45 protein-coding genes and 1 pseudogene (1 of these 46 only partly in view) are annotated in these 57671 nt (G+C 65.5%); 21 read left to right on the top strand and 25 right to left on the bottom strand.

Annotated elements, in window-relative coordinates; all coding sequences use genetic code 11:
• Nucleotides 1-80: 80 nt before the first annotated feature.
• From QFZ41_RS12155 to gltB, 4 genes are all read right to left on the bottom strand, one after another.
• Entirely contained in the window at nt 81-875 is a 795-nt protein-coding gene (locus QFZ41_RS12155) for an SDR family NAD(P)-dependent oxidoreductase (RefSeq protein ID WP_429199011.1), read from the bottom strand.
• A 134-nt stretch (nt 876-1009) separates the two neighbouring features.
• On the bottom strand, nt 1010-1771 hold the full coding sequence (locus QFZ41_RS12150; RefSeq protein ID WP_429199010.1) for an NRDE family protein: 762 nt from the start codon (nt 1769-1771) through the stop codon (nt 1010-1012).
• 281 nt (nt 1772-2052) lie between these two features.
• Nucleotides 2053-3552: an FAD-dependent oxidoreductase gene (locus QFZ41_RS12145; RefSeq protein ID WP_429199009.1), complete on the bottom strand. Its 1500-nt coding sequence runs from the start codon at nt 3550-3552 to the stop codon at nt 2053-2055.
• The gene (gene gltB / locus QFZ41_RS12140; RefSeq protein ID WP_429199008.1) at nt 3549-8000 is read right to left on the bottom strand and encodes a glutamate synthase large subunit; all 4452 of its coding nucleotides are present in this window, start codon (nt 7998-8000) and stop codon (nt 3549-3551) included. The genes QFZ41_RS12145 and gltB overlap by 4 nt, the downstream gene beginning before the upstream one ends.
• 265 nt (nt 8001-8265) lie before the next feature.
• On the opposite strand from gltB, the gene QFZ41_RS12135 reads away from it, so the two are divergent.
• From QFZ41_RS12135 to QFZ41_RS12115, 5 genes are all read left to right on the top strand, one after another.
• Nucleotides 8266-9438: a murein hydrolase activator EnvC family protein gene (locus tag QFZ41_RS12135; RefSeq protein WP_429199007.1), complete on the top strand. Its 1173-nt coding sequence runs from the start codon at nt 8266-8268 to the stop codon at nt 9436-9438.
• Nucleotides 9439-9452: 14 nt separating this feature from the next.
• Entirely contained in the window at nt 9453-10808 is a 1356-nt protein-coding gene (locus QFZ41_RS12130; RefSeq protein ID WP_429199006.1) for a S41 family peptidase, read from the top strand.
• Between the two features lie 112 nt (nt 10809-10920).
• Nucleotides 10921-11178: a hypothetical protein gene (locus QFZ41_RS12125; RefSeq protein ID WP_429199005.1), complete on the top strand. Its 258-nt coding sequence runs from the start codon at nt 10921-10923 to the stop codon at nt 11176-11178.
• A 104-nt stretch (nt 11179-11282) separates the two neighbouring features.
• The gene (locus QFZ41_RS12120) at nt 11283-20243 is read left to right on the top strand and encodes a neuraminidase-like domain-containing protein (protein ID WP_429199004.1); all 8961 of its coding nucleotides are present in this window, start codon (nt 11283-11285) and stop codon (nt 20241-20243) included.
• 115 nt (nt 20244-20358) lie between these two features.
• Entirely contained in the window at nt 20359-20811 is a 453-nt protein-coding gene (locus QFZ41_RS12115; RefSeq protein ID WP_429199003.1) for a hypothetical protein, read from the top strand.
• Nucleotides 20812-20814: 3 nt separating this feature from the next.
• Here the strand turns inward: QFZ41_RS12115 and QFZ41_RS12110 are convergent, their stop codons facing one another.
• From QFZ41_RS12110 to QFZ41_RS12090, 5 genes are all read right to left on the bottom strand, one after another.
• The gene (locus QFZ41_RS12110; protein ID WP_429199002.1) at nt 20815-21444 is read right to left on the bottom strand and encodes a hypothetical protein; all 630 of its coding nucleotides are present in this window, start codon (nt 21442-21444) and stop codon (nt 20815-20817) included.
• Between the two features lie 4 nt (nt 21445-21448).
• On the bottom strand, nt 21449-22207 hold the full coding sequence (tatC, locus tag QFZ41_RS12105; RefSeq protein ID WP_371022462.1) for a twin-arginine translocase subunit TatC: 759 nt from the start codon (nt 22205-22207) through the stop codon (nt 21449-21451).
• A complete protein-coding gene (gene tatB, locus QFZ41_RS12100) occupies nt 22194-22607 on the bottom strand; it encodes a Sec-independent protein translocase protein TatB (protein ID WP_429199001.1) in 414 nt (137 codons plus the stop codon). The genes tatC and tatB overlap by 14 nt, the downstream gene beginning before the upstream one ends.
• 13 nt (nt 22608-22620) lie before the next feature.
• Nucleotides 22621-22866 carry a twin-arginine translocase TatA/TatE family subunit gene (gene tatA / locus QFZ41_RS12095; protein WP_306849219.1) on the bottom strand — a complete coding sequence of 82 codons (246 nt, stop codon included), beginning with the start codon at nt 22864-22866 and terminating at the stop codon, nt 22621-22623.
• 72 nt (nt 22867-22938) lie between these two features.
• Nucleotides 22939-23628 (bottom strand): lipid-binding SYLF domain-containing protein, encoded by a 690-nt coding sequence (locus tag QFZ41_RS12090; RefSeq protein ID WP_371022459.1) that lies wholly within the window; start codon nt 23626-23628, stop codon nt 22939-22941.
• 109 nt (nt 23629-23737) lie between these two features.
• On the opposite strand from QFZ41_RS12090, the gene hemH reads away from it, so the two are divergent.
• Nucleotides 23738-24859, top strand: a complete 1122-nt coding sequence (gene hemH / locus QFZ41_RS12085; RefSeq protein WP_429199000.1) for a ferrochelatase — start codon at nt 23738-23740, stop codon at nt 24857-24859.
• Nucleotides 24852-25688 (top strand): alpha/beta fold hydrolase, encoded by an 837-nt coding sequence (locus QFZ41_RS12080; RefSeq protein ID WP_429198999.1) that lies wholly within the window; start codon nt 24852-24854, stop codon nt 25686-25688. Before hemH ends, QFZ41_RS12080 begins: the two co-directional genes overlap by 8 nt.
• Before the next feature lie 193 nt (nt 25689-25881).
• Here QFZ41_RS12080 and cyoE read toward each other — a convergent pair whose 3' ends face one another.
• Genes cyoE through QFZ41_RS12060 form a run of 4 tightly spaced genes read right to left on the bottom strand, consistent with a single transcriptional unit; the run spans nt 25882 to nt 29239 of the window.
• Nucleotides 25882-26799: a heme o synthase gene (gene cyoE, locus QFZ41_RS12075; RefSeq protein WP_429198998.1), complete on the bottom strand. Its 918-nt coding sequence runs from the start codon at nt 26797-26799 to the stop codon at nt 25882-25884.
• Nucleotides 26796-27944 carry a COX15/CtaA family protein gene (locus tag QFZ41_RS12070; RefSeq protein WP_429198997.1) on the bottom strand — a complete coding sequence of 383 codons (1149 nt, stop codon included), beginning with the start codon at nt 27942-27944 and terminating at the stop codon, nt 26796-26798. The genes cyoE and QFZ41_RS12070 overlap by 4 nt, the downstream gene beginning before the upstream one ends.
• The gene (locus tag QFZ41_RS12065) at nt 27944-28510 is read right to left on the bottom strand and encodes a hypothetical protein (RefSeq protein ID WP_429198996.1); all 567 of its coding nucleotides are present in this window, start codon (nt 28508-28510) and stop codon (nt 27944-27946) included. Before QFZ41_RS12065 ends, QFZ41_RS12070 begins: the two co-directional genes overlap by 1 nt.
• Nucleotides 28511-28528: 18 nt before the next feature.
• A complete protein-coding gene (locus QFZ41_RS12060; RefSeq protein WP_429198995.1) occupies nt 28529-29239 on the bottom strand; it encodes an SURF1 family protein in 711 nt (236 codons plus the stop codon).
• Between the two features lie 41 nt (nt 29240-29280).
• On the opposite strand from QFZ41_RS12060, the gene QFZ41_RS12055 reads away from it, so the two are divergent.
• Complete coding sequence (locus QFZ41_RS12055) at nt 29281-29517, top strand: twin transmembrane helix small protein (RefSeq protein ID WP_072322441.1); 237 nt, start codon at nt 29281-29283, stop codon at nt 29515-29517.
• 60 nt (nt 29518-29577) lie between these two features.
• On the opposite strand, the gene QFZ41_RS12050 is transcribed toward QFZ41_RS12055, so the two are convergent.
• Both QFZ41_RS12050 and QFZ41_RS12045 read right to left on the bottom strand, forming a co-directional pair.
• Nucleotides 29578-32175 (bottom strand): TIM-barrel domain-containing protein, encoded by a 2598-nt coding sequence (locus QFZ41_RS12050; RefSeq protein WP_429198994.1) that lies wholly within the window; start codon nt 32173-32175, stop codon nt 29578-29580.
• Between the two features lie 103 nt (nt 32176-32278).
• Nucleotides 32279-32776: a hypothetical protein gene (locus QFZ41_RS12045; RefSeq protein WP_429198993.1), complete on the bottom strand. Its 498-nt coding sequence runs from the start codon at nt 32774-32776 to the stop codon at nt 32279-32281.
• Between the two features lie 409 nt (nt 32777-33185).
• Between QFZ41_RS12045 and ilvA the strand changes: the two genes are divergently transcribed.
• On the top strand, nt 33186-34721 hold the full coding sequence (ilvA, locus tag QFZ41_RS12040; RefSeq protein ID WP_429198992.1) for a threonine ammonia-lyase, biosynthetic: 1536 nt from the start codon (nt 33186-33188) through the stop codon (nt 34719-34721).
• A gap of 7 nt (nt 34722-34728) precedes the next feature.
• On the opposite strand, the pseudogene QFZ41_RS12035 reads toward ilvA, so the two are convergent.
• From QFZ41_RS12035 to QFZ41_RS12015, 5 genes and pseudogenes are all read right to left on the bottom strand, one after another.
• Nucleotides 34729-35620 (bottom strand): annotated as a pseudogene (locus QFZ41_RS12035) (cytochrome c oxidase subunit 3).
• 35 nt (nt 35621-35655) lie between these two features.
• Complete coding sequence (locus QFZ41_RS12030) at nt 35656-35781, bottom strand: hypothetical protein (protein ID WP_371022447.1); 126 nt, start codon at nt 35779-35781, stop codon at nt 35656-35658.
• 3 nt (nt 35782-35784) lie between these two features.
• On the bottom strand, nt 35785-37398 hold the full coding sequence (gene ctaD / locus QFZ41_RS12025; RefSeq protein ID WP_306849197.1) for a cytochrome c oxidase subunit I: 1614 nt from the start codon (nt 37396-37398) through the stop codon (nt 35785-35787).
• 33 nt (nt 37399-37431) lie between these two features.
• A complete protein-coding gene (coxB, locus tag QFZ41_RS12020) occupies nt 37432-38331 on the bottom strand; it encodes a cytochrome c oxidase subunit II (RefSeq protein ID WP_429198991.1) in 900 nt (299 codons plus the stop codon).
• Between the two features lie 20 nt (nt 38332-38351).
• Complete coding sequence (locus QFZ41_RS12015) at nt 38352-38834, bottom strand: DUF2244 domain-containing protein (protein ID WP_429198990.1); 483 nt, start codon at nt 38832-38834, stop codon at nt 38352-38354.
• Nucleotides 38835-39132: 298 nt separating this feature from the next.
• Between QFZ41_RS12015 and putA the strand changes: the two genes are divergently transcribed.
• The 4 genes from putA to QFZ41_RS11995 all read left to right on the top strand — a co-directional run bounded on the left by putA (nt 39133) and on the right by QFZ41_RS11995 (nt 44253).
• Nucleotides 39133-42297, top strand: coding sequence for a bifunctional proline dehydrogenase/L-glutamate gamma-semialdehyde dehydrogenase PutA (putA, locus tag QFZ41_RS12010; RefSeq protein ID WP_429200225.1), 3165 nt, complete (start codon nt 39133-39135; stop codon nt 42295-42297).
• Nucleotides 42298-42456: 159 nt separating this feature from the next.
• On the top strand, nt 42457-42918 hold the full coding sequence (locus QFZ41_RS12005; RefSeq protein ID WP_429198989.1) for a DUF2599 domain-containing protein: 462 nt from the start codon (nt 42457-42459) through the stop codon (nt 42916-42918).
• A gap of 117 nt (nt 42919-43035) precedes the next feature.
• Nucleotides 43036-43638 carry a hypothetical protein gene (locus tag QFZ41_RS12000; protein WP_429198988.1) on the top strand — a complete coding sequence of 201 codons (603 nt, stop codon included), beginning with the start codon at nt 43036-43038 and terminating at the stop codon, nt 43636-43638.
• A 150-nt stretch (nt 43639-43788) separates the two neighbouring features.
• Nucleotides 43789-44253 (top strand): hypothetical protein, encoded by a 465-nt coding sequence (locus QFZ41_RS11995; RefSeq protein WP_429198987.1) that lies wholly within the window; start codon nt 43789-43791, stop codon nt 44251-44253.
• A gap of 136 nt (nt 44254-44389) precedes the next feature.
• On the opposite strand, the gene dcp is transcribed toward QFZ41_RS11995, so the two are convergent.
• From dcp to bioD, 3 genes are all read right to left on the bottom strand, one after another.
• Nucleotides 44390-46570, bottom strand: coding sequence for a peptidyl-dipeptidase Dcp (gene dcp, locus QFZ41_RS11990; protein WP_429198986.1), 2181 nt, complete (start codon nt 46568-46570; stop codon nt 44390-44392).
• 153 nt (nt 46571-46723) lie between these two features.
• The gene (locus tag QFZ41_RS11985) at nt 46724-47059 is read right to left on the bottom strand and encodes a hypothetical protein (RefSeq protein WP_429198985.1); all 336 of its coding nucleotides are present in this window, start codon (nt 47057-47059) and stop codon (nt 46724-46726) included.
• A gap of 37 nt (nt 47060-47096) precedes the next feature.
• The gene (gene bioD, locus QFZ41_RS11980) at nt 47097-47768 is read right to left on the bottom strand and encodes a dethiobiotin synthase (RefSeq protein WP_429198984.1); all 672 of its coding nucleotides are present in this window, start codon (nt 47766-47768) and stop codon (nt 47097-47099) included.
• A gap of 76 nt (nt 47769-47844) precedes the next feature.
• On the opposite strand from bioD, the gene QFZ41_RS11975 reads away from it, so the two are divergent.
• Nucleotides 47845-48333, top strand: coding sequence for a GAF domain-containing protein (locus QFZ41_RS11975; RefSeq protein WP_429198983.1), 489 nt, complete (start codon nt 47845-47847; stop codon nt 48331-48333).
• Between the two features lie 156 nt (nt 48334-48489).
• Here the strand turns inward: QFZ41_RS11975 and yihA are convergent, their stop codons facing one another.
• Nucleotides 48490-49134 (bottom strand): ribosome biogenesis GTP-binding protein YihA/YsxC, encoded by a 645-nt coding sequence (yihA, locus tag QFZ41_RS11970; RefSeq protein WP_429198982.1) that lies wholly within the window; start codon nt 49132-49134, stop codon nt 48490-48492.
• 217 nt (nt 49135-49351) lie between these two features.
• Here yihA and QFZ41_RS11965 point away from each other — a divergent pair, with 217 nt between their 5' ends.
• The 5 genes from QFZ41_RS11965 to QFZ41_RS11945 all read left to right on the top strand — a co-directional run bounded on the left by QFZ41_RS11965 (nt 49352) and on the right by QFZ41_RS11945 (nt 53091).
• Complete coding sequence (locus QFZ41_RS11965; RefSeq protein ID WP_429200224.1) at nt 49352-50110, top strand: c-type cytochrome; 759 nt, start codon at nt 49352-49354, stop codon at nt 50108-50110.
• 79 nt (nt 50111-50189) lie between these two features.
• Nucleotides 50190-51068, top strand: coding sequence for a thiol:disulfide interchange protein DsbA/DsbL (locus QFZ41_RS11960; RefSeq protein ID WP_429198981.1), 879 nt, complete (start codon nt 50190-50192; stop codon nt 51066-51068).
• Nucleotides 51069-51098: 30 nt separating this feature from the next.
• Entirely contained in the window at nt 51099-51746 is a 648-nt protein-coding gene (locus tag QFZ41_RS11955) for a thiol:disulfide interchange protein DsbA/DsbL (RefSeq protein WP_429198980.1), read from the top strand.
• Between the two features lie 83 nt (nt 51747-51829).
• The gene (locus tag QFZ41_RS11950) at nt 51830-52657 is read left to right on the top strand and encodes an endonuclease/exonuclease/phosphatase family protein (RefSeq protein WP_429198979.1); all 828 of its coding nucleotides are present in this window, start codon (nt 51830-51832) and stop codon (nt 52655-52657) included.
• A complete protein-coding gene (locus tag QFZ41_RS11945; RefSeq protein WP_429198978.1) occupies nt 52654-53091 on the top strand; it encodes a hypothetical protein in 438 nt (145 codons plus the stop codon). Before QFZ41_RS11950 ends, QFZ41_RS11945 begins: the two co-directional genes overlap by 4 nt.
• A 6-nt stretch (nt 53092-53097) precedes the next feature.
• On the opposite strand, the gene QFZ41_RS11940 is transcribed toward QFZ41_RS11945, so the two are convergent.
• A complete protein-coding gene (locus QFZ41_RS11940) occupies nt 53098-54744 on the bottom strand; it encodes a glycosyl hydrolase family 17 protein (protein WP_429198977.1) in 1647 nt (548 codons plus the stop codon).
• 146 nt (nt 54745-54890) lie between these two features.
• On the opposite strand from QFZ41_RS11940, the gene QFZ41_RS11935 reads away from it, so the two are divergent.
• Together QFZ41_RS11935 and QFZ41_RS11930 are read left to right on the top strand one after the other, a co-directional pair.
• Nucleotides 54891-56993: a transglycosylase SLT domain-containing protein gene (locus QFZ41_RS11935; RefSeq protein WP_429198976.1), complete on the top strand. Its 2103-nt coding sequence runs from the start codon at nt 54891-54893 to the stop codon at nt 56991-56993.
• Nucleotides 56990-57671, top strand: partial view of a complex I NDUFA9 subunit family protein gene (locus QFZ41_RS11930; protein WP_429198975.1) — the 5' portion only. Its footprint extends 257 nt past the window's final position; 682 of the gene's 939 nt are visible here — the first part of the coding sequence; the start codon lies at nt 56990-56992; its stop codon lies beyond the right edge, outside the window. Before QFZ41_RS11935 ends, QFZ41_RS11930 begins: the two co-directional genes overlap by 4 nt.

Genomic DNA, 57671 nt, shown 5'->3' with positions numbered 1-57671 from the left:
ACAAAAGACAGCTCCCACAACAAGCGGCTCCACGACAAGCGGCTCCCACACACGAAGCGGCTCCCATCCGGAGCGCTCGGTCAGATGATGGAGCGGGTGACGCCGCCGTCGACGCGGATCGAGGCGCCGGTGGTGCCGGATGCTTGCTCGGAGGCGAGATAGACGGAGACGTTGGCTACTTCCTCGACGCTCAACAGTCGCTTGATGAGCGACGTCGGACGATGGGTCTGGATGAAGTCGCGCTCGATCTCTTCGAGGCTCTTGCCCTGGCTCTGCGCGATCTTGCCGAAGAAGTCGCTCACACCCTCGGACAAGGTCGGTCCCGGAAGAATCGCGTTCACCGTCACGCCGGTGCCGGAGAGCACCTCGGCCAAGCCGCGCGATACGCCGAGCTGGGCGGTCTTCGTCACGCCGTAATGGACCATCTCGGCGGGAACCTGGATGCCCGATTCGCTGGAGATGAACTGCACGCGGCCCCACCCACGCTGGGCCATGCCCTTGGCGTAGTGGCGCGACAAGCGCACACCCGAGGTGACGTTCACTTCGAAGAAGCGCGTCCATTCGGCGTCGTCGATGTCGAAGAAATCCTTCGGCTCGAAGATGCCGAGGTTGTTCACGAGGATATCGGTATCGGGTACGGCCTTGATGAGCGCGGCGGCGCCTTCGGCCGTGCCGAGATCGGCGGCAACGCCGCTCACTTTCGCACCGGGGACGGCCTTCTTTACGGAGGCGATGGCTTCGTCGACGCGCGCTTGCGTGCGGCCGGTGACGACGACAGATGCGCCGGCGGCGGCGAGGCCGGTGGCGATGGCGAGGCCGATACCTGCGGTGGAACCACTGACGATGGCGCTGCGCTTGCTGAGGTCGATATTCATGGTGACTCCGGAAGGTTGATCGAAGGACGCGGCTTCGCGTACCCAGACATCGTCGGGGCATGCGCCGGGCGATTCAATCGCCTTGAAGGCAAAAGACTCTCGCCTCAAAGCCAAGAACGATGAGCCGGGATGACCTAGGTGAAGGAAAGGCGGGTCTCGCCCGCCGGGACGCCGCCGGGACCGAAGCGCCGCTCCGCGATCAGGGTGCGGTCTTCGCGATCGACCAGGATCACCGTGCTGGCGCGGGTGCCGTAGTTCTCGCCGACGATGAAGGCGCTCGACAGGAAGCGCTCCCGCTCGATACCGATGCCGGTGTCGGGAAGCAGGTCGTCCGGCCAGCGCCCCTGGTCGGAGAGCATGCCGAACAAGGCGTCGAGATCGTCTTCCTCGCCTTCCTTCAGCCACTCGTCCAGCCGATGGACCAGGGCGCGCGTTTTGGGCCATGGCGCATTGAAGTCCGCGTTGCTCAGCCCGTGGACCCCCGTCTCGACAGGTTGCGCACGCGCGTTCGGGTGATTGCCGAGGTAGTACGCGTCGTCGCGATCGAAGGTCAGCAGGTTGAACGGACGGTAGTCTCTGGCGCTGGCCATCAACTCGATCGCGTGGGCGCGTGCTGGCAGCGTCGAGCCGAGGTAGTCGGCGACGAGCAGCCCGCGCGAGAGACCGCTGTGGTCGGCGGACATGTCGCGCACGTTGGTGATTACACTGGCTCGGCCCTGCGCTCCCACGCCGGCCCATGTGCCGCCTGCTTCCAGGTCGCGTCCTGCGAGAACTTGCGGCGCTTCATCCCAGGGGGCGAGCGGCGCGGTGGGGCGGGCATGGAATTCGTCGCGATTGCCGACGAGGACAAGCCGCCAGCGCGGATGCGCGCGCCAGGCGAAGGCGATCAGACACATGGGGACTTGGCTCGGGGGAGCATCGGCTTATTGTGCGCTTCCGTGACGCCGTTCGGAAATCGCCGCCCCTGGTGGGAGCCGACCCTGTCGGCGATGGGTGCTTGCCTCAACCTGGCCCGCTGCCGCGGGATCGCCGACAAGTCGGCTCCCACCAGGTCTCGGCGACCTCCCACCAGGTCTCGGCGACCTCCCATCGGGTCTCGGTGACTTCAGCCTTGGCGGATCGAGAGCTAAGGCCAGCACCCCTGTGGGAGCCGGCTATGCCGGCGATGGGTGCTGGCCTAGAACTGGCCCGCTGCCGCGGGATCGCCGACAAAGTCGGCTCCCACCGGGTCTCCCAGCGGGCCTCGGAGTGCCTTGGCTTCTGTCTTCTTCGCCGCCAGCATGCGGACGATCGAGGCGGCCGCTTCCCGTCCGTCGTAGACGGCGCGGACGACGAGGTCGGCGCCGCGGACGTTGTCGCCGCCGGCGAAGACGCGCGGATTGCTCGTTTGCAGGGGCAAACGGCCTTCACCGCCGGCGACGATGCGGCCGCTGCGGTCGCGTTCGATGCCGAAGGCGTCGCACCAGTCGGGCGGGCTCGGCTGGAAACCGAAGGCCTGGATCACCACGTCGGCGCGCAGGTCGGTCTCGCTGCCCTCCACGTTGCGCGGATGCGGACGTCCATCGCCATCGTCGACGAGTTGGGTCTCGACCACGCGCACCGCGCTTACCTTGCCTTCCTCACCCACCAGTGCGATGGGCTGACGCTGGAACAGGAAGCGCACGCCTTCCTCGCGGCTGTAGCCGACTTCGCGGCGCGATCCTGGCATGCTCGGCTCATCGCGGCGATAAACGCAGGTGACCGACGCCGCACCAAGACGGATCGCCGTGCGGTTGCAGTCCATGCCGGTATCGCCGCCACCCAGCACCACGACGTGCTTGCCCGCGAGATCGTATTCCGGCGCGGGCATCTCGTCGTGCAACAGACGTTCCGTGTTGGCGATAAGGAAGGGAAGCGCATCGTGCACGCCGCGCAGGTCGCGGCCGTCGAGTTGACCGTCCACGAAGGTATAAGCACCGGTGCCGACGAACACGGCGTCGTAGTCCGCGAGCAATTCGTCGAACTCGATATCGCGGCCGATCTCGACGCCGAGATGGAAGCGCACGCCCATGCCTTCGAGCACCATGCGCCGCGTCCGCACCACGGACTTATCGAGCTTGAACGGAGGAATGCCGAAGGTGAGCAGGCCGCCGATCTCGTGCTGACGGTCGAACACATCGGCGCCGATGCCAGCCAGGCGCAGGCGATCCGCGCAAGCAAGCCCCGCGGGGCCCGCACCGATCACGGCGACGCGTACGCCGGTCTCACGCACGCGGGAAAGATCGGGGCGCCAGCCTTGGCGGATGGCTTCGTCGGTGGCCCAGCGCTCGACGCTGCCGATCGTCACGGCACCGAAGTCGCCCTGCTCCAGGGTGCACGCACCTTCGCAGAGGCGATCCTGCGGACACACTCGGCCGCAAATCTCCGGCAACGGATTGGTCTCGTGCATGAGCGTGGCCGCTTCGAAAAGACGGCCATCCTGCACCAGCTTCAACCAGTTCGGGATGTAGTTGTGCACCGGGCAGGCGTGTTCGCAGTACGGGTTACCGCAATCGATGCAGCGCTCCGATTGCGAGGCCGCTTCGGTGGGTGCGAAGTCGCCGGAGATCTCGCCGTAACCGAGCACGCGCACCGCGACCGGCACCGTGCGCGGCGTCTGCCGGGGAATGTCGAGGAAGCGGAAGTCCTTCGCGCTCATGCCGCGCTCCGCAGTTCTTCGGCCAGCGCATCGAGGCTCGCGGCCTTGGGTTTCACCAGCCAGAAACGCTGCAACAGCCCACGGAAATCGCCGAGCACGCGATGGCCCCAGGCGCTGCCGGTGAGTTCGGCATGACGAGCGATGAGTTGGCGCAGGTGCTGCATGTAGTGTTCCATGCCTTCGTGCGAGATACGCACGATGTCGACGAGTTCGTGGTTGTAGCAGTCGACGAAGCTGCGTTCGAGATCGAGCACATAGGCGAAGCCGCCGGTCATGCCCGCGCCGAAATTGAGCCCGGTGTGACCGAGCACGGCCACCACGCCGCCGGTCATGTATTCGCAGCAGTGATCGCCCGCTCCTTCCACCACGGCCAGCGCGCCGGAGTTGCGCACGGCGAATCGCTCGCCGGCCTGACCCGCCGCGAACAATTCGCCACCCGTCGCGCCGTACAGGCAAGTGTTGCCGATGATCGAGGCGTCCTGGCTGGCGAACGGCGAATCCGCCGGCGGACGAATGACCAGACGGCCACCGGCCATGCCCTTGCCGACGCCGTCGTTGGCTTCGCCCACGAGATCGATATGCACGCCACCGGCATTCCACGCGCCGAGGCTCTGCCCCGCCGCACCCGCAAGATGCAGGTTGATAGGCTTGTCGGACATGCCGGCATCGCCCCAGCGGCGAGCCACATCGCCCGAAAGGCGAGCGCCGATCGCGCGGTCCGTGTTGACGATGGGATAGCGGAACGTGCCACCGAGACGATCGGCCACGGCCAGACGTGTATCCGCGGTGATGATATTGGCCAGCGAAGCGGGATCTCGCATCGGATTGCGCGCCAGCGTACAGGCGAAATCGACGTGCTCACCGAGGCCATCCTCGGTGATCAATGGCGCAAGATCGAGGCGCTCCTGCACGGCGGTGACACCGTCGCGCTGCTCCAGGCGACCGCTCTGCCCGATCAGTTCGGCAAGCGAACGGACGCCAAGGCGCGCGAGGTGGCGACGCACGTCTTCCGCGATGAAGCGGAAGTAGTTCATCACCATGTCGGGCAGACCGAGGAAGTGCTTCTGGCGCAGCACCGGATGCTGGGTAGCCACGCCGGTGGCGCAGTTGTTCAGATGACAGATGCGCAGGTACTTGCAGCCCAGCGCCACCATGGGGCCGGTGCCGAAACCGAAGCTCTCGGCGCCGAGCATCGCCGCCTTGATCACATCGAGGCCGGTTTTCAGGCCGCCGTCGGTCTGCAGGCGCACGCGACCGCGCAGGTCGTTGAGACGCAGGGTCTGTTGCGTTTCCGCAAGCCCCAGTTCCCACGGCGTGCCCGCGTACTTGATCGAGGTGAGCGGACTGGCGCCCGTCCCGCCGTCGTGGCCGGACACCGTGATGAGATCCGCACCCGCCTTCACCACGCCGGCGGCGACGGTACCGACGCCCGCATGCGAGACCAGCTTCACCGACACCAGCGCCTGTGGATTCACTTCCTTCAGGTCGTGGATCAGCTGTGCGAGGTCTTCGATGGAATAGATGTCGTGGTGCGGCGGCGGCGAGATGAGGCCGATGCCCGGTTTGGCGTAGCGCAGCCGTGCGATCGTCGCATCCACCTTGTGGCCAGGTAGCTGGCCGCCCTCGCCTGGCTTGGCGCCCTGGGCGATCTTGATCTGCAGCACTTCCGCATTCACGAGGTAAGCCGGTGTCACGCCGAAGCGGCCCGACGCCACCTGCTTGATCTTCGATGCGCGGTCGGTGCCGTAGCGCGACGGATCTTCGCCGCCTTCTCCCGAGTTGCTTCGCGCGCCGAGGCGGTTCATCGCGATGGCGAGCGCCTCGTGCGCCTCCGGCGACAACGCGCCGAGTGACATGCCAGCGGAGTCGAAACGCTTGAGGATAGCCTCCACCGGCTCGACCTCGTCGAGCGGAACCGGCGTGGCCTCGCGCGGCACGAGCAGGTCGCGCAACGCCGACGGCGGACGGGCATCCACGTGGTGCGCGTATTTCTCGTAGTCCGACCATTCACCCGTGCGCACCGCCACCTGCAGGCTGGCGATCACATCGGGGTTGTACATGTGAAACTCGCCACCGTGCACGTACTTGAACAAGCCGCCGGCACGCAGCGCCTGTGCTTCGTCCCACGCCTCCGCTGCTAGCAGGCGCTGCTCGTGTTCGAGATCGGCGAAGGTGGAACCACCGATACGCGATGGCGTCCCGGGGAAACAAAGCGACACCACGTCCGGGGAGAGGCCGACGATCTCGAACAACTGAGCGCCGCGGTAGCCGGCGACCGTCGAGATACCCATCTTGGACAGGATCTTCAACAGGCCCTTGCGGATGCCGCGACGGTAGTTGCGGCCGATCTCGCGCGGCGCGCCCTCCCCGTTGCGGATGTGTCCGCTGCGGCCCATGTCGAACAGGCTCTGGTACGCCAGCCACGGATAGATCGCCGTGGCGCCGAATCCGATCAGGCAGGCGAAGTGATGCGGATCGCGCGGCGTGGCCGTCTCGACCATGATGTTGCACTGGCAGCGCAGGCCCTTGTCCACCAGTCGCGCGTGCACCGCGCCCGTGGCGAGCAACGAGTGGATCGGCAGCATGTCCCGGCGCGGGTAGCGGTCGCTGAGGAAGACGATTTTCACGCCACCGCGCACCGCCGCCTCGGCGGCATCGCAGATGCGCAGGAGGGCCTGCTCCAGCGTCTCGTCGTCACCGTACATGAGGTCGAAGCGCGGCGTATCCGCATAGTCGGTATTGGCGAGAATCTGGCGCAACTTGCGCTGCGAGAGGATCGGCGAGTTCAGCAGGATCTGCTTCGCGTTCTCGGGACCGAGGTCGAAGATGTTCCGCTCCTGCCCGATCTGGGTCACCAGCGACATGACCAGCCGCTCGCGCAGCGGATCGATCGGTGGATTGGTGACCTGGGCGAAGCCCTGGCGGAAGCGGTCGAAAAGAGGCCGGATCTGCCGCGAGAGCACCGCCATCGGGGTGTCGTCACCCATGGAGCCGGTGGCTTCGGCCTCGGTTTCCGCCAGCACCTTAAGTACCGACTCGCACTCTTCGCGCGAGAGGCCATAGAGCTTCTGGTACCGGCGCAGTTCGTCCGCCGGCAGCGGCTCGGCGGCGAGGCTCGGATCGATGAGGTCGGATTCCAGATAGGTGACGCCATCGCGCAGCCAATCACGAAATGGCGCGCGGGCGCGGTTGATCGCGTCGATATCGGCGTCGCGCAACAGGCGGTGCTCGCGGAAATCCACGGCGATCATCTCGCCCGGGGCGAGGCGGCCCTTGGCGACGATGCGCGACGACGGCACGTCCCAAAGACCCGCTTCCGAGGCGACGATGAGGTGGTTGTCGTCCGACAACGCCCAACGTGCCGGGCGGAGCCCATTGCGGTCGAGCGTGCAGGCGGCATAGCGGCCGTCGCACATCACCAACCCCGCGGGACCATCCCACGGCTCACTGTGCAACGCGTAGTACTCGTAGAACGCCGCGAGGTCCTCATCGATATCCTCGCGTGCGCTATACGCTGGCGGTACCAGCACGCGCATCGCGGTGAGCAGGTCCATGCCGCCCATCAGCAGCACTTCCAGGGCGTTGTCGAGGCTCTCGGAGTCCGAACCGCTCTGCCGCACCAGGGGACCGATATCGGACAGGTCGACCAACTCCGAACGCATCACCGACGTGCGCGCCTGCATCCAGCGGCGGTTGGCCCGGATCGTGTTGATCTCGCCGTTGTGCGCCAGGAACCGGAACGGCTGGGCGAGGCGCCATTGCGGCGAGGTGTTGGTGGAGAAACGCTGGTGAAAGACCACCGCGTCGGCGACCAGGGCCGGGTGCTTGAGGTCCGGGTAGACATCACGCAGGTGACCGGGCGCGGCCATCGCCTTATAGGCGACCACCTCGCCCGAGAGCGACACCACGTAGAACTGCTTGTCGTCGGCGAGTTTCAACTCGGCACGGCGGCGCGCACGGAACAAGGCCGCCTCGAACGCCGCGGGAGCGAGATCGCCCGGCGCGTCGACGAACACCTGGCGCACGCGCGGCATCGATGAAGCGGCGAGGGGGCCGCATGCGGCGACATCGACGGCGACGTCGCGCCAACCGGCCACGCGCAGATTCACCTCGGCCAGTTCCGCCTCGAGTACCCGTGCCGCCGAATCATCCCCATCGGGATCGAGGAAGACGACACCGCTGGCGAAATGCGTGGCGAGCGAAACGCCCGCCTCGCCCGCCAGCGCGCGCAGCCACTCCACCGGCCGGCGGATAAGCACGCCGCAACCGTCACCGCTGATACCGTCGGCGTTCACGCCACCACGGTGGGAAAGCTTTGCCAGGGCGGAAAACGCGGTATCGACCAGGGCGGCGCTCGCGTGGCCGTCTATCTGCGCAACGATGCCGAAGCCGCAGCTGTCGTGTTCGAACGCCTCGTCATAGAGGCGCGGAATGCCTTGCTTCACCATCCGCCTCCTCGTGGCTGTTGGTTGTGCTGGGTATGGCGCGCATCGGACCCCACGGCCTGGAACGGCCGACCTTCACGTGCGCGCTAAGGACATGCGTCCCCACTTTAGTCACAATTGCCGCGCTGCGTCAAAGCATTCGGACGTCCAAACGGAATAAGAACGGAAATCTTACGGAGCGGGCATGAGACCAGTTCCCGGAAACGGCTCCCGGCGCCGGGGCCGAGCCATACCAGCCAGCCGCCCCGGGATAGGTAATAATCGTCCGATGCGCCCAGTCCCCCGCCTGCCTCTCGCCCTCGTCTTCGCCCTCGTCACGTTCGCCCCCCTCCCGCCGGCCCATGCCGAGCAGGACGCCAAGGCACGGGCCCAGCAGGAGGAGGCCCGGCAAAAGCTCGAAGGGGTACGCAAGGACATCGACGCGCTGACCCGCGAGCAGCGGGAAACGGCGAATGCCCGCGACAGCGCCAACGCCGCGCTGGCGAAGCAAGCCGAGCAGGTCTCGGCGGCGGCCAGGGCGGTACGTGCCACCGAGGCCGAACTCGAGCAGCGCCGGCAGGATCTCCAACAGTTGAACCAGCAGAAGTCGGACATCCAGTCCGGCCTGGACAAGCAAAAGGGCGCCTTGGGCGACCTGCTTCGTGCCACCTACACCCTCGGCCGGGCTTCCGACCTCCAATTGCTCCTGGGCGACGAGGACGTGAACCGGATTTCCCGCGCGCTGGCCTATTCGCGTTACTTCCAGGAAAACCGCGTGGAACGCATCCGTGGGCTGCTCGCGGATCTTTCCCGCCTGCAGGAGGTCGAAGCCGCCATCACGGCCGAGCAGCAGAAGCTGGAGGCCGCACGGGCCGAACGCGAGAAGCGCGCCGGTGAACTGGAAAAGCAGCGGACCGAACAGCAGAAGCTCGTGGCCGAAGCGGATTCGAAGTACAAGGACCAGGCCCAGCGCATGGCCGCCCTGAAACAGAACGAGCAGGACATGAACGCCCTCGTCAGCCGGCTGCAAAAGGTGATCGACGAGGCCGCCAAGGCCGCCGAACCCGCGCCCGTGCCGAAAGGCGCGCCGGCCAGCGCCCCCATGGGCAACCTGCGCGGCAACCTGCCCTGGCCGGCCAACGGTCCGGTGCATGCCTACGGCAATGGCGTGATCATCGTCGCTCCCCGCGGCAGCGAGGTGAAGGCCGTCGCGCGCGGCCGCGTGGTGTTCGCCAGCTTCCTGCGCGGCTACGGCATGATGATCATCGTGAACCACGGCAACGGGTTCATGAGCATGTACGGCAACAACGAAACGCTGCTGCACGGCGTCGGCGACACGGTGGAGGCCGGCGAAGCCGTCGGTACCGCCGCGGCGCCCGCCGGTGACAACGGCGCTTATTTCGAGCTGCGCCAGGGTGGCAAGCCCATCGATGCGCGCGGCTGGCTCGGCAAACGGCATTGACCCCGGAGAAAGGCATGCGTCAGCACCCCCTTCGCCTCGCCCTCGCGCTGGCACTCGGCGCCGTCGTGGCGATTCCCGCCGTCCAGGCGCAACAGAAACCCATCAAGCAACCAGATGCGCCCGCCGCATCCTCGACCAGCGCCGCGGCCGTGGTCGAGAAGGCCGACGATGCGGTCAGCCTGGACGATGTGCGCAATTTCACGCGGGTGTACCACATCGTCCAGCAGGCCTACGTCGAGAAGCTCGACAACAAGACCATCATGAACGCCGCCATCAGCGGCATGCTGCAGAACCTCGATCCGCACAGCGAATACCTCGACAAGGAAGGCCTCGACGAACTGGACGAGGACACCACCGGCCAGTACGGCGGCCTCGGTATCGAGGTCTTGCAGGTGGACGGCATGCTGAAGATCGTCTCGCCGATCGACGACACGCCGGCCTCCCGCGCGGGGATCAAGCCCGGTGACACCATCCTCAAGGTCGACGGCATGGTGGTCGACAGCCAGAACATCGACGAGGCGTTCAAGAAGCTGCGCGGCGATCCCGGCAGCAAGATCACCCTCACCATCCTCCACGAGAAGTCGGACAAACCCATCGACCTGCCGCTGGTGCGCGAGCGCATCAACGTCACCAGCGTGAAGGTGCGCCAGCTCGATCCGGGTTACGTGTATATCCGCCTGAGCCAGTTCCAGGAGGACACGGCCACCGACCTCGACAAGAAGCTGTCCGACTTCATCAAGAAGAGCGGCGCGCCCAGGGGCGCGGTGCTCGACCTGCGCTCGAATCCCGGCGGCCTGTTGACCACCGCCGTCGGTGTGGCGGATGCCTTCCTGGATTCCGGCACCATCGTCACCACCAAGGGACGCCTCCCGGACGCCAACCTGCATTTCGATGCGCATCCGGGCGACCTGCTCAAGGGCGCGCCCATGGTGATCCTCACCGACAACGGCACCGCTTCCGCAGCCGAGATCGTCTCGGGTGCGCTCAAGGACAACCATCGTGCCCTGATCATGGGCCGGCGCACGTTCGGCAAGGGCGTGGTGCAGACCGTGCTGCCGCTAGACCAGGACCATGCGGTGAAGATCACCACCGCGCGCTACTACACGCCCAATGGCACGTCGATCCAGGCAGAGGGCATCAAGCCCGACATCGCCCTGGCCGACCTCGCGGTCAACAAGGCGGACACCGCGCCGCAACTGATCGGCTCGGAGGCCGACCTGCCGAATCATCTCGTCAACGAGAAGGCCGCGGCCGATGACAAGAGCACGACGGACGACGACGGCAAGCTGGCCCTCGAGGATTACGCGCTGTCGCAGGCGCTGAACGTGCTCAAGGGCATGGCGCTGAATCGGCAGGCATCCGGCAGGTAGACGCCCGCCGGACGCCTACAACCGATGAAGTATTGCGGAGGCCGATACGAAGCGGGACGCTGTGCGAGGAAACCGGCACGTCCCGTTTCCATCATTCAAGGAGGAACACGCCATGAGTAAGAGCAAGGAAGAGATCCTGCAAGTCATTCTTTACGAAGCAAAGGCCAAGCAGGGCACGGAAGCGCAGGCGTGCGTCGAGTTGACCGCGTCGACCAAACTCGCCCCGCTGATCGAGGACAAGGGCCGCCTGGTCGACGATGTGGCGAAAACGCTTGAGGCCAAGTTCGCCATAACTTTCCCGAGCGACCTGAATAGATTTATTACGATCGACGACGCCGCCGAGTACATCGTCGACAACATGGACCCCTGATCCGGCCGGGGGCAGGCGTCGGTTCGATGCCTGGCGACGCCTGCCCGAATCCCAGGGAATGATCCGCAAGAAAGTCATCCGGTTTCCGCGCGAAAGGATTCGCCATGTCTCCCTCATTGGAAAATACGCCGTCACCGGCGAACACCTTCACGGCCGACTATCCCAGCCTGTTCGGTGACCAGGGAACCGACCGCTGCCCGGATGAAGCACTTGAGAGCAGCTTCGGTCCGTTCGCGTATGCGGAATCATTGATCGGTATCGTACGCAGGCTGGAAGCGGGGGTCGGGAAACCGCCAGTCAAGCCTCTGGCGTATCGACGCTCAGATATTCCCGGATTGGTCCTCGACGAACCTGCCTTGAACCGGCGGATTCCACGATTGAACCTCGTCATCGAATGCCTCGAGGCCATGGTGGAGTCCACGCATCCCGGCGGCGAGAAGGCCGCGGCCGTACTGGCCGCCGCGACCTCACCGGTCAACGTGCCCTTCGATCGTGCCTGGGCCCTGGTCATCCAGGTGCTGCGAAGCAAACGCCAGCACCCCTGGCAACTGCTGCGCCAGACAGACGAGGACTATCCCAATTTCTCCCATCGCGCGATCGTCTCTACGTCGATGCGTAACGCGCTGACACTCTGCACGGGCCTGGCACCTGCTCAGCTGCAAGCATTGCAAACGGCCCCGGCGGTCGACGAGGGCGCGCTCTGGCCGCACCTGGGATCACCCACCGACAGCACGGTCGGGAAGATGGCTGATTCGGCTGCCTTCCTGCAGGCTACCGGCCTGAACCGCAAACGCCTGCGGCAATTGCTGGCCGTCAACGGCGTGGCTCCGAAAGACGATAGCGGCACCTACACCTCCGTGGTCGTCAGTAAAGCGGGCAACCCCGGCGGTTCCGCCGATAGCGGCGTTTTCGGCGCGTATTTCGTCAACGGCGGCCAATCTCCCGCGCTGCGGCTGGTCGCCGGCGATGCGACGAGCAAGACCACACGCATCGACAATCTGGACGCCGGCCATCTCCAGCGCATCGATGCCATGCTTCGCCTTCATGCAGGTATGGGCCTATCGTTCGCGGCCCTCGATCGCCTGCTTCAGTCCATTTTCACCGCTCAGGGGCGCACCGGGAACTTCGAGGTCGATATCCACGCGTTACGCGCCCTCGGCCTGTATCGTCATCTACGCGACAGCCGGCAGGTCAGTATCCACGCGTATGCGGCCGTTATCGATGAGATATCTCCCTACGCGACCGGGCGCGACACCCCGTACTACGACACCCTCTTCCACGCCGGGGCCGGCAGCAGCGATCTCGCCGGCGTCGGTGCGCCGCTTGCCATGGACGACGCGGCGTTCGCGATAGATGGTGGCGACGCGACAGTGCAACGGCTCAGCGCAGGCCTGGGAATCGGCACGGACACGTTGTCCGTGCTGCTCGAATGGACCGTCAAGGCACAGGAACTCACCGCGCCTTCCCGCAACCTGGCAGTGATCTCCGCGTGTCATCGGCTGGCCGTATTACCCCGCTGGCTGGGGCATGACGAGAAGGATGGGCTTGCCTTGTTGCGCCTTTATGAAAAGACGCACCCCGATCTCTTCGAGCAGTTCGCCGGCGTGCCAGCTCTGAGCATGGTCGACGTGACGTCCGCATCCGACGATTCATCCACGGACGAACCGGACATCGTCGATGCGATCGCCACGCTCATGAATCTATCGGACTGGCTGCATCGGCATCGCCTGGACGCCACGTCGATAGTGAACCTGCTCGGCGCAAGTACGCTTGCTCAGGGCGATCTCGCCCGTCTCATCCAGAACCTATCCACGCGAACGCAAACCGTCACCGACGGCCGCCTGCGCGACGCCTTTCTGGAAATGCCCTTCGCTGTCGACGCCGAACGTGCTCCGACCCGGGCTCTGTCGCCGCTGATCGAGGACAACGGCATCTTCAGGGACAGTATTTTCGACCTGGATCACGCCGCGTTGGATGCGCAGATCGCGAGCGCGCTCGACGCCGTGAAAGACACGGCGGCCGATAGCCTCGTAACGACGGCCGCTAAACTGGAGCGAACGAGACACCGTGTCGGTCAACGCCTCCACGAACTGCTCGGCGGTCAGCGTTCCCTCGCGGAGCAAGTTCTCGCCGCACTGCTCCCTGAGATAGCCGACCTCGACATGCGGGCGGGCCTGGGTAGCTGGTGCGGTGCCACGCCGACAACGCTCCTTGCCCTGATCGATGGCGATGGTTCATCCGACAACGCAACCGCCCCCTGGCTGGTTGCGTTGCGCCAGCGATCGCAATGGGTTTCCCGGTTGGGTATCGATGCATCCGCCCTCGACGCCATGCGCTCTCATCGCGAGTGGTTCGATCTGGACGATGAAGACATCCGGAACCCGGGCCTGATCGTCATCCATCGCCTCGTCGAGTGGAACAAGACGGTACGTGACGTGGCAGCGCGTTCGGGCATCGAGCCGGAGAAGGCAAGGGAAGACCTGCTCTCCTACCTGGGTACCGCCGGCGGCGACACGCAGGGCGATGATCCTGCAATGCGCCTCGCGGGCGTGCTAGGCGTGGATCAGACCGTCGTGGCCTCCGTCGTCGCGCAGGTGTCGCCAACACCGCACGGCGGTTCCCTGACCACCGCCAGCCATATCGCCTGGTTGTTGCGCCTGCAAGCACTGGCTGACCGGACGACGATATCCGTCGAGGCCCTGCTTGCCCTCGGCCGACTGGACCTTCAAAGCAGCCGGGCGGACATCGAGACAGCCGCGCAATTGCTGCTCGCCACCAGCCAGCCAGTCGAACGCGAGCTCATCGTGGGAACCCATAATGAAGCATGGCGCGACGCCATGATCTCCTGGCTCCTTGTCCACTCGACGGATATCGACGGACGGAAATTCGCCGATCGAAACGAACTTTCGGCTTGGCTCCTCACCGACCTGGAGGTCGGTGCCGAACCCGAGACCACGCGCCTTGCCGCCGCGGTGGACAGCCTTCAACTCTATATCCATCGCTTGCTCAGCGGGCTGGAACGGCACCTGAGCCCGTACGCGAACATCAAGGAAGAACGACGCCAATGGGGTGCGTACCGTTCCCGTTATGTCGATTGGCGGCAATACAGGGAGCGGCGGGAATATCCTGAAAACCACATCCATCCCGCGCGTCGCCAACGCAAGACCGGCGCCTTCCTCGACCTGGAGACGCAACTGTCCCAGGGACAGGCCCGGCCCGCCGATATCGACACGACCCTGCTCCGGTATCTCGCGGATTTCGAACGAACGAGCAATATCCAGGTGATCTCCGCGTATCACGACGGCATCGATCCTGTCCGGGATGAGCTTCACCTGGTCGGCCGAAGCAATATCGAACCTTACGAATATTTCTGGCAATCCGCCCTGATGAATGTCGAAGCGGCGGACGGTCACACTGGCATGCTCGCCTGGAGTGGCTGGAAAAAGATCGACCTGCCGATCAATGGCGAGTTGACACGAACGAAGATTCCCAAGCCGCCCAAATCCTCCAAGATCCTGGCTACGACGCTGGTCGCCGACATCTCAGCGGCGGAAGGCGCACGAACGAAGGCTGCGGAACTACGCGAAGCCGTCAAGGCGGCCATCGATCCGGAGGCCGCGCAAAAGGCAGCCGTGGAAGCCGAGGCCGCCGCACTGAAAGCAGAGGAAAAGGTCAGCGCCACCAGGGTCTCGCTGGCGGTGGCCCGCGACGACGAAGACGATTCGCGGGAAGACATCGAAACCATTCGCCCCTTGACCATCGACGGCCGCAAGTATCTCGTCTGGGTCGAACGCGATACCTCGGCCATCGTCTTCGATACCGAGACCGCAGCCAGCGACTACTACGCCATGCGGGTGTGCTACAGCTACCTCGATACCAACGGCAACTGGAGCGCCTCGAACACCCTGCTCAGCCTGGATGGCCGCGGCACCGACGGCATGCGACCCAAGCCAGCCACCGGCGAGGAACCCGGCAACCTGTTCAAACGCAGCTACATGCCCGGCCTTATCGTCATGGAAAACCGCAAGGGCCAGCGTGAAACCGAGCCTTACCTGGTGACGATGCTGTTCGACAGTCAACTCAAGGCCGATGAAACCCTGGCGTGGGTTGCGGACAAGGACTACTTCCTCGCCGTCAGGGATTTGCTGCTGATCGACGAGAAGCGCCTGGACGGCACCAGCAAGGGCGATACCCTGGAGAAGCGGCTCGTACGCAACTGGTTCAACCTGTACCGCGATCCGCGCGTGGTGCAGCATCCCTATATCGGTGCGAAGCATGGACTGAAGGCTTCAGCCGAAAAACCGGCGGTGAAGATCGACGATGCGAGGCTCGCTGAACTTCGCAAGAAATTCGTGATGATCACGCCGGAGAAGGTCGACGTACGTGCCGAGTTGACGCGCGACGGTAGCGAAATCCAGATCACCGGAAGCTTCGACAGTGAATGGCGGTCCAGTACGGGGACTCAGCGGGAAATCGAGTCCGTCGATGGCATCGACAGTGTAATCATCGACCATACTATCGATGTTCATTTGTTATCCAAGGATCATAACGACAAAGTAAACAAAGACGGAGGGACTATTGTCGCTTTTAAACTACAGGCCCTCGTAAGCGCAGACTCGTGGACCCGCAGCAAGGTCATTTTCAGCGGCATCGAAATTACGTCGAATAATCTGGCCATACTGACGCATCTTAAGGATATTGCCGGGAAAACGTTCCGCGATGCAAACGAAGCTGCGATTCTTCTACTCGAACACATGGTCCCAGGACTTGACGTCAGCACCAAGTCCCTTTCAATAGATGCGAATCTCGTCGATTTGTTGAGAAGCAAAGACTCATTGAAAGAAATTAAAACTTATCTCATGAGTTGGCACCCAAGCGGGTTCTTCTATGAGTCATTGGAATCCTCAAGTCGCGCTATTCCCTTTGTCCTACAAGGGAAGCCAGTAGAAACTGATCAGGACCGCCCGACAGCCATCCCAGTAAGCGCCGGACTCATCCGGGCCGCGAACGCAAAACCATCCGGATTGGCTACAACCGACGCAACCCTTCTGGCCGACCTGAAGTCCAGCGATGGCGAAGGGCCGCAGGCGCTTCAAGCACTCCACGCGCTCGCGACATCCGGGACCGATCGCGCCGCCCTGACGGCATGGCTGCCGGTGTTGGCCGACACGTGGCACATCCCCGCGCGGGATTATTACGAGGCACTCCGCAAGGAGGGCCTGGAATACGGCGTCTCCGACGGTAGCTCGTTGTCCGGATCCCTGCCATTTCTTCAGGCCATGCAGGCGACGAGCCGGCCATCCCTGCGAAGCGCCCTCGTTCGATGCGTGGCCGATACACTTGGCGCGACGCTTCCGGAAGAAACACGGGCCAAGTTATCCGCCGACCTGCGTAACGCGCTCGTCCTTTTCGCAGCCCGTGAGAACACCCGCTACCGGGATTTTCTCGCAAGATTGGCAAGGTATGTCGCGGGCAGTGACGCGGATGTGGTGATCAAGACCGAGACAATGAATGCCTACACGCGGGGCATCAAACGTATCGTCGCACGTATTCCCGTCGACGCCGACGAGACCGACTACACGTTCCGCCTGGTCCTGAAGACCGCGGCCGATCCGCTTTCGGGCGCTGACGTCGAGTATCACGAATGGATACGCATCACTGCGCCCTATACGCTCACGAACATCACCGAAGCGAACACGCAGCTGCCGGACGACCGCGTGCCGACGGCGCGTCTCCGCCGGAACCGGGCACAAGCGCAATACCTGGACCTTGATGAGTCCGGCCTGCCGCCGATCCGCCTGAACACCTTGTTCGGCAAACAGCTGGTCGCGCGGGCGGAGAGATCCGTGGACGCCGCGCTATCGATCGATGCCCAGACGCTGCCCGAGCCCGCCCTGCGCGCCGGAGCCAGCGGCGGGTTCGTCGATTTTCGCGGCGCCAATGGCCTGCATTTCTGGGAGCTTTTCTTCCATGTGCCCTGGCTGGTGGCCTGGAGCCTGTGCGAGAAGGCCCATTATGGGGAGGCCTGGCGCTGGTGCAGCCGCTATCTGTTCGACCCCTATCGCGGACGCACCACCGAAACGACGGCGCCTGTACCGTTCTGGAATTGCCTGCCATTGGTTTACCCCCTGGACGGCGCGAGGAACACCGGCGAAGCACCGGAACTGGCCGGCTACGAGAATGCCATCCATTTTCGCAAGGCCATCCATGCGTTCCTGGTCGACGTATGGCGCATGGAAGGTGATGAACAGTTCCGCCGGATGACGATCGACAGCCTCCGCGAGGCCAATCTCTGTTACCAGAAGGCGCTGCAGCTTATCGGGACGCTACCGGAACCCGCCGAGAGCCGGCCATGGACGCCCACCATGCTGGGTTCCCGCAAAGCGTCGTTCGTCAAGCCCGTCAACCGCGCGCTACGCGATCGTCGCTCGTTGTTGCAGGCGCGCATGGATAACCTTCGCCATGGGCGGACGATCGACGGCGTGCGCATACCCTACCTTGGCTACGGCGACGAGGACGAGGGGAGCGGATGGAGTGGCGGCCGTCGTGGGTCGACGAGTGGATTGCGCATGCTATCCCTCGGCGCCATGCCCGTGTATCGCTTTCGCGAAGTGATGGTCATGGCCCTGGCGGCGGTGGAGCGCCTGACCGAGCTCGGTCGTTACCTGTTCCGCATCTACGAACATGAAGCGGATAACGCGCTGGACGTCGAACGGCAGAGGAATCTCCTGGCATTGGCCGACTTCGACATTTCGCTGAGGCGAAAGGCCGTGGAAACAGCGAGGCGTGAGCGTAATTCGCTGCGGTTGACCCAGGAAGCCATCAAGGACCGTATCCAGTATTTTACCGGGCAACTCGCATACCCACGCAGCGGCCTGGAGATCGCCGGATCGGTACTGGCCACCGCTGGCGTATTGATGCAGTACGCACGCTACGTGCCGATCGCGGTTGGGGGCGGATTGAAGAGCATTCCGAAGATCTTCGGCTTTTCCGTGGGCGGCCAGGATGTCTGGGGCCCCGCCGAAGCGATCGACAAGGCCCTCGAGGTTACCTCCGAAGGCAACCGTCTACTGGCGGAAGACTTGCGTATGGAAGCGAGCTATGACAGGCGCAACGAGGAATGGGCACACGACAAGTCACAAGCTCAACACGACCTCGCCATTCTCACCTCCCAGCTCGACGAACAGATATCGCGTGCGGAGGCGTCGGCCATCGAGCTGAATGAGGCGATCAAGCGGCGGGATCACCTGCGTAGCGAGTTCGAGGTACAGACGACCGGCTTCGCCATCGCCTCTACCTACACCTGGATGCTGGGTCGCCTCGGCGAACTGTTCGCGTCCTGCTACCAGTCCGTGCTGGCCCTGTGCCTGGATGCCCAGGCCAGCTATCACTATGAAACCGGTGACTTCGATAGCCGGCACGTGCGCCTGGACGCATGGGAAGGTGCGAGGCGCGGCATGTTCGCTGGTGAAGCCCTGCAGAATGACCTGCATGCGCTGCAAGGGGCTTACCTGCATCGCCACGTGCGTCGCCTGCAGATACACAGGACGATATCGCTGCGAAGCTTGCTCGGTGATGCCATGGAAGCCCAGTTGAACACGGGTAAGCTGCACTTCTCCCTCGACACGAAGCTGTTCGACGCCGATTTTCCTGGCCACTATTTGCGGCAGATACGACGTGTCGCCATCGTCCTGGTACCGAAGGCCGACGCCACGGGATTGCATGCCAACGCGGAAATACGCGCCGTGCTCACGCAGTCGTCCAACACGTTATTGTATCGCCCGGCCCCGGAGGGCGCGGAGCACCTCTACGACCCGGACAAGGGCGACATGGAAGCCATCGTGCGCGACCTGCGCGGCGATCAGCAGGTGGTGCTCTCACATGCCTCGCCACGTCCGCGCGCCGATCCGATGGAAACCATCATGCTACGCGCCGAGCATGCCGACGGACGATACGGCCCCTTCGAAGGCACGGGAGCGATTTCATCGTGGACACTTGTCTTTCCTGGCGATAAGAACGATTCCAAGCTCATTCGCGATGAAATCGAGGATGTGGAGATCCACCTCGACTATTCCTCGGCCTGGGGTGGAACCGAGTTCAAGGAAAAGGTGGACAACTTACTCGCTTCGAGGCCCTCCGCGAATACCGGACGGGAGTCCGCGGAAAGCACGCCGGCGCCCCCTCCACCCGTGACAGCAGCACCGGTACCGGCACCGACCCCCACGCCAGCGCCCGCTCCAGCCCCGACGGTGGCACCTGCCGGCCCGGGATTATCGGCGGCCCCCACGCCGAGACTCGACGAAGCGCGAAAGCTCATCGAGCGGTTCTATCGCACCTGGGAGGACGTCGACAAGCAATCGGGTGGTGATCTGGCCAAAGCGCGTTCCCTCGCCGACGTCGCCTTGAATGACATCATGTTTTACGCCCCGAGTGGGGTGGCCGTTGTATTCTCTCGACCCGTGCCTGTCGTGGCCAACACCACCTACTTCGATCGCGAATCACCTGTCGTGATGGTTCAGGGCTCGGAAGTACAGCAAGGAAACGCTGCCGGCCGCCGATTCGAGGACCGCTTCGTCATGACTCAGACGCCACTCGTCGTCGCCAAGGCTCTTCGTCTTTTCACAACGCCGCGTCCTGCCTGGAACGTGCCGGCACCACCGGCTATCGAAGGTGATACCGGCATGAGGTTGGATCTATCGCGTCGGCTCGTGCAATTCATCGATGAATTGTATGGAACGCTCAGCATCAATATCGGCGACAGGCCTTCTTTCCTCGCGTTTGGTTATTTCAACCCCCTGCTGGACAGCGGGAGCAGCGATGGTTCGTTCAGCGTTGCCCGCGACGCATTCGTGGATGTGGCGGCCTTCAGCGCCTGGGAGTGGGTCAGAGTGCGTTGGACGCAGGACAGCAACGCGCCAATCGATGTGGAAACCAGGCTCACCGCGATTCGGTCGGCGTCGGCCACACCCGTTGTCATCAAGGACAAGCTGTCCCTGAAGATTAACGAGGTCGATGGTGGCGGCTACGCCCTTGTCGTAGCGGAATGGAATTCGACACTCGCCTGACAAGAGGAACCACGTCATGAGCAGAAAGGAAGATGACTTCAGATTGAAATCTGCCTCTCTCGAAGGCGAGTCAAGGAAATAACATGGGACGCGACAGTCGGCACAAGGAGGTCATATGTTCGCCGCACTCGAATTCGATCATGCCTTGTTCAAGCCACAGGTCAGATGGATCGTGGTGGAGTGTTCCGGCATCGGCCGCAAATGCGGCGGCCCCATCGCCTTTCCGCCGCGGAGGGATCGCGCGTACTTCGTCTCGGAGACGACCGCGCGGGCGGATGCGAATGCCTATGCCGGATTCAAGAACCGCCAGGCAAGCGGCACGTTGAATGAGGATGAAGAGTCGGCCTTGTCGCAAGCCAGTGCAGGAACGCATCCCCGACGACACCTGGCGTATGCATGGGATCACTTATTGATGGCCGACCTGCCGCTGTCATGGGCGGTGCTGGAATGGTCCGGTGATGACAGCCGCGATGGGCCACGCACCGATGCCGCATACTTCACGCATACGCCGCAGGCTGAAATGGATGCCAGGGTCTTCGCGTTTCTCCGCGAAGGACACTCGCGATAACCATCACCAGAACTTCCACCACGGCCGCGTAGCCTTCTCCACCGCCTTGCGCACCTTGCGCGGAAGATCGGGGTCGGCGGGCGCGGTGGCCGTGGCCTCGGCCACGACCCAGCCTTCGCACGCCGTCGCGCCATAGGCCGACGCGGGCAGGTCGGCGTGGAAGGTGGTGACACTCTGCGCGAGTTCGATCGGCAGGGAATAGTAGTGATCGACGTCGTCACCTTCCGCGTCGGCGGCATCCTGTAGTGATTCGATGCGCGCATGGATGGCGTCGAACGCCGCCGGAAGGCTGCCACTGGTCGAGAGGTCGCGGGTGTCGTCCTGCTGGCCGTCGTGCTCGGCGCGCCAGTTGCGGATGCCATTGACGTAACACGTGGCGGAACTCACCATGACGTCGTCATCGTATTCGCAGGTGACCAGCACGCAACCGCGCGACAACCGGCGCATGTCGTCCTCGGCGATCAGCGGCGCGGCGAAACGGGTGACCACGACGAACCAGCCGTTTGGCAGCGCGATGGAGAACCCGCGTCGTGGCTGGGCCGCCGTATGGCCGTTGGGCACGAGGTCGAGCGCCGCGCGCACTTCGTCACCGCCCTTGCCCTTGACCGCCAGCCAGCCGATCGAGGCGCCCATGGCGTCAGTCCTGGACGGGCGGCTTGAGGAGGAAGCGCACCGCCAACAAGCCCAGTTCGTAGAGCAGGCACATGGGAACGGCGAGCATCACCATCGACAGCAGGTCGGGCGGGGTGATGAACGCCGCGATGGCGAACGCGCCCACGATGGCGTAACCGCGGCCCTTGCTGAGCTTCTCGGCGTCGACGACGCCGATCGCGGCGAGGATCACCACCGCCACGGGTACTTCGAAGCAGAGACCGAAGGCGAAGAACATCAGCATCACGAAATCGAGGTAATGCGTGATGTCGGTCATCATCGCCACGCCTTCGGGCGTGACGGCGTTGAGGAACTTGAAGGCCGCCGGAAGCACCACGAAATACGCGAAAGCACAGCCCGAGTAGAACAGCACCAGCGAAGCGACCAGCAACGGCCGGGCCAAGCGCTTCTCGTGCCGGTACAGGCCCGGGCTGACGAAGGACCACAGCTGGTAGAGGATCATCGGCATGCTGATGAACAGCGCCACGAAGAAGGCCAGCTTCAGCGGCGTGACGAACGGGCTGGCGACTTCCGTGGCGATCAGGTGCGCGCCCTGCGGCATGCGCTCGACCAGCGGCTTGGCCAGCTCCGCATAAAGATGGTTCGCCACGGGCACCAGGGCCAGCAAAACCAGCAGCAGCACGACGATCGCCTTCAGCAACCGCGTGCGCAGTTCCATCAGGTGGGAGAACAGGCCCTCTTCGACCACGTCGTCGGGCGACGGATCGGGCTCACGTGCGGTCATGCGGCTCGTTCCCGGACGGCGCCGGCTCGTCTCGTTTCAGCGGAAGCATGTCGACGGCGGGATCCGGCTCGCTGGCCGCGGCACGCGCCGTCTGGCTCTCGGTGAAGGTGTCGCGCACGCGCTCGCTGGTGCCGCGGATCTCGGCGCCGGCGGCGTGGATGTCCTGGCGCACGCTGTCGTGGGCGGCCCGGGCGTTGTCGGCGGTCTCGCGCAAGGTTCGCTTGATCTCCTCGGCCTGGATCTCCCGCTCGACCTCGGCACGCACGCTGTCCCAGCCATTGCGCATGCGGCGCAACAGTGCGCCGGCGGTGCGGGCGGCATGGGGCAGGCGCTCAGGGCCGAGGACGATGAGGGCGACCACCGCGAGGAGCAGCAGCTTGCCTAGACTGATGTCGATCATGGCGGCGCCAGGATCACTGACCGCGGTCGCGCGGCTCGCTCGTCTCGCTGTGGACCGGCGGCACCTGGGTCGACGACGGCGGATCGGCGCGCAGCTTTTCCTCGCGCTCGCGGGCCGCCTTGGCCTCTTCGTCGCCGTCCAGGCCCTTCTTGAAGTCGCGCATGGCGCCGCCCAGGTCCGAGCCGATGTTGCGAAGCTTCTTCGTACCGAAGATCAGCACGACGACGAGCAGCAGGAGGACGATATGGGTAATGCTCATGGAAACCTCGAGGGCGCCCTCATCGGCGCCGGTGGGACGGGCCGGCGCCAAGGGGAAGGCGCCGGTGGACGATCAACGGTTAGTGTACTCCTCCAGTTTATCCCTGAATTCCACCACCTCGCTTGGAACATTCGTCACACCGCCTTCAAAAATGCGCCGGGCGGTGATCCCGGGGCCGTAGATTTCCTCGTTGGAGTCGTCGTCGATGCTGATCCGGGCGCCGTCCAGCGCGATGCCGGCGAAGAGCCCCTTGGCGCGGGAATACGTGTAGATCTCGGCCTTCATCTGGCCATCGGTGGCCGCCGTGGCCGAGCGGCCCACCGGGCCGGCCGCGGCGGACGCGTTGGCGCCCATCGTGAATTTGCCGTCGATGATGCTGTCCACGCCGCGGTCGGTGCGGAAGACGAGGATCACGTCGGTGGACTGGATGCCTGCCTGGAAGCCCACGCCGGCGGCGGCGGTGGAGATGAAATTCGGGTTCGACCAGGTGCCGTCCCGGGTCTTGATCGAGATCAGGCCCTCGCCCTTGGCGCCGGAGAACACGAAACCGCCCTTGACCATGCCCGGGATCACGGCGATGGCGCGCGCGTTCTTCAGCAGGTCGGCCGGGAGGGACTTGTCGGGAGCATCGTCGATCATTTCCGAAAGCACCCGCACCGCTTCCCGGGCCTGGGTACGCGGCGGGTCCGCCGCCTGCGCCGCCATGGACGGGAGCAGGGTGAGAAGTCCGAGGGCGAGCAGACGGGACAGGCGTGGGGACATCGGGTGGCTCCTTTCTGGCGCGGGAAGGCATCGGCTGCGGCAACGCGAGCAAGCCCCGCCGCGCCGCCGTATGGCAGACTGCGGCGATCCCCGCGAGCGCCGGACGCCGATGCCAGGTACGCCAAACTATACCGGCCTTGCCGGTCATTCCCACGACACCCGGCCCCAGGCGGCGGTGCTGCTGGTTAATCTCGGTACACCTGAGGCGCCCACGGCGGCGGCGGTCCGGCCTTATCTCGCTCAATTCCTCGGCGATCCACGCGTGATCGAATACCCGCGCCTGCTGTGGCTGGCGATCCTGCACGGGGTGATCCTGCGCGTGCGGCCAAAGCGCTCGGCACATGCGTATGCGCGCATCTGGACGGCGAAAGGTTCGCCCTTGCGCGTGGGCAGCGAGGCCCTTGCCGCCGCGCTTCAGGCCGAGTTGTCCGCACTGACCCCCGGCCCGGTCCGCGTGGCACTGGCGATGCGCTACGGCAAGCCCGATGTCGCCGGCACCATCGCCGCCTTGCAGCGCGAGGGCGTACGCCGGCTGTTGGTGCTGCCGTTGTATCCCCAGTATTCCGCGACTTCCACGGGCAGCGTGTTCGACGCCGTCGCCGATACCGTGAAGGGTCTGCGCTGGCCGCCGGAGCTTCGCCAGATCAACGACTACCACGCCGAACCCGAATACGTCGCCGCGCTCGCCGACAGCGTCCGCGCGCACTGGGCCGCCAATGGCCGTGGCGAGAAGCTGCTGATGAGCTTCCATGGCATTCCGGAGCGATACCTGCGCGCCGGCGATCCATACTTCTGCCAGTGCCACGCCACGGCTCGCCTGCTGCGTGAGGCGCTGGGGCTGTCCGACGACGAGGCACCGATCAGCTTCCAGTCGCGGGTCGGGCGTGAGCGTTGGCTGCATCCCTATACCGATCAGACGGTCAGGGCGTTCGGCGCGCGCGGCATCAAACGGATCGATGTGATAAGTCCCGGTTTCGCGGTGGATTGCCTGGAGACACTGGAGGAAATCGCCATGCAGAACGCCGAATTCTTCCGTGAGGCCGGCGGCGACACACTGAGCTACATCCCCTGCCTCAATGCGACGCCAGCGCACGTGCAAGCCCTTGCCAGTCTCGCACTCCGGCACGGCCAGGGTTGGCCCGAATTCTCGCCGGGCTACGACGGCGCGGCCGTCACCGCCCAGCTCGCCGCCGCGCGTGAACGAGCACGCCGGGTCGATGGCGATGCGTGAACTGAAGGTTTCCACATCCGGCCTGGAGCTGGCGGCCCTGAGCTGGGGCGAGCCGGATGCGCCGCCACTGGTGATGCTGCACGGCTGGCTCGATAACGCGGCCAGCTTCGCCTTGCTCGCACCGTACCTGGCGGAGCGATTCCACGTGATCGCGCTCGACCTGCCCGGCCACGGAGGTTCGCGGCATTTCCCGGACAGCATGATTTACCAGCATGTCGACTACGCCCGAGCGGTGCTCGGCGCCGTCGACGCCCTCGCCCTGCCCCGCTTCCACCTGCTAGGGCATTCGCTCGGAGCCGGGGTGGCGACCATGGTGGCTATCGCGGCACCGGAACGCATACGCGGGCTCGCCCTTATCGAAGGCCTCGGCCCTTTGGGCGACGACGGTTCGCGCACGCTCGACCGCTTTCGCGAAGCGATGGCTGTAAAGGCTGAAGGCAGCCGTCCGCTGCGCGTGTTCTCGTCCATCGACGACGCCGCGCGCGCCCGCGCGCTGGCGAGCGGGCTCGACGCCTCTCTCGCACGGCACATCGTGGAGCGCGGACTTCAGGAAGTCGAAGGCGGCTACAGCTGGCGCAGTGATCCCCGCCTGTCCCGGCCCACGCCGATCCGCCTGGCGGAGACGCAGATCATGGCCTTGCTCCTGGGCCTCGCCGCGCCGACGTCACTGTTGCTCGCCCGCCCTCACGCCCCCTACCTCGAACCCGAGGCGATGCAGGTGCGCATCGACTGCGTGGCGGACATCAAGGTGACCCACATGGACGGCGGCCACCATCTGCACCTCGAACACCCCGCCGCCGTGGCTAACTGGCTGCACACAGCGCTCTAGTACAGCCTTTAGCAACCGTGTGGGAGCCGCTTCAGCGGCGATAGGGTGCCTGCCTGATCCTGGTGGGAGCGGCGATAGGGTGCCTGCCTGATCCTGGTGGGAGCCGACCCTGTCGGCGATCCCGCGGCAGCGGGCCAGGTTAAAGCGAGCACCCATCGCCGACAGGGTCGGCTCCCACCCACGCCTTTCGCGATCAGGCGACCGGTTCGAAGCGGAAGCCGGTCTGGATGACCGGGTCGACCAGCCAGTGGTCGGCCAGCAGGAAGGCGAACAACACCATCAGGTAGACGATGGAATAGTTGAACATCTTCATGGCGAAGAGATCGTCCGGCGGGTTCAGCATGCGCACCGCGTACCAGAGGAACCCGGCACCGAGCACCACCGCGCCGAACAGGTAGATCAACCCGCTCATGCCGGTGAAGAACGGCAGCAGGGTCACCACGAAAAGCAGGATCGTATAGAACAGGATATGCCAGCGCGTGTAGGTGACGCCGTGGGTCACCGGCAGCATCGGTACCTGCGCGCGCGAATAGTCCTCGACGCGGAAGATCGCCAGCGCCCAGAAGTGCGGCGGCGTCCAGACGAAAATGATCAGCAGCAACTGCAGGGCGTACGGATGCAGCGAACCGGTGACGGCGGTCCAGCCGAGCATCGGCGGTGCCGCGCCGGCGATGCCGCCGATGACGATGTTCTGCGGCGTCGCACGCTTCAGGTAGGCGGTGTAGATCACCGCATAGCCGATCAGCGAGAAGAAGGTGAGCACCGCCGTCAGCATGTTCACCAGGAACACGAGGATCAGCATCGAGACGATGCCCAGGCTCATCGCGAACACGAAGACCTGCATCGGCGTGAGCTGGCCCGTCGCGAGCGGACGGTGCGACGTGCGCGTCATCAGCTTGTCGATGCGCTGGTCGATCAGGTGGTTGAACGCCGCCGCCGACGCGGAAGCCAGCCAGATGCCCAACGTGCCGAACACCACGGCATGCCAGCCGGGCAACATGCGTTGCCCGTTCGCGTCCACGGCGAGGAACATGCCGATGATGGCGCAGAAGACCAGCAACGCGACGACGCGCGGCTTGGTCAGTTCGAGGTATTGACCGAGGATGTTCAAGGGGACTCCGGCGCGGGCAGGCGCTGCGTGCTGGCGAGCGCCACCAGCAGGGTGAACAACAACAGCGCGGCGACACCATTGTGCGCCGTGGCCACCGGCAGCGGCAGCCCGAGGTGCACGTTGCCGATGCCGAGCAACACCTGGGCCAACAGCACCACGGCGACGGCGATGCCGGCCTTGCGCAATCCGGCGCGTGCCAAGCGGTGGGACAACCAGCCGAGGTAGCAGAAGGTCACCAGGGCGCCGATGCGATGGGCGATCTGGATCGCGCTGCGTGCCGCCATGTCGAGCACGCCTCCTTCATAGTTGACGCCGATGCCACGCCAGAGCACGAAGGCCTGTGGAAAATCCGTCTCTGGCCACCATTGTCCGAGGCACTTGGGGAAGTCGGTACCGCACGCGAGCGCGGCGTAGTTCGAACTGGTCCAGCCGCCCAGGGCGATCTGGCATACGAGCACCACGATGCCGACCGCCACCGGCGCACGCAGGGCGGCGAAGCGATCGTCCGCCGTGCCCACGCGCCACCAGCGCAGCGCCACCCAGGCCAGCAAGCCGAACGTCGCCAGGCCGCCGAGCAGGTGGCCCATCACCACGATGGGTTTCAACAGCAGGGTCACCGTCCACATGCCGAGCATGGCCTGGAAGATGATGACGGCCAACGCCGCCACGCCGGCCTTCCACGCGCCGGGACGATCGAGCGTCGCCGCGGCGATCAAGGGCAAGGCGATCGCCAGCGCCGACAGGCACGACGAGACCACGTGCTCGCCGCGCATGTACATGACCACGCCCACGGCGGCGAAGATCGCGGCAAGGACGACCGACAGCACGGCGAAGCGACGGCGCCACGCGGCGATCAGCGCGATCGCCAGCACCATTACGCCCAGGCTGCCGGCAAGGAAGCGATGCACCTGCTCACGCCAGGCCTTGTGCGTCTCGTAGGGACGGTCGGGAAACGCTTCGTTCGCCTGCGCGATGTCCTGCGCATGGCCCGGCCACGTGGCCTTGCCGTAGCAGGTCGGCCAATCGGGGCACGACAAGCCCGCGTTAGAGAGGCGCACGAAGGCGCCGAACATCACCACGCCAAAAGCGAACAACGCCGCCAGCAAGGCGAGCGTCCTCAGGATCTTCACGGAACGCGGCGACATCAGCGGATCACCTTCTGCAGGTCCTTGCGCAGCCCGTTCGGATCGAAGCCCGCCGGGTAATACGACAGCGCGGTCGCATTGGATTCGACCAGCACGGCGGCCACGCTGTCCGGTTCGGTGGGGCGGAACTCGCCGAAGGCGTCCGATGGATCGCTGCCGGTCTTGTAGGCGGCCATCACCGTGTCCGCCCCGGTCACCGTGGGCGCACCGCCCACGTAGAGCAGACGTAACCGGTCCGCATTGCGATTGAGCACGATCCGCGCGTTGCGCATGAGGCCGAGGGTATGCACGCAGCGTTCCGCGCAACCCGGGCCCGGCAGCGCCACCAGGGTGAGGCGCGGTTCGACATCGCGCCACGCCCAGGGCTGGCCGTCGACGTCCACGCGCACGCCGGCAAGGCTGCGCTGCGGCACGATCGGCTGGCCGTTGCCCTTGCCCTGGGGCTGCCAGCCGGAAAGGGTGAGCAACCCGGCGGCGACGATGGGGGCAAGGAAGACAAGCATGATCAGGACCAGCTTGAGGCGGCCGCTGCGGGGTGTCGTGGTTCGGACGGTCGGATCGGTCATGAGCTCTCGGGCCGCTATTCAGCGTCGCTTGCGGTGCAGGAGGACGAAGATCACCAGCGCCGCCAAGGCGAAGGTGAACCACTGGAATGCGTAGGCGCGATGGCGCGCCGGTGGCATGAAGCCCGGCGTCCAGTCGCGCGTATAGATGCTTGCCGGATCGGCGTCCAGCAGGAGCACGCGAGGATACAGCGAGCGCCCCAGGTCGGCCCCGATTTCCCCGATATCGATGTAGACGAGCGTCTTTTCCCCGCCCTTCTGCAACGGCAGGCGATCGCCGCCCATGCGTATCCCCACCCCCGGCGGTGGCACGTAGAGCCCATGGATCTCCGTCTCGCCGGGCGGCAAGGGCGGCAACCGGGGATTCGCGCCGGATTCCTTGGGCAGGAAGCCGAGGTCGACCAGCAGGTAGGGGTCCTTGCCACGGGGCGCGAACGGCGCATAGACATGGACTCCCACCTTGCCGCCGTGGGTCTGGTCGTCAAGCAGGTAGTAATGGCCGGGTACGAAGGCGCCGCGAACGTCGACCCGCGGGTAGCGGTCGCCGGGCGGAACCTCGGCCACCGCGCCGAAGTCCTCGACGTCGGCCGCGGCGGATGCGGCGAACCGCCGCAGGAGCTCGTCCTTCTCGTCGGCGCGATCCAACTGCCAGACGCCCAGGCGCACGAAAACCAGGATCCCTGCCACCGTGAGTGCGACAGCGAACCACGTCGGGCGGCGCAGGAAGGTCATGCAAGACCCTGCGTGGTGACCGCTATACTCGGATTGTCGAAATGGGGCGGAACGGTCACGTGGAAACCATCTACAAATACGCGCTGGTGATCCTGCTGCTGGTGGTGCTGTTCAACCTCGGGCAGGCGCTGTTCTTCATGATGACCGACAAGGGACAGAGCAAACGCACCGTCTGGGCCCTCACCCGTCGCATCGGCCTGTCGTTGCTGCTCATCGCCATGGTGGCGCTGGGCATCTTCATGGGCTGGCTGCACCCCCACGGGGTAGGCCAATTCTAGCGCCTGCGCCGGGAAGACCAAGGCGCGGTGCGGCAATCGGTGCCGCACCGCGCCGCCGGATCAGCGACTCGCGCCCAGCCGGGCCCTGAACGTCGCGCGCATGTCGGCCGGCACGCCACCCTGTTCCAGCGCCTTGTCCAGCAGCGCATAGCGTTTACGGAAGGCCGCGACTTCCTCCGCGAACCGCTCCGGGCGGTAATCGATCAGCAGATCGGCCTGCGCGGCGAGCGAGACATTGTCGGGAACGCCGTTCACGTCTTGCCAGTGCGCTTTAAGCCATGCCACCGCCTCGCGCACGTCGCGCATCTGGCCCACGAGGCCGTTGACGTCCGGCGCGTTGGCGGGCCAGTTGACCTCGACGACCTGAGCGCTGTCGTAGCCTTGCTCGGGGAGGGTCACGTGCAGCGTGAGGTCCTTTCCGGTGAGGCGCCAGGTGCCGGGCTTGGCGTCGTCGGAGCGGCTGAGCTTCACCCCGTCGACGGTGACGCTCGACGGCATCGCCGAACCCACCACGTCCACGGACCACTGGCGCGACGCGGGCATGCCGGGATAGCTACCGGCTCGCGGCGCGATCTTCACGCGAAGCGCGTGTTTCGACCACTCGGACGAGAGGACCGTGCGTGCGAACGCGTCGGTACGGTAGGCCTCGTCGTCACCCGCGTCCTCGTACAATTCCGCCTTGCCGTTACCACCGGGATAAACACGCAAGGTACGCGCGCCACGGTCGTGGGCCACGCTGACGGTGGGATCGGTGTTGGTCGGGATGATGGCCCCCGCGCGCGCGAATACCGGCACGTCGTCGAGGCGATAATGCCCGGCGAACGTGCGGCCGCCCTTCACGATGCCGCCATCGACGGTGTCGAACCAGGTCCCTGCCGGCAACCACGTATCGTGCGTGGCAAAACCGTTGGCATCGCCTGCCGCGGTCACCGGCGAGATCAGCAGGTCGTCGCCGAACATGTACTCGCCGGCCGCCTTGTAAGCCTCGTCGCTGTCGGGCCACGCGTAGTACATCGGGCGTACCAGCGAGACACCCGTGTCGTACGCCTTGCGTCCCATCGTGTACGTGTACGGCAGGAAGGTATAGCGGGTGAGCACGGTGTCGCGCAGCGCATCGAACTGCGCCGGCGCGAAGCGCCACGGCTCCTTCGTGAGATTCGGGTTCTTGGTCGTGTGCGTGCGCATGATGGGACTCCATGCGCCGAACTGCATCCAGCGGATGTACAACTCCGGATCGATGCGCCGCGTGGCCGGATCGCTTTCGTCGCGGAAGGTGTGCCCGCCCAGGTCGTGGCTCCAGTAGCCATACAACACGTTTGAAGCGGTGGCCGTGAAGCGCGGCTGGAACGCCAGCGAGCCCCACGAGATGATCGAATCGCCGGAGAAGCCCACTTGGTACCGATGGTTACCCAGGCCACCCCAGCGGTGGTAGATCAGGGCGCGCTTGTCGCCCTGCTCCTGCATGTGGGTGAAGAACACATGGTTGAGCCACCACGTATTCGACAGGCCCGGCATGGCCTTCGACTCCTTCCACTGCTGCCAGTCCAGCCACCAAAAGCTCACGCCCATGGCGTGAAGGGGGTCGAGCACCGTGCTGAAGTAAGCGGCCATGTACGTCGCATCGGCCGCTTCGAACGGCAGCGGCTTCGCGGGATCGGCCTTCAATGCGGCCATGAAGTCCTTATAGGCATCTTCGTGGGGCAGGATGCCGGACGCGGGATGCAGGTTGAGCGTCGTCTTCAGCCCCTGCTCGCCGAGCCAGCGAAGCAGGCGGCCCGGCTCGGGGAACAGGCTGCGGTTCCACGTATAGCCCGTCCAGCCCATGCTCTGGCCGTTGATGTCCTTCTTCGGGTGTACCCACGAAAGACCGTCGGTACGGTGCCAGTCCATGTCGATGACGAGGACGTCGAGCGGAATGCCGTAGCGGTTGAAGTGGGCGACGAGATCGCGCAGTTCGTCATCGCTGTAATTCCAGTAGCGCGACCACCAGTAACCGAAGGCGTAGCGCGGCGGCAGCGGCTCACGCCCCGCGACCAGCGCGAAATCGCCGAGCGCCGCGGTGTAATCGTGGCCGTAGCCGAAGAAGGTGTAGTCGGTGGAGTCCTGGCAGGCGCGGCGGTGCACCCAGGGCAGTTTCTCGTTGCCCAGCACGAAGCTGCCGGTATCGTCGACGAGATGCCATCCATCGCGTGAGATCAGGCCGTCGCCCAGGTCGAGCAACGAATTGTCCGACGCATGGCGCTCGCCATCCACCTGGTCGAGCGTGCGCGCGGTGCCGCCGAGGTTGGCGGTTTCCTTCAGGCCGGGGTGCCAGTCGATGGCCGGCTTCGTCGTCTTCGACGCGATGCTGAGGTTATCGGCCGTGAAGGCGCCCGAGCCTTCCCTGTAGCGAAGCGTGAGCACGTCCGTGCGAATGACCAGCCAACCCTTTTCATGATCGACCCGGGCCTTCACATCCGGCGCGCTGCCGCGCGTGGCGAAGACGAGCGACGGCGCATCCTCGAACTGCGCGTTCGGCGAATACTCCATGCGGATAACGCGTGGCGTGAGCACCGTGAAGCGGGCTTGGCCGCTGACGACGGGCGCATCGGTGGCGTGCAGCGGCGCGGTGGCGGCACACGCGAACACCGCGAGTGCGACCAGGCGAGACATCTTCATGCGGGACCTCCCCTTTTCAAGGAGGTCCGAACCTAGCATGAGATCGATTTAACCGGGTTAGCCATCCAAATTCAGGTGGGACCGGAACTGACCCGACCGGAGCTCAGCTACCGCTAGGCGGAGGCGAAGGACGTCCATCGCCGGGAAAGTAGTGGTAAATGTCCTTGCCATCGAAGAGGAAGTCGACCCTATACACAGGGAAGATCTTTTCCATGTGGAAAGTCAGCGGCGTCTCGATCTCACGCAAACGATCCTCGAGTTCACCCCCGTTGATCTTCGGAACGTATCCTTTACCCAAGTCGACGATAAGCGACTTTCCATCCTCGCTGAAGCGCACCACCGGGCTCGAAATGATGCCTTGCCCATCCATCCGCTCCTGATTCGAGACGATGTCCTGTGCTATCCCAGTGAGCACTTCCTCGATTTCATCACGCTGGGCCAGCGTCAATGAGGATCGTGCAGGCAATTCGCTTGAGACGGTATTTGTGGTCGGAACGGCAAACACCATTGGTGCAGCGGCCATGTTGGCGACGATGCTTGCGGTAATTGCGATTATCGCAAACGTGCTGGGTCGGCTAGGCCGCCCAAATCGATCGATCATTGACTTTCTCCTTGATATGACGCTCCGCGGTCACTTGGCGATGATCGTGCCACACAACCCGCGGCACGGTCCGAAGGGGAGTCGTCGGGTACCGTTCTCAGAGCGATTCCGCAGGTAGGCGTAGGCCGAACGAGGACTTAGCGAAGAGAACGGTACCCGACGACTCCCCCGCCTCGAAGCGCAAAGCCACCACGATGGCGAAGCCGAGAACGACGAGCAGTTGACACCCAGCCACCACCGGGCGAGGATCGACCCATGAACCGTCCGTCCCACCTCATTACGCTGATTAGCATCGCCATCGCATCGATGGTGGATTGAATCACGCGCGCAAGGTGACCGACAACCCGCCCCCAGAGGCGGGTTTTTCATAGCCGCCTCCGGCCCACCGCTCGACCGGAGACACGTTTCGATGCAAGCCCCTGCCCCAGACGCCGCCGACTACCTCCGCCGCATCCTCAATGCACGCGTCTACGACGTCGCGCGGCGTACCGAACTGCAGCACGCCACCGTACTCTCCGAGCAGCTGGGCCACGACATCCTGCTCAAGCGCGAAGACACCCAGCAGGTATCGTCGTTCAAGCTGCGCGGCGCGTACAACCGCATCAGCGGCCTTCCCGCCGATGTACTGGCGAGAGGAATCATCACCGCCTCGGCGGGTAATCACGCGCAAGGCGTCGCCTGGTCGGCGGCACAGCTCGGCGCGCCCGCGGTCATCGTCGTGCCGCAGACGGCTCCACGCGTCAAAGTGGATGCCACGCGCCGCTTCGGCGGCCCGACGGTCGAGGTCGTGGAAGCCGGTGAGTCGTATAGCGAAGCCTTCGCGCACGCGCTGGCGCTCCAGCGCGAAAGGGGCATGACCTTCATTCCCGCCTTCGACGATCCGGACGTGATCGCGGGGCAAGGCACCGTGGCCATGGAGATCCTCGGCCAGCACCAGGGCCACATCGACGCCATCTTCGTACCCATCGGCGGCGGCAGTCTTGCCGCCGGCGTCGCCGCTTACGTGAAGGCGGTACGGCCGGATATCCGGGTGATCGGCGTGCAGACCCACGATTCCTGCGCGATGGCGAGATCGATCGAGGCAGGCCGTCGTGTCGAGTTGCCGGAAGTCGGTCTGTTTTCCGATGGAACGGCCGTGAAACTCGTCGGCGAGGAGACATTCCGGTTGTGCAGGGATTACCTGGACGAGGTGATGCTCGTCGACACGGACGAGGTCTGCCTGGCCATCAAGGACATCTACAAGGACACGCGACGCTTCGTCGAACCGGCGGGCGCGCTGGCCGTGGCGGGAGCGCGCAGATATGCATCGCAAGCCGGGGCGCGGCGGCTCACCCTGGTGGCGATCACCTCGGGTGCCAACCTCAACATCGATCGCATCCGCTTCATCGCCGAACGCGCCGCCGTGGGCGAATCGCGCGAGGCGATCTTCGCCGTCAGCATTCCCGAGGAGCGCGGCAGCTTCCTGCATTTCTGCGAACTGGTCGGCGAGCGCAACGTCACCGAGTTCAACTATCGCCTGGGAACGGACGACAAGGCACGGATCTTCGTGGGTTTGCAGATCGACGACAGGGCCGAAGAGGTTCCCCTGGCCGCGACCTTCGAGGCCGCCGGCTTCTCCGTCGTCAACCTGGGCGGCGATGAACTCGCGACCCAGCACATCCGCCACATGGTCGGCGGCCGCTCGACGGACGCACAAGGCGAGCGGTTATTCCGTTTCGAGTTCCCAGAGCGTCCCGGCGCGTTGATGCGCTTTCTCCGCTCGATGTCGCCGGAGTGGAACATCAGCCTGTTCCACTACCGGAACCAGGGCGCCGATTGCAGCTCCACCCTGGTCGGCATCCAGGCCGGCGCGGACGACGCCGCGCTGACCCGTTTCCTCGACCGGCTCGGCTACCCCTATCGCGAGGAAACCGCCAACCCGGCCTATCGCCTGTTCCTTCGTTGAACGCCGGTCAGAGCACGTAGACGAAGAGGAACAGCGCCAGCCAGACCACGTCGACGAAATGCCAGTACCACGCGACCGCCTCGAAACCGAAGTGGTCGTCCTTGGAGAAGTGGCCTTTCGCGCAACGCACCCAGATGATCGCCAGCATGATCGTGCCCAGCGTCACGTGCATGCCGTGGAACCCGGTGAGCATGAAGAACGTGGCGCCGTAGACACCGCTGCCGAGCGTGAGGTTGAAGTGCTCGTAGGCTTCCGCGTATTCGTGGGCCTGGAACCACAGGAACAGGCAACCCAGCAGCACGGTGGCGCCCAGGCCGATCAGCAGCGCCTTGCGATGGCCCGCCTTCAGCGCGTGGTGCGCGATGGTGATGGTCACGCCGGACGACAGCAGGATCAGCGTATTGAGCAGGGGCAAGCCCCACGCCGGGATGGTCTGGAACGAGCCGCCGATCTTCTCCGGGCCACCGCCACCGCTGGCGCCCCATGCGGCCTCATAGCCCTGCCAGACGAACTGGTGGGTGAGCACGCCGTGGCCTTCGCCGCCCAGCCAGGGCACCGCGAACAGGCGCGCGTAGAACAGCGCGCCGAAGAAGGCACCGAAGAACATCACTTCGGAGAAGATGAACCCACATCATGCCCATGCGGAACGAGCGGTCCACCTGGCCGTTGTAGTTGCCGGCCAGCGACTCGTTGATCACCGAACGGAACCAGCCGAAGAACATGCCAAGGATCATGGCGATGCCGACCCAGAACAGCGGCTTGCCGAAGCTGCCCTCGCCGGGTTGCGCGTTCAGCCAGTGCGCGGCACCGAACACGGTGACGAACATGGAAACCGCTGCCACGATCGGCCAGTAGCTCTTGCTCGGTACGAAATAGACGTCTTGTTGCTGGTGACCCATGGTGGTTTCCCGTGGATATCGCTTGTTTTAGCCGGTCAGACCTTCAGCATCTGCACGATCGAGAGCAGGAACACCGCCACCGCGAAACCGCCCGCGATGAGTGCCGTGCGGCGGGCGCGCTTGCGGCGCGCTTCCATCTCGATGTCCGTGATGTCCTGCATCGATCAGTGTTCCGTGTTGCCGTGGGCGAGCTCGTCGTCGTGGATGACCGGCGGCACGTCGAAGGTGTGGAACGGGGCCGGCGACGGCACGGTCCACTCCAGGCCCTTGGCGCCTTCCCACGAGCGGTCGGCGGCCTTCTTCTTGGAGAAGAACACGCAGTGGATCACCACGCCCAGGAAGATCAGCTGCGAGGCGCCGAACCAGAAGCCGCCGATCGAGCTGATCATGTTGAAGTTGGCGAAGGCCACGTTGTAGTCGGGAATGCGGCGGGGCATGCCGGCAAGGCCCAGGAAGTGCTGCGGGAAGAACAGCACGTTGACCGAGATCACGCTGGACCAGAAATGGATCTTGCCCCAGGTCTCGCTGTACATGTTGCCCGACCACTTCGGGATCCAGTAATACGCGGCGGCCATGATCGAGAACGCGGCGCCGGTCACCAGCACGTAGTGGAAGTGGGCCACGACGAAATAGGTGTCGTGGTACTGGAAGTCGGCAGGAGCGAGGGCGAGCATCAGGCCCGAGAAACCACCGATGGTGAACAGGATCACGAAGGCGATCGAGAACAGCATCGGCGTCTCGAAGGTCATCGAGCCGCCCCACATCGTGGAGACCCAGTTGAAGACCTTCACGCCCGTCGGCACCGCGATCAGCATCGTCGCGTACATGAAGAAGATCTCCGCGCCCATCGGCAGGCCCACGGCGAACATGTGGTGCGCCCAGACGATGAACGAGAGGAAGGCGATGGAGGCGATGGCGAACACCATCGCGCGATAGCCGAAGATCGGCTTGCGGGCGAAGGTGGGGATGATCTCCGAGATGATCCCGAACGCGGGCAGGATCATGATGTAGACCTCGGGATGCCCGAAGAACCAGAAGATGTGCTGGAACAGCACCGGGTCGCCGCCGCCGGCGGCATTGAAGAAGTTGGTGTGGAAGTACTTGTCGGTCAGCAGCATGGTGACCGCGCCGGCGAGCACCGGCATCACCGCGATCAGCAGGAACGCCGTGATGAGCCAGCTCCACACGAAGACGGGCATCTTCAGCAGGTCCATGCCCGGGGCGCGCATGTTGAGGATGGTGGCGATGATGTTGATCGCACCCATGATCGAGCTGATGCCCATGAGATGGACGGCGAAGATCGTGTACGCGATGGACTCACCCTGCAACGACAGCGGCGGGTACATCGTCCAGCCGCCGGCGGGGCCGCCACCCGGCATGAACAGCGTCGACAGCAACAGGATGAACGCGAACGGCATGATCCAGAAGGACAGGTTGTTCATGCGCGGCAGCGCCATGTCGGGCGCGCCGACCATGAGCGGGATCATCCAGTTCGCCAGGCCCACGAACGAGGGCATGATCGCGCCGAAGATCATCACCAGCGCGTGCATCGTCGTCATTTCGTTGAAGAAATACGGTTGCACGAGCTGCATGCCCGGCTTGAACAGTTCCGCGCGGATAACCATCGCGAAAGCGCCGCCGATGAAGAACATCGTCAGCGAGAAGATCAGGTACAGCGTACCGATGTCCTTGTGGTTCGTGGACATCACCCATCGCTGGAAGAACCCTTTCGGGGCTCCATGGTGATCGTGGTGGTCGTGGGTGGCTGCGTGCGCCATGGCCTTGCACCTCTACCTTAAAACGTAAGCGGGTTAACCCTGGGGGGCCGGGGCGGGAGCGTTCTGGGCGGTCTGCGCGGCCTTGCGTACCTTGGCCTCGTCTTCCTGCGTCGCCAGCCACTGTTCGAATTCGGCCTTGGGTACGGCCTTGACCACGATCGGCATGAAGCCGTGGTCCTGGCCGCAAAGTTCGGCGCACTGGCCACGGTAGACACCGGGCTCCTTGATCTTGGTCCAGGCCGCGTTGGCGATGCCTGGGATCGCGTCCATCTTCCAGCCCAGCGCCGGTACCCACCAGGAGTGGATGACGTCGCCGCCGACGATGATGAAGCGGATCTTGGTGCCGACCGGGACCACGAGGGGCTTGTCCACGTCCAGCAGGTAGGTGTGATACCCGTCGACCTGGATCTTGTCCGGATCGAGGTTGGACTTCAGCTGGCGGGTGCGGTCGGAGGTTTCTTCCAGCTTCGACATGAAGCCGACCTGGTCGACGCCCTTGCCCTTGTAGTCGACGTAGTCGTAGCGCCACTTCCACTGGTAACCGGTGACCTTGATGGTCATCTCGGAGTTGGTGGTGTCGGCGAACGAGGTGAGGCCGCCGGTCGCGAGGTGCGCCAGGAAGATCAGGATGATGACCGGTACGACGGTCCAGACCACCTCGAGCTTGGTGCTGTGCGACCACTTCTCGGCCACGGCGCCGCGCGACTTACGGAAGCGGAACATGGCCACGAACATGGCGCCGAAGACGACGATGCCGATCACCACGCAGACCCACAGGGCCACCATGTGCATGGCGTAGGGCGACCACTCCGCGGCGCCCTTGGTCATGTTCAGCTGGTTCGGTTCCGGGTTGGCCCAGGCCGTCCCTCCGAACAGCGCGAAGGCGCCCGCCGCCCACGCCGATACCGATCGTCCGATGCCGCCAGATGTCATGTCTTGCACCTTTGTTGAACCTACCTGCGCCTCTGGCCGGAAACTTCGGACAGCAGCACCATGAGTTTCCTTGACGCCTCGACCCTTTCCTCTTCCCCAAGGAAGGCGCCGATTTCCAGCTCGTTGCCGTGCGACGTGAGCAACAGACGCTTTCGTCCGTCCCCCGGTGCCAGCCCTACCTTCAACCAGTACGTCTGGAACTTCACCGTCCGGTGTCCCGGCACGGCACGAACCTCCAGCGTATCCGGCCCTATCGCGATACGTTCACCCCTGCCGCCGGCCCGCCAGGCCGCGCCAAGCGCGAACCCCACGACGAAGGCCTCCACCAGGGCGAACATGGGAGCGAACACATTCCCCTGCCACGCACCGAGCGACGCCGTCGCCAGGGCCAACACCGCCAGACCGATGATGAGTCGACGCAGACCGCGCTTGTCCAACGCACGGTTGGGCCGGAGCCACAACACGCGCGGCTGACCCGCGACGGTCGGTCGAAGCACGATCATGGGGACCCGGCGTGCCTGGAACGTTGGGATGATAGGGCGGTATGGATGCCCCGGACAAGTTGCCGCATCTGGAAGGGCGCGGCGGCAGCCGAATAAACGCCCCGGGAAAGCCCGTGCAAGCCACGGTGGGAAGCGCGCTGGCGCGCGATCGGGCTCTCGGCAAGGCTTGATTCGCGCGCCAGCGCGCTTCCCACCTTGGTTTGCCCATCGTGGCTTGCTCACCTGACGCTCTTCAGGCTCGCTTTCGCAATAACCCACGAAAGGCCGTGCTCCCCTACAATGGGCGGTCTCCCTCGTACTGCACACCCACGTGAACCCGACCATCCTTCGTTCCGAACTCCCGACCGGCGCCGAGCCGGCGCGTGCGCGCATCACGGCCGCCTGGCTGCGCGATGAAACCGAGGCCGTCAACGACCTGCTGGCCCAGGCCACCCTGCCGCCCACCGAACGCGAGCACGTGATCGACGTGGCCGCCGGCCTGGTCACGCGCGTCCGCGCACGGGCCAAGGACCAGAGCGCGGTCGAATCCTTCATGCGCCAGTACGACCTTTCCTCCGAGGAAGGCGTGCTGCTGATGTGCGTCGCCGAGGCGCTGCTGCGCATCCCCGACAAGGCCACGGCCGACAAGCTCATCCGCGACAAGCTGGGCGAGGCCGACTGGAAGAAACACCTGGGCCGCAGCGAGTCGCTGTTCGTCAACGCCTCCACCTGGGGCCTGATGCTCACCGGCCACCTGGTGAACCTCGCCGAGGAAACCCGCCACGACTTCAGCTCCGCCCTGCGCCGCCTCGTCGGACGCGCGGGCGAGCCGGTGGTGCGCCTGGCCGTGCGCCAGGCCATGCGGATCATGGGCCACCAGTTCGTGATGGGCCGCACCATCAAGGAAGCGCTGGACCGCTCCGCCGAGAAGGAGCACGCGGTCTACCGCTATTCGTACGACATGCTCGGCGAATCCGCGCTCACCCAGGCCACCGCGGAGCGCTACCAGCAGGATTACCGTGACGCGATCAATGCGCTCGGCGCGCGCGGCCCGTTCCCGAACAACCTGGAAGCGCCGTCGATCTCGGTGAAACTCTCGGCGCTGCACCCGCGCTACGAGGTCGCCAATCGCGCCCGTGCCCGCGCCGAACTGGGCGCGAAGCTGCTCGAACTCTCGCAACTGGCCTTCAAGAACGGCATCGCCCTCTCGGTGGACGCCGAGGAAGCCGATCGCCTCGAACTCTCGCTGGACATCATCGGCGACGTCTTCGAGCATCCGTCGCTGGAAGGCTGGAACGGCCTGGGCATCGTCATCCAGGCCTACCAGAAGCGTGCGCCGTTCGTGATCGACTGGGTCACCGAGAAAGCCCGCGCCACGGGCCGCCGCTGGTTCGTGCGCCTGGTGAAGGGCGCCTACTGGGACGCGGAGATCAAGCGCGCCCAGGAGAACGGCCTCTCCGGCTACCCGGTCTACACGCGCAAGCCGAACACCGACGTCTCCTACCTCGCCTGCGCACGACGCCTGTTCGCCGCCGGCGGCGACGCCATCTACCCGCAGTTCGCCACGCACAACGCGCACACCATCGCCGCGATCCATCACATCGCGCAGGGCCGCCCGTACGAGAACCAGCGCCTGCACGGCATGGGTGCGGACCTGTATGCCGAAGTGATCGGCAAGGACAAGCTCAACGTGCCCTGCCGCGTTTACGCGCCGGTCGGCAGCCACGAAGACCTGCTTCCCTACCTGGTCCGCCGCCTGCTCGAGAACGGCGCGAACACCAGCTTCGTCAATCGCGTGGTCGACGAGAGCGTGCCCGTGCGCGATCTCGTCGCCGATCCGTGCGAAACGGTGCGCGCCTTCGCCTCCATTCCCCACCCCCGCATCCCCTTGCCGGTCAATCTCTACGGTGAACTTCGGAAGAACTCCATGGGCATGAACTTCGCTAACGACAACGAGCTCAACGAACTCGCCGACGCCGTCAACAAGCACAGCGGCCCCTGGAACGCGTCACCGCTGGTCGCCGGCGCGGGCACGGGCGGAGCGAAGGTCGAGGTCACCGATCCGTCGGATCGCCGCCGCATCATCGGTACCTTGGAAAACGCCGACCCCGCCCTGGTCGATCAGGCCCTGGCCGCCGCCGTGAAGGCGCAGCCAGGTTGGGACCGCCTTCCGGCCGCGAGCCGTGCCGCCATCCTCGAGCACGCCGCCGAGCAGCTGGAGCACAACCGCGCGGAGTTCATCGCGCTGTGCGTGCGCGAGGCGGGCAAGAGCCTGCCGGACGCCATCGCCGAGATCCGCGAGGCCGCCGACTTCCTGCGCTACTACGCCACGATGGCGCGCCGACTGTTCGGCCAGCCCGAGCAACTGCCGGGCCCCACCGGCGAAAGCAACCAGCTGTTCCTCAACGGCCGCGGCGTGTTCGTCTGCATCAGCCCGTGGAACTTCCCCCTGGCGATCTTCCTCGGCCAGGTGGCCGCCGCGCTCGCCGCGGGCAATTCGGTGATCGCCAAACCGGCCGAGCAGACCTCGCTGGTGGGCTATGCGGCGGTGAAGCTCCTGCACGCAGCGGGTGTTCCCGTCGATGTCCTGCAGTATCTGCCGGGCGACGGCGCCACCGTCGGTGCCGCGCTCACCCGCGACCCACGGGTGGCCGGCGTGGCCTTCACCGGCTCGACCGAGACCGCCTGGGCGATCAACCGCGCGCTGGCCGCGCGTAACGCGCCGATCGCCGCTCTGGTCGCCGAGACGGGCGGCCAGAACGCGATGATCGCCGACTCCTCGGCACTGCCCGAGCAGATCGTGAAGGACGTGATCGCCTCGGCCTTCCAGTCCGCCGGCCAGCGTTGTTCCGCCGCGCGCGTGCTGTTCGTGCAGGAAGACATCGCCGACAAGGTGATCGCGATGCTCGCCGGCGCGATGGCCGAACTGAAGGTCGGCGATCCCGGCCTGCTGTCGACCGACGTGGGTCCGGTGATCGATGAGGACGCTCGAAAGATCCTCGTCGACCACGCAGCACGCATGGATCGCGAGGCGAAGAAGATCGCCGAGGTCGCCCTGCCGGAATCCACAGCCCACGGCACGTATTTCGCCCCGCGCGCTTACGAGATTCCGTCGCTGGCCACGCTCACCCGCGAGATCTTCGGTCCGGTGCTGCACGTGATCCGCTGGAAGGGCTCTGAACTGGACAAGGTCGTCGAGCAAATCAACGGCACCGGCTTCGGCCTCACGCTGGGCATCCACAGCCGCATCGACGACACGATCGAGTACATCCAGAGCCGCGCCCGCGTAGGCAACTGCTACGTCAACCGCAACCAGATCGGCGCGGTGGTCGGCGTGCAGCCGTTCGGCGGCGAGGGCCTGTCGGGCACCGGCCCGAAGGCGGGCGGTCCGCACTACCTGCTGCGTTTCGCCGGCGAGCGCACGCTCACGATCAACACCACGGCGGCCGGCGGCAATGCGTCGCTGCTGACGATCGGCGAGTAAGGCGTCCGCGGACGGACGATCGCCAAGCCAATTCGGCAGCGCGATGGCGAAGGCCGCTTCCGGTAACGGGAGCGGCCTTTTTCGATCGATCTCCATGGACCGGCCGGCCGGGGTACGATTCCGGTCGCTCATCGCGAGCATCCAAGGAAAGGAATTCCGATGCACGTCGGTACACGGAAGATGGCCAGCGGCCTCGTTCTCGCATTCGCACTCGCATCCCTCTCCGGATGCCAGGGGTCAGACGGCGGTCCCGCCAGGGCGGCACAGACCAAGCCGTCCCCGGTGGCTCCCGACTGCCCACCACCGTATATCGCCGGTGGCACGTGGAAACTCGACGAATACGGACCGGTGCTCGAGATTACGCCCACCGACTGCGGACGCAAGGTCGTGGGCGCAGAGATCGACTCGCTGATCCTGGAAGCCATCAAGAAGTTCGGCGGCAATCCCCGCCTTACCGCGAACCTGTTCGGGGCGATCAATCAGTTGGAATGCCATGCGAAGCTGTTTCCCGACAAGCCAACGTGGAACATCGAGCCCGACCGTCCTTACGTCGGCCTCGCGAACACCGAGGCGGCGGAGTGCAACCCCTCCACAGCAACCCCCGATCTGCCGTACGACTGATCGATCTGCGTGCGCCTACGCCCTAAGGCCTATTGCGGGACGCGTGAGCGTCTTGCTTAGCTAGCGGTTCATCGGGCCAGCCGGAGGCAGGCGCGGATCACCAGGGAGGGTTGCGACATGACGTTGCCGCTACGAGTCACGCGGGTACCACCGAAAAGCTTCCAGGGCGCACTGCCGGCGGCACCACGGCAAGCGCAGCGAGATCGTTCCGGAAGTACCCATGCGTGGGACGGCCCGCGGCTACGTTCGCTGCTGGAAGACCAGGGCGGCACGCTGGGGCCGTGTGCCGTGGAGCAGCGCTTCGACGATGAGCACCTTGGCCTCATCAGGGCGGGCGAGATGCTCGCGCTTCCCGCGCTCGTGATCGTCGCTGGCGAGACCGATGCGATCATCGAGCAATCCGACGATGGCAATGTCCTGACCGGCCGGCGCGGCTCGTCGAACGATTGCCGCCTGATCTTCCGGCATGCGTACGGCCGCGTTCGCTGCACGTTGCGTACCGTGAACACGACGGGAGACGTGCACATCGGCCTGCTCGACCACCGCCGCTTCGACGAAGTGCAAGCCATCAACATCCTTCGACCAAGGGGCACGCGAGGCGACACCCGCGGCAGCCTGTGGACGACCCTCGAATACCGCGCCGACCCGCTCTGCGAACTGCAAGGCATCGCATGGCGAGGCGGCCTGATCCAGATCGCCAGCATCTCCCTGTCGCCCTGATCCCGCCGCGAATGCCCGCCGCGCGTTGCTATGCTGCGAGTGGCCAATCGAGGCCGCAGCACCATTCCAGGGAGGAATGATTTGAAACGCCATGTATTACCCGCAACGCTTTCGGCACTCGCCGCGCTTATTCCAGGCGCCGCGTGGTCGATGCAAGCACTCGATATCGAAACATTCGACGACGCTCCCGCAGGGCTCGTCCAGCCAGGCCAGATCGTCGACCTTGAGCATTTCCGTGTGGAGACCGCCCTCGGCACCAGCGCGATCATCAAGCGCGTGACGCCTTCGGATGAACTCGCGTCCGGCCTTGCGCTCGGGGCGATCGATAACGGAGGGCCCGCATCGCTGCACCTGTCCTTCAACGAACCGCGTCGCCGCGTCGACTTCACGGTCGTGATGCCGCCGAGCGCGTCGACGTTGACCTCGGTGGCCATCCTCTACGGCCAGGACGGAACGCAACGCCAGGCTCTCACGATCCAACACAGCACGGCGGGCCACCGCGTGCGCCTCGGCATGAGCGTGCCGAACGGCATGTCGTTCTCCCGCCTGTCCTTGCAACTCCAGGCGGGTGCTTATGTCGATGGCGTTGAAATGACCTCGCCGCTGGCCGAATAGCGCTTCAGAAAGAGCCGGGTGGGAGCCGACCCTGTCGGCGATGGGTGCTTGCCGCACCCTGGCCCGCTGCCGCGGGATCGCCGACAGGGTCGGCTCCCACCAGGGTTGATCAAAGATCGGCTCCCACCAGGTTTGATCACTTGAGGCCGCGGTCCTTCAGCATGGGCTCGATGCTCGGGTCCTTGCCGCGGAAATCGCGATAGAGCTTGCCGAGTTCGACCGTGTTGCCACGGGACAGGATCTTGTCGCGGAAGATCTGGCCGTTCTCACGGGTGAGGCCGCCGTGTTCCTTGAACCACTGGAAGGCATCGGAATCGAGCATCTGCGTCCACAGGTAGGCGTAGTAGCCCGCGGCGTAGCCGTTACCCCAGATGTGCTGGAAATAGCTGGAGCGGTAGCGCGGCGGCACCTGCGGCAACGTGAAGCCCGCATGCTTGAGCGCGTTGGCTTCGAACGTGTCCACGTCCTGCTTGGCACCGCCCGGCGGCAGCATGTGCCACTGCATGTCCAGCAGGGCGGCGGAAATCAACTCGCTCATCGCGTAGCCCTGGTTGAAGCTGCGCGCCTTCTTGATCTTCTCCACCAGTTCGGCCGGCATGGGCGCGCCCGTCTGGTAGTGCTTCGCGTAGTGGGCGAATACCTGCGGATCGGATGCCCACTGTTCGTTCAACTGCGAGGGAAACTCGACGAAATCGCGTGCGGTGCTGGTGCCGGAAAGCGATGGGTATCGCGCGTCGGCGAACAGGCCATGCAACGCGTGACCGAACTCATGGAACATCGTGGTCACGTCATCGAACGACAGCAGCGCCGGCTGGCCCGCGGCCGGCTTGGTGAAGTTGGCGACGTTGTACACCACCGGCTTCGTGCCGAAGAGCTTCGACTGGTCGACGAGGTTGCTCATCCACGCGCCGCCGTTCTTGTTGTCGCGCTTGAAGTAGTCACAGTAGAACAGCGCCATCGAGGTACCGTCCTTGTCGAACACCTCGAACACGCGCACGTCCGGCTGCCACACCGGGATGTCCTTGCGCTCCTTGAAGGTGATGCCGTAGAGCTGGGTGGCCGCGTAGAACACGCCGTTCTGCAGCACGTTGTCGAGCTCGAAGTACGGCTTGATCTGCGCTTCGTCCAGGTCGTACCTGGCCTTGCGCACCTTCTCGGCGTAGTGGTCCCAATCCCAGGCCTGCACCTGGAAACCGCCCTTCTCCTGGTCGATCACTTGCTGGATATCCTTCGATTCCGCTGTCGCACGGGCGACGGCGGCGGGTGCCAGGCGTTCCATGAACTTCTCGGCGGCTTCGGGCGTCTTCGCCATCTGGTCGTCGAGCTTCCACGCCGCGTAGTTCGGGAATCCGAGCAGCTTCGCGCGGTCGGCGCGCAGCTGTGCGATGCGCGTGATGATCTGCCGCGTGTCGTTGGCGTCGCCGTGTTCGGCGCGCTCCCACGAGGCCTTGAACAACTTCTCGCGCGTGGCGCGATCGTTCATCGCCTGCAGCGCCGGCTGCTGTGTCGTGTTCTGCAAGGTCACCACGAACTTGCCGTCGAGTTGACGATCCTTGGCGGCCGCGGCGGCGGCTTCGATGTCGGCATCGGACATGCCGTCCAGCGCCTTCCTGTCGTCGGCCACCAGCGCGGCGGCCTTGGTCGCGGCAAGCAGCTGGTTGGTGAACTTCGTGCTGAGCGTCGACTCTTCCTTGTTCAGCTCCTTGAGCTTGTCCTTGTCCGCTTCGGAAAGCTTCGCGCCCTCATGGACGAAGCCGTCGTAGGTCACCTGGAGGAGACGCGCGGATTCCGGATCGAGGTTCAGCGTGGCACGCTTTTCGTAGAGCGCTTCCACACGCTTGAACAGCTTGTCGTTGAGGTAGATCGCATCGCTATGCGCGGCGAGCCTGGGCGACTCCTCTTCCTCGACCTTCTGCAAGGTGTCGTTGGTGTTGGCACCGGTCAGCGTGCTGAACACGTTCTCGACACGCTTGAGGAGGACGCCCGTTTTCTCCAGCGCGACGATGGTGTTCTCGAAGGTGGGCTCCTCGGGCGCGTTGGCGATGGCCTCGACCTCGGCCAACTGCTGCTTCATGCCCTCTTCCAGCGCGGGCTGGAAGTCGGCGTCGACGATCTTGTCGAACGGCGGCGCCTGGAATGGCAACGTGCTCTGGGTCAGCAACAGGTTTTCGTGCGCTGCGGATGCCGTGGTCGTCGCGGGAGCGGGGGCACTTCCCGGCGATGCGGGCGCCGAAGCCTTGTCGGCCTCGTTCGAGGACGAGCAAGCGGCGGTAAGGGCGATCGAAGTGGCGATCACGAGTGTGCGGACCTTGAGCATGGTCGAGGTATCCCCTGACGGTGAAAGTCACCGACTCTAGCCGCGGTGGCGTATCCGGAACAACCGCCATCCGTCAGGGCGTTCTATCGCCGACAGGGTCGGCTCCCACCGAGCTGAGGAAGCCTGGTGGGAGCCGACCCTGTCGGCGATGTCTTACCGGGTGTCGCGAAGCTCCCAGCTCGACCCAATCAGCAGGTTCAGACGGTGCTTCACGATCCGCATCGGCAACGAGGTGGTCAGCTTGACGTCGTTGCGGTCGTTCGACAGTTCACCCGTGGCGGAGGCGGACGCATCGGTGACGCCGAGGCCAGGATCGACCTCGTCCGGTTCCGGCTGCTTGGCGCGCCAGCGCTGGAACAGGTTGTCGCTACGCATCGCCGCGGCGATGTCGGCCGCCAGCTTTTCCGGGCCGATGCCTTCGAAGGAAAGCTCGGGGTCCGGGCCCTTCGCCTTGCTCATGTCCTTGACGGAAAGATAGTAGGTGGTCATGACCCGACTAGTTAGGATGAAACGCGTGAAGGGGCCGTCAGCCCAGCGGACCGAGGTCGAGGAGAACAGCCGCATCGGCAGGCGCCACGCGGTAGGGCAGCACGCCCAGGCACGGTGCCGGCAGGTACTCGCGCAACGTCTGGATGTTTTCCTCCAGCAGGGGCATCGTCGGCTCGATCACGTTGGCGATCCATCCCGCCAGCCGGCAACCGTCGGCCTGTATCGCCCGTGCCGTGAGGCGCGCGTGGCTGATGCAACCCAGGCGTACGCCGACCACGAGCACCACGGGCAGGTCCCAGCGCGAAGGCATGTCTTCGGTCGACATGCCTGCCGCCAGCGGCACCATCCAGCCACCCACGCCTTCGACCACGACGCGGTCGTAGTCACGCACCAGTGACTGGAAGGCGGCATCGAGCGGCGGCCAGTCGATCACACGTCCGGCGCGCGAGGCGGCCAGGTGCGGCGCGACCGCTTCCTCCAGCGCCACGGGATTGACCCGTTCATAGACGGGAGGCGGTGCACTGGCGGTCTGCAAATCGAGGGCGTCCTGGTTGCGCATGCCCCCCGGGCTCCGGGCGGAACCACTGGCCACGGGCTTCATGCCCGCCACGCGCTCACCCGCCCGGCGGAAGGCGTGGACGAGGGTCTGGGCAGCGTGCGTCTTGCCGATACCGGTGTCGGTACCGGCGACGAAGAGATGGCGCGACATCGTGCAACGGCCTTGCGGAAATCGGGACGTGGCACCATACACCGCTTCGCCCACGAATCACCCCCCGGGAACCGCCATGTTCGAAACCAAGGCCATCGCCACCGACGACAAGGCCACCCTGTACGCCGAGTTGGTCCAGCAAGCCACGGGCCTGATGCATGGCGAGCCGAATACCATCGCCAACGCCGCCAATTTCGCCGCTCTCGTGTACGACGCCTTGCCCGATCTCAACTGGGCGGGCTTCTACCTGTTCGACGGCACGGAGCTGGTCGTCGGCCCGTTCCAGGGCAAGCCGGCCTGCATTCGCATCGCTCTGGGCCGTGGTGTCTGCGGTACGGCCGCACAGACACGGGAAACGCAGGTGATTCGCGACGTGCACGAGTTCGACGGCCACATCGCCTGCGACGCGGCCTCGAATTCAGAAATCGTGGTGCCGCTCGTGAAGGCCGACGGCAGCCTGTTCGGCGTGTGGGACGTCGACAGCCCGTCGGTCGCCCGCTTCGACGACGAGGATCGCAAGGGGATGGAAGCGTTGTGCCGCGTCTTCATGGCGACGCTGGCCTAGACGAACCTTTTCCTACCGCCGGGGTGGGAAGCAATCCCTGGGGTGGGAAGCGGCCTTGGCCGCGATTCGGTCTTGCCGCAAGCACTCAATCGCGGCCAAGGCCGCTTCCCACCCGAAGGTAGGCAGGTTATAGGCCGGACCAGCCGGAGGTAGTCGTCAGAGCTCGTGCGGTCGCGGTGTCGCCAGCAGTTCCATCACCCGGGCGCGCGCTTCTTCCACGCCGGTCTTCGCGAGGGAGGAGAACACCTGCGCCGTGCCGGGCACGCCATTCTTGCGGAAATCCTTGCGCAACGCCTCGAGTGCGGCGGACGCCTGTCCGCGCGAGAGTTTGTCGGCCTTGGTCAGCAACACATGGCAAGGCAGTTCGGTGGCCGCGCAGAAATCGAGCATCGTGCGGTCGAAATCCTTCAGCTCGTGGCGGATGTCCACGATCAGCACGATGCCCCGCAGGCTGCGGCGCATCTTCAGATAGGCGTCGATCTCGCCGCGCCAGTGCTGACGCATGGCTTCCGGCACCTTGGCGTAACCGTAGCCGGGCAGATCGACCAGGCGGGCATCGACTGGAGCGGCGCCCTCCATCTTCAATGGCGGCAGATCGAACACGACCATCAACTGCGTGCGCCCGGGCGTCTTCGACGTCCTGGCCAGGCCGTTATGCCCGGTCAGTGCGTTCAATGCGCTCGACTTGCCCGCGTTGGAGCGCCCCGCGAAGGCCACCTCGGCGCCCTGGTCGTAGGGGAGCTGGGTGATTTCATGGGCGGCCAACACGAAGCGGGCGCCATTGAGGGGATTGGAGGACATGGATAAGTGGCCGGCGGGGCACGAGGAAACGAAGGCCCGGCAGTGTATGCGATCGGGCGCGGCGGCGCGCGCGATGCGGTTTGACCGGGCTCTCCCGCGCCCCCCATAATCTTTTGGTTGAGACGCGGCAGGGTACGCGTCCCGGTCCGGAAAGTTCCCCTTGGAGAGACTTATGAAGTTTCGGCACGCCGCCGCTGCCATCACCGCGTTGCTCGTCATGCATGCAGCCGCGGGCCAGACCGCAACTCCCGCCAAGCCGGCCAGCGCGCCGGCTCCGGCCGCCACGAGCGCCGCCAAGCCGGGCGCGAATCCGGCCACCGATCCCGCCACTCCGGGCATGCCGACAGCCGAAACGGCCACCGCGCCCGCGGGTGCCACCGCCGCGCTGAAGCCGGGCGATGCCACCGCCGGCCAGGGCAAGGCCGCCGCCTGCGGCGCGTGCCACGGTATCGACGGCAACTCCACCGATCCCCAATACCCGCGCCTCGCCGGCCAGAGCGAGCAGTACATCGCCGCCCAGCTCGCCGACTTCAAGTCGGGCAAGCGCATGAACCCGATCATGGTCGGCTTCGCCCAACCCCTGTCCGCACAGGACATGCACGACATCGGTGCCTACTTCGCCGGCAAGGCCTCGCTGCCCGGCGTCGCGGACCAGGCACTGGTCGAACAGGGCCAGACGCTCTACCGCCAAGGCGACATCGACCGCGGCATCCCGGCCTGCATGGCGTGCCACGGCCCCGATGGCCGCGGCAATCCGGGTGCGCGCTATCCGCAGCTCACCAGCCAGCACGCGAAGTACGTCGAGGCGCGCCTGAAGGGCTGGCACGATGGCGGCACGCCGAACGACGACGCGCACACCAAGATCATGGTGTCGATCGCGCAGAAGCTGGACGACAAGGACATCGCCGCCGTGGCCAGCTACATCGAGGGCCTGCACACGAACGAACCGACGGCCGCCGCACCCGCGACGCCCTGATGGCGTTAAAGTTGGAAGATCGAACGGGCCCTTCGGGCCCGTTCCTGTTTAAGAAGGTAAGAAAAGGACCCCCATGCGTATGCGCCTTCCCCTCCTCTGTGCCGCCCTGATCGGCCTCGCCGCCTGCGGTTCGGGCAACAACGACGGTGCCACCGCACCACCGGCCGCTTCGACCGCGGCCCCGGCGGCGACGCCGGCGGCGCCCTCCACGGCAGCGGCAACGGCTGCGCCCGCGCCTTCCACGACGGCCGCGCCGTCTGCCAGCGGCAGCACGGCATCCGCGCCCGCTCCGGCCGCGAGCGATGACGACAAGCGCCCGGCGGCGAAGCCCTTCGTCGACGACGGCAAGTGGGTGGAAGGCAAGCATTACTTCCGCATCGACCCGGTCCAGCCGACCAGCACGCCCGGCAAGATCGAAGTCACCGAGGTGTTCTCCTACGGGTGCCCCGCCTGCTTCCAGTTCCACGGCGTGGTCGACGAGTTGGCCAAGAGCCTGCCCAAGGGCGCGGTCATGACTTACACGCCCGCCTCGTTCCGTCCGGACGAGAACTGGCCGCTGCTGCAGCGCGCCTATCTCACCGCGCAGGCGCTGGGCGTCGACAAGCAAAGCCACGACGCGGTCTTCGACGCCGTGTTCAAGAGCGGCGAACTCGGCATCATGGACCAGCAGTCCGGCAAGCCGAAGGCTCAATCGGCATGGCCGACCATCGACGACGTGGCCAGGTTCTACGCCAGGTACGGCGTCAAGGCTGACGAATTCGTCGCCACGGCGAACTCGTTCACCATCAACACCAAGATGAAGCGCGCCGATGAACTGATCCGTGCGTACGAGGTCGATAGCACGCCGACGATCGTCGTCAACGGCAAGTACCGGCTGACCCCGATCACCGCAGGCGGCTATCCGCAGGCGGTCGAGCTCACCCAGTGGCTCGTCAGCAAGGAAGCCGCGGGCAAGTAACCGCGCACTCGACCCCCTCCGGAGACATCCATGTTCAAGCGTCTTTCGCTCCTCTTCGTCGGCCTCGCCATGACCGCGGCCTGCAGCGCGCGCCCCGCCGACGACGCCTCCACCCCGGCCTATGCCGAGGGCACGCAGTACGTCACCATCACCACCCCGCAACGCCTCGATCCGAAGGACGGCAAGGTCGAGGTCGTCGAGGTCTTCTCGTACGGCTGCATCCATTGCGCCCATTACGAGCCGAAGGCCGAGCAGTTGCAGAAGGAGCTGCCCAAGGGCGTGGTGTTCCACGCGATCCCGGCGGCATTCAACGACGCATGGCTGCCGTATGCCCAGGCGTACTACGCGGCGAAGAAGCTCAACGCGCTGCCGGCCACGCATGCGGCGCTGTTCAAGGCCATCCATGAAGAGCACTACCCGCTGCGCACGCTCGACGAACTCGCCGACTGGTATGCCCAGCACGGCGTGGACAAGGCGAAGTTCCTCGCCGCCGCCAACAGCGCCGAAACGCGTGACCGCATCCTCGCCGACACCAAGCTGATCCAGGCATGGGGCATCGACGGCACGCCGACCGTCGTCGTCGACGGCAAATACCGCAGCGCCCAGATCAAGGACTTCGACGAGCTCAACGGCGTTTCGAAGTTCCTGGTCGACAAGGAATTGAAGGGCGGCAAGTAAGCCCTTCCCCATCGATGCCCTCCGTTCACACGACGGAGGGCATCCTCTGGCCTCCCGGCCAGTCGAGACCCCCACGCCGCATCATGACCCGCGCCACGCCGAATCCCTCCCCCGCTCCGGAGCGCACGCTGCGCCTGTTGAGCTGCAACATCCTCGCCGGCGCGAGCGTGCAGCGTTACAGCGATTATTTCACCCGCAGCGTCAATGCCGTGCTGCCCGGACGGGCGAAACTGGCGAACCTGGATTCGCTGGCCGAGTTGTTGCACGAGTTCGACGTGGTGGGCCTGCAGGAAGCCGACGCGGGCAGCCTGCGTTCGGGCTTCCTCAACCAGACCCGCTACATCGCGGAAGCGGCCGGCATGCCCTACTGGAGTCACCAGCCGAACCGGCCGATGGCGCGCGTGGCGCATTCGGCCAATGGCCTGCTGAGCCGTATCGAGCCCAGCGAAGTGATCGACTACCCGCTGCCGGGACGGATCAAGGGCCGTGGTGCGCTCTTCGTGCGTTTTGGCCACGGGCCGGATTCGCTGGTGGTAGTCATCGCTCATCTCTCGCTCGGTGCCGCGGCGCGCCTGGGACAGTTGGCCTTCATCGCCGAGTTGCTCGCGCCCTATCCGCACGCGGTGCTGATGGGCGATCTCAACACCGAGCCCGGCAGCCTGGAGATGCGCCACCTGTTCGACAAGACCGCTCTACAGCCACCCGCGGTGGCCACGCCGACGTTTCCCAGCTGGAAACCGCGTCGCGCGCTCGACCATATCCTCACCTCGGCCGACATCGCGCTCGAGCGAACCTGGACCTTGCCGCGCGCCTTCTCCGATCATCTGCCGCTGGCCGCCGAGATCCGCCTGCCGATCGCCCTCGCCGAGGCGTCCGGCGCGGCGTCATTGACCTCGACAGGAACACCATGAAACCCAGTCTCCGCGCCGTCCTGCCCTGGGCCGTCATCGTCGCCGTCGCGCTCGTGGCCAGCCTGCTGCGTTATGGATTCATCGAACCGTCCGACGTGGGGCATGCATGCGATGCCAACGGTGGTCCGTGGTGGTGTGCGCCGCGCAACATCATCGTGCGGGGTTTCCTCAACTACGGCTATGGCTATGCCGCCATCCTCGCGGCCCTGGTCGCGGTGTTCTGGCGAAACACCTTCACCGCCGTGCTGGCCGCGTCGCTCGGCGTCATTGCCCTGCAGTTGTACTGCTACGAGGGCGGCGCGCTGGCGTTGCTGATCGGTTCGCTACGCCTGGTACGCATCCAGGTGGGAGCCGACCCTGTCGGCGATCCCGCGGCAGCGGGCCAGGTCACGGCGAGCACCCATCGCCGACAGGGTCGGCTCCCACCCAATTAAACAGGGTTATGCGGCTCCTGCCTTAGTGCGGCGGCTGCGCCAGGCGACCAGCACGGGCAATGCCAGGGCGATGTTCAACAGCAGCCAGCCCCACGACACCGCGTTCGCGCCTGTCTCCTGCACGACCACGCTCACGCCCAGCAGCACCAGCCAGATCGCCATCAGGCGCTCCTCGACCAGGGGCATGAGCGCGCGATCGCGCGTGCGCAGCACCGCCAGCAGGAAGAAGCCGATGCACGGCATGGCGAACAGGCCGATGGGGAAATCGCGGTAGCGGCCGTTGAAGACCATCAGGATGCCGTACAAGGTGAGCACGAACATCCAGAAGAATCGCTGCGGCGTGAAGGCATCCGTCCATACGATGCCGAAGCGCCGGCGTTCCACGAGCGACGGAGCGACCGCCGCCGGATTCAACGGCGAGGCCAGCCTTGGCGCGATGGCCCGGCCCAACGATAGGGCGGTAAGCAGGCCGGCGATGCCGATGGCGATACCCGTGAACCATTCCACGTCGTTGCGGCAGGCGAAGAGCAGCAATCGCGCGTGAGCCGCGAGCGCGGTGCCCGTGGCGAAACCTGCCAGGGCCAGCGCCAACCATCCTGACACACCGTGCCAGCGGCGCCCGAAGGCGCCGGCCAACAGGAACAGCAGCGCTCCCGCGCCGCCTGCGGCGATCGCCCACGTCCAGCGGGGCTCCTCGACGATCGGCCCCTGCATCGCGAATTTCGGCTTGGCGTCGACATCGAAGATGCCCCAGAAGCCGCCGACCGTGCCTTCGAGGTCGCGCTTCCACGGCTGGTCGAAGGCCTCGATCAGGTTGTATGGCATATCCACGGTCGCGGCGTAATTGAGGAACTCGCGCACGTAGCGCGCCTCGTTGACCAGGCTCGCGCTGGCGTCGCGGCGCGAGCGCCCCTGGCTGGGCCAGCCCGTTTCACCGATCATGATCTGCTTGCCGCGGAACTCGGCCTTCATCTTCTGGTAGACGTCGGCCACGTGCTGCACGGCCTTCTCCGGGGCCACCGGTTCGTCTTCCCAATACGGAAGAATGTGGATGGTGAGGTAGTCGGTGACCTTGGCCAGCGCCGGGTGCTTCTGCCAGAACTCCCACACATCCGCATAAGTGACCGGCACGTCGGTCGCGGCGTTGACCCGTTCGATATAGGCGGCCAGCGCCCGCTCGGACAACTCGTTGCGCAGGAGCACCTCGTTGCCCACCACGATGCCACGCAGGCTGTCGTGGTCGCGCCGCGCCGCCGCCAGGCCCAGCTCGATCTCCCGCTCGTTGGCGACAGGATCGCGGCCGAGCCAGATGCCCATCAGCACCTTCATGCCGTAACGACCCGCGATATCCGGCACTGCGCCCAGGCCCTGGCTCATCGAATACGTGCGCACGCAATCGAAGCGCGTGGACAGCGCCTTGAGATCCGCCTCGATCCGCTCCGGCGGGATGACGGCATGCGGATCGAAGGGGGTCTCGCCCTTTAGGCGGAACGGCGCGTAGGACACGCAGGCGACGCGGGCCGTGGGTGAATCCGGCAGGTTCACCGGGCGCCCGAGCGACCACCAGTAGGCCGCGCCGAACATGGCGGCGGCGACGAGGACGATCCAAGCCAGCGGTCGCGCGAACCGCGCGAAGGAAGTGTGTGGCGGCATGCCGTTCCAGATCGAAAGCGAAAGTTAGCGGCGCAAGCTTAACGGCCCGCAGGCGGGAGAGCGATTCCCGCCGTTCAGGATGTTCATCCGGCCCGTGCGCGCCGTTCCCCTACAATCATGCGGTACGTACCCGTGAAGGAATTCCGATGGTCCCCGCCCTGGCATTGCGACGCGCCGCCCGCTCTCTCCGCCTGCTGGCCGGCTTCGCCCTCGCTATCTGCGGCGCCGCCGCCACGTTCGCCGCGTCCGCCGAAGGTACGGAAGCCCAGCGCCTCCGTTTCCGTCAGGCCTACGCCGCGGCCCAGCAAGGTGGCGACGCATGGAAGACGCAGGCGGCCGGCCTGGAGGGCTACGTTCTCTTTCCGTATCTCGAAGCCGCCGCCCTCGGGCACGACCTGCGCACGCTGGACCGGGCGCGCGTGGAAGCCTATCTCGCCCGTTACCCGGGCCTGATACCCGCCGCGGACCTGCGCCGCGATTTCCTCGGCGAGCTTGCCCGGCGCAAGGACTGGGCCACCTTCAGCGCGATGTACCAGCCCGGCCTTGGCGATTCATTGAGCTGTTTCGCATTGCAGGCGAAGCTCGCGCGCAACGAACCGCTGGTCTTCGAACGCGATCTCGCCGATGTGTGGAGGAAGGCCAGCTTGCCGAATGCGTGCGATCCGGTGATCGCCGCCGCGCACGACCAGGGACTGCTCACGCCCGAACGTCTCTGGACGCGCATCCAGACGGCGGCCGAGGCCGGCAAGGGCGGCACGGTGGCTTCGCTGGCGCCCTGGTTGCCCCCCGAGGACACGATCGCCGCGCAGCGCATCGCGCAGGCGTTGAACGACCCGGCAAGCGCATTGCGCGCCGCGTCCACCTGGCCCGACACGCCGCGTCATCGCCAGGCCGTGACACTGGCCTTGCAGCGCATGGCGCGCAAGCAGTCGACGGTGGCCGATGGGGCCTGGTCCACGCTGGCACAACGTTTTTCCCTGAGCGAGCAGCAGAAGGGCGCGATCGAGAACGCGCTGGCGCTGTTCCACGCGACGGATTTCGACGAATCCGCGCTCGAGCGCCTCGCCGCCTTGCCGCCCGGCGCACAAACCGATGCCACGCGCGAGTGGCGCGTGAGGGTCGCCCTCGCCCGCCAGGATTGGAGTGCCGCCCTGGCAGCGCTCGACGCGCTCGGCGAAACGCAAAAAGACGATGGCGAGTGGCGCTATTTCCGAGCCCTCGTGCTGGAGAAGCTGGGCCGCAAGGGTGAGGCGCAACCGATCTACCGCTCCGTTGCGCAGGAAGCCACTTATTTCGGTTTCCTCGCCGCCGACCGCATCGACGCCGCCTATGCGATCTGCCCCTCGACGATGGCCACCGACGAAACACGCGAGGCCGCGTTGCTCGCCGATCCCGGTCTCGACCGAGCGTTCGAACTCTACGCCGTGGGGCTGCAGAAGCTCGGCCGCCGCGAGTGGACGGCGGCACTCGCCGGACGCGATGCGGAAACGCAACGGCTCGCCGCCGACCTGGCGTTCCGCAAGGGTTGGTACGACCGTGCGGTGTTTGGTCTCTCATCGGGTGACGCCTTGCGTCTTTACGAGCAGCGTTTCCCGCTGGCGCGCCAGGACGGGGTGGTGGAACAAGCCAGCCAGGCAGGCATCGAGGCGCCCTGGGCCTACGCCATCATCCGCGCCGAAAGCGCCTGGATGACCGACGCACGTTCCGGCGCCGACGCGCGCGGTCTCATGCAGTTGCTGCCGGGCACGGCCGCGCTGGTCGCGAAACGTAATGGCCTGTCCTGGTCCGGCGGCGACAGCCTCTACGAACCCACCACCAATATCGTGCTCGGTACCCGTTACCTCGCGCAGATGGCGGCCCGTTACAACGGCGCGCCCTGGCTCGCCAGCGCGGCATACAACGCCGGGCCGAACAAGGTGGACCAGTGGGTGGAAGCACGCGGCGCGCTCGACCCTGACCTGTTCGTGGCGAGCATTCCCTACAAGGAAACCCGCGAATACGTCGCGCGCGTGATGGCCTTCGCCGTGATCTACGACTGGCGCCTCAACGGCAACGCGTTGCCCATCGGCTCACGCATGACCCGCCTCGGCAGCACCTACACGCTGCCTTCGGCCGGCGCGGTGCGCAAACCGGTGGCCTGTCCCGCGCCGGCCGTGGCGAAGGCCGCGCCACCGGCGGCACCCGCCGTCATGGAGCCCGCGCCGGCCGAAGCGTCGTCGGCACCCGCGCCACAGGAACCACAGCGATGAAAACCCAGCGCATCGTCATCCTCGGTGGCACCGGCTTCGTCGGCGGCAGCCTCGTTCCACGGCTCGCCGCCGATGGGCACGAACTGTTGCTGCTGTCGCGCAACCGCGAAGGCCGCCGTCATAGCGCCGTGGGCCGCAACGTCAGGGTGGCTAGCGCCGACGTCTACGACCTGCCTACCCTGCGCCGTCATATCGCCGGCGCCGATGCCGTCATCCACCTCGTCGGCATCCTCAACGAGAGTGGCAGGAATACGTTCGCGCGTGTCTATCCGGAACTGACCCGGCTCGTGGTCGGCGCCTGCAAGGATACGGGCGTGCATCGCCTGCACCTGATGAGTTCACTCAAGGCAGGGCAAGGCCATTCCGGCTATCTTCGCGCCCGCGGCGAAGCGGAGGCCCTGGTCAAGGCTTCCACGCTGGACTGGACGATCTACGAGCCGAGCACGATCTTCGGGCCCGGGGACGGCCTCGTCAGCCGCTTCGACCGGTTGCTGCGCATGGCGCCCGTGGTTCCACTGCCGAGGCCACAGGCGAAGATGGCGCCTGTCTATGTCGGCGATGTGGCCGAGGCGATCACACGTGCCGTCGGCGATCCGTCCTCGGTATTGCGTACCTATGAGTTGTACGGCCCGGAGACATGGACGTTGATCGACATCGTGCGCGCGATCCGCGATGCCC

The organism is Luteibacter sp. W1I16 (assembly GCF_050434905.1).
GTDB lineage: Bacteria > Pseudomonadota > Gammaproteobacteria > Xanthomonadales > Rhodanobacteraceae > Luteibacter.
This window is presented reverse-complemented; position numbering and strand designations above follow the sequence as displayed.

What these genes read in the sequence shown, in the direction of transcription:
- ctaD (WP_306849197.1), bottom strand. Translation starts at nt 37,398, where the DNA reads ATGGCGCACGCAGCCACCCACGACCACCACGATCACCATGGAGCCCCG.
- QFZ41_RS11995 (WP_429198987.1), top strand. Translation starts at nt 43,789, where the DNA reads ATGCAAGCACTCGATATCGAAACATTCGACGACGCTCCCGCAGGGCTC.
- QFZ41_RS12065 (WP_429198996.1), bottom strand. Translation starts at nt 28,510, where the DNA reads ATGACCGATCCGACCGTCCGAACCACGACACCCCGCAGCGGCCGCCTC.
- bioD (WP_429198984.1), bottom strand. Translation starts at nt 47,768, where the DNA reads ATGTCGCGCCATCTCTTCGTCGCCGGTACCGACACCGGTATCGGCAAG.
- tatA (WP_306849219.1), bottom strand. Translation starts at nt 22,866, where the DNA reads ATGAGCATTACCCATATCGTCCTCCTGCTGCTCGTCGTCGTGCTGATC.
- coxB (WP_429198991.1), bottom strand. Translation starts at nt 38,331, where the DNA reads ATGACATCTGGCGGCATCGGACGATCGGTATCGGCGTGGGCGGCGGGC.
- tatB (WP_429199001.1), bottom strand. Translation starts at nt 22,607, where the DNA reads ATGATCGACATCAGTCTAGGCAAGCTGCTGCTCCTCGCGGTGGTCGCC.
- ilvA (WP_429198992.1), top strand. Translation starts at nt 33,186, where the DNA reads ATGCAAGCCCCTGCCCCAGACGCCGCCGACTACCTCCGCCGCATCCTC.
- tatC (WP_371022462.1), bottom strand. Translation starts at nt 22,207, where the DNA reads ATGACCGCACGTGAGCCCGATCCGTCGCCCGACGACGTGGTCGAAGAG.
- QFZ41_RS12135 (WP_429199007.1), top strand. Translation starts at nt 8,266, where the DNA reads ATGCGCCCAGTCCCCCGCCTGCCTCTCGCCCTCGTCTTCGCCCTCGTC.
- QFZ41_RS11940 (WP_429198977.1), bottom strand. Translation starts at nt 54,744, where the DNA reads ATGCCGCCACACACTTCCTTCGCGCGGTTCGCGCGACCGCTGGCTTGG.
- QFZ41_RS11955 (WP_429198980.1), top strand. Translation starts at nt 51,099, where the DNA reads ATGTTCAAGCGTCTTTCGCTCCTCTTCGTCGGCCTCGCCATGACCGCG.
- QFZ41_RS11985 (WP_429198985.1), bottom strand. Translation starts at nt 47,059, where the DNA reads ATGACCACCTACTATCTTTCCGTCAAGGACATGAGCAAGGCGAAGGGC.
- QFZ41_RS11960 (WP_429198981.1), top strand. Translation starts at nt 50,190, where the DNA reads ATGCGCCTTCCCCTCCTCTGTGCCGCCCTGATCGGCCTCGCCGCCTGC.
- dcp (WP_429198986.1), bottom strand. Translation starts at nt 46,570, where the DNA reads ATGCTCAAGGTCCGCACACTCGTGATCGCCACTTCGATCGCCCTTACC.
- QFZ41_RS11965 (WP_429200224.1), top strand. Translation starts at nt 49,352, where the DNA reads ATGCATGCAGCCGCGGGCCAGACCGCAACTCCCGCCAAGCCGGCCAGC.
- QFZ41_RS12055 (WP_072322441.1), top strand. Translation starts at nt 29,281, where the DNA reads ATGGGGCGGAACGGTCACGTGGAAACCATCTACAAATACGCGCTGGTG.
- QFZ41_RS12125 (WP_429199005.1), top strand. Translation starts at nt 10,921, where the DNA reads ATGAGTAAGAGCAAGGAAGAGATCCTGCAAGTCATTCTTTACGAAGCA.
- QFZ41_RS11945 (WP_429198978.1), top strand. Translation starts at nt 52,654, where the DNA reads ATGAAACCCAGTCTCCGCGCCGTCCTGCCCTGGGCCGTCATCGTCGCC.
- QFZ41_RS12150 (WP_429199010.1), bottom strand. Translation starts at nt 1,771, where the DNA reads ATGTGTCTGATCGCCTTCGCCTGGCGCGCGCATCCGCGCTGGCGGCTT.
- QFZ41_RS12070 (WP_429198997.1), bottom strand. Translation starts at nt 27,944, where the DNA reads ATGTCGCCGCGTTCCGTGAAGATCCTGAGGACGCTCGCCTTGCTGGCG.
- QFZ41_RS11950 (WP_429198979.1), top strand. Translation starts at nt 51,830, where the DNA reads ATGACCCGCGCCACGCCGAATCCCTCCCCCGCTCCGGAGCGCACGCTG.
- QFZ41_RS11975 (WP_429198983.1), top strand. Translation starts at nt 47,845, where the DNA reads ATGTTCGAAACCAAGGCCATCGCCACCGACGACAAGGCCACCCTGTAC.
- QFZ41_RS12130 (WP_429199006.1), top strand. Translation starts at nt 9,453, where the DNA reads ATGCGTCAGCACCCCCTTCGCCTCGCCCTCGCGCTGGCACTCGGCGCC.
- QFZ41_RS12005 (WP_429198989.1), top strand. Translation starts at nt 42,457, where the DNA reads ATGCACGTCGGTACACGGAAGATGGCCAGCGGCCTCGTTCTCGCATTC.
- QFZ41_RS12060 (WP_429198995.1), bottom strand. Translation starts at nt 29,239, where the DNA reads ATGACCTTCCTGCGCCGCCCGACGTGGTTCGCTGTCGCACTCACGGTG.
- QFZ41_RS12000 (WP_429198988.1), top strand. Translation starts at nt 43,036, where the DNA reads ATGACGTTGCCGCTACGAGTCACGCGGGTACCACCGAAAAGCTTCCAG.
- gltB (WP_429199008.1), bottom strand. Translation starts at nt 8,000, where the DNA reads ATGGTGAAGCAAGGCATTCCGCGCCTCTATGACGAGGCGTTCGAACAC.
- QFZ41_RS12030 (WP_371022447.1), bottom strand. Translation starts at nt 35,781, where the DNA reads ATGCAGGACATCACGGACATCGAGATGGAAGCGCGCCGCAAGCGCGCC.
- QFZ41_RS12110 (WP_429199002.1), bottom strand. Translation starts at nt 21,444, where the DNA reads ATGGGCGCCTCGATCGGCTGGCTGGCGGTCAAGGGCAAGGGCGGTGAC.
- QFZ41_RS12015 (WP_429198990.1), bottom strand. Translation starts at nt 38,834, where the DNA reads ATGATCGTGCTTCGACCGACCGTCGCGGGTCAGCCGCGCGTGTTGTGG.
- QFZ41_RS12050 (WP_429198994.1), bottom strand. Translation starts at nt 32,175, where the DNA reads ATGAAGATGTCTCGCCTGGTCGCACTCGCGGTGTTCGCGTGTGCCGCC.
- QFZ41_RS12145 (WP_429199009.1), bottom strand. Translation starts at nt 3,552, where the DNA reads ATGAGCGCGAAGGACTTCCGCTTCCTCGACATTCCCCGGCAGACGCCG.
- QFZ41_RS12045 (WP_429198993.1), bottom strand. Translation starts at nt 32,776, where the DNA reads ATGATCGATCGATTTGGGCGGCCTAGCCGACCCAGCACGTTTGCGATA.
- QFZ41_RS12115 (WP_429199003.1), top strand. Translation starts at nt 20,359, where the DNA reads ATGTTCGCCGCACTCGAATTCGATCATGCCTTGTTCAAGCCACAGGTC.
- hemH (WP_429199000.1), top strand. Translation starts at nt 23,738, where the DNA reads ATGCCAGGTACGCCAAACTATACCGGCCTTGCCGGTCATTCCCACGAC.
- QFZ41_RS12155 (WP_429199011.1), bottom strand. Translation starts at nt 875, where the DNA reads ATGAATATCGACCTCAGCAAGCGCAGCGCCATCGTCAGTGGTTCCACC.
- QFZ41_RS12120 (WP_429199004.1), top strand. Translation starts at nt 11,283, where the DNA reads ATGTCTCCCTCATTGGAAAATACGCCGTCACCGGCGAACACCTTCACG.
- QFZ41_RS12090 (WP_371022459.1), bottom strand. Translation starts at nt 23,628, where the DNA reads ATGTCCCCACGCCTGTCCCGTCTGCTCGCCCTCGGACTTCTCACCCTG.
- QFZ41_RS11935 (WP_429198976.1), top strand. Translation starts at nt 54,891, where the DNA reads ATGGTCCCCGCCCTGGCATTGCGACGCGCCGCCCGCTCTCTCCGCCTG.
- yihA (WP_429198982.1), bottom strand. Translation starts at nt 49,134, where the DNA reads ATGTCCTCCAATCCCCTCAATGGCGCCCGCTTCGTGTTGGCCGCCCAT.
- QFZ41_RS12080 (WP_429198999.1), top strand. Translation starts at nt 24,852, where the DNA reads ATGCGTGAACTGAAGGTTTCCACATCCGGCCTGGAGCTGGCGGCCCTG.